The organism is Rhizobium sp. AC27/96 (assembly GCF_001692325.1).
Lineage (GTDB): Bacteria > Pseudomonadota > Alphaproteobacteria > Rhizobiales > Rhizobiaceae > Rhizobium.
The window spans coordinates 1,076,907-1,130,792 of record NZ_LXKN01000001.1 but is presented as its reverse complement, the minus strand read 5'-3'; the positions used below and the strand labels follow the sequence as shown (position 1 = coordinate 1,130,792).

72 protein-coding genes, 1 tRNA gene and 1 pseudogene (2 of these 74 running past the window's edge) are annotated in these 53,886 nt (G+C 56.1%); 46 read left to right on the top strand and 28 right to left on the bottom strand.

What is annotated here, in order from left to right; genetic code table 11:
• Window positions 1–717: the 5' portion of a DMT family transporter gene (locus A6U86_RS05750; RefSeq protein WP_068387116.1), read on the bottom strand. Its footprint begins 219 nt before the window's first position; the window shows 717 of its 936 coding nt (coding positions 1–717); it begins with the start codon at window positions 715–717; its stop codon lies beyond the left edge, outside the window.
• 220 nt (window positions 718–937) lie between these two features.
• On the opposite strand from A6U86_RS05750, the gene A6U86_RS05745 reads away from it, so the two are divergent.
• Window positions 938–1,360 (top strand): helix-turn-helix domain-containing protein, encoded by a 423-nt coding sequence (locus tag A6U86_RS05745; protein ID WP_068387113.1) that lies wholly within the window; start codon window positions 938–940, stop codon window positions 1,358–1,360.
• Here the strand turns inward: A6U86_RS05745 and lipB are convergent.
• Complete coding sequence (gene lipB, locus A6U86_RS05740) at window positions 1,357–2,073, bottom strand: lipoyl(octanoyl) transferase LipB (RefSeq protein WP_068387109.1); 717 nt, start codon at window positions 2,071–2,073, stop codon at window positions 1,357–1,359. The genes A6U86_RS05745 and lipB overlap by 4 nt on opposite strands.
• Window positions 2,074–2,315: 242 nt before the next feature.
• Here lipB and A6U86_RS05735 point away from each other — a divergent pair.
• Window positions 2,316–2,400, top strand: a tRNA-Leu gene (locus A6U86_RS05735).
• A 78-nt stretch (window positions 2,401–2,478) separates the two neighbouring features.
• Here the strand turns inward: A6U86_RS05735 and A6U86_RS05730 are convergent.
• The 25 genes and pseudogenes from A6U86_RS05730 to A6U86_RS05615 form a co-directional block, all read right to left on the bottom strand.
• Window positions 2,479–3,546, bottom strand: a complete 1,068-nt coding sequence (locus A6U86_RS05730) for a tyrosine-type recombinase/integrase (protein ID WP_244509831.1) — start codon at window positions 3,544–3,546, stop codon at window positions 2,479–2,481.
• Between the two features lie 205 nt (window positions 3,547–3,751).
• Window positions 3,752–4,189, bottom strand: a complete 438-nt coding sequence (locus A6U86_RS05725) for a helix-turn-helix transcriptional regulator (RefSeq protein WP_068387104.1) — start codon at window positions 4,187–4,189, stop codon at window positions 3,752–3,754.
• A complete protein-coding gene (locus A6U86_RS05720) occupies window positions 4,186–4,674 on the bottom strand; it encodes an HD domain-containing protein (protein WP_198929024.1) in 489 nt (162 codons plus the stop codon). The genes A6U86_RS05725 and A6U86_RS05720 overlap by 4 nt, the downstream gene beginning before the upstream one ends.
• The gene (locus A6U86_RS05715; RefSeq protein ID WP_068387100.1) at window positions 4,667–4,939 is read right to left on the bottom strand and encodes a hypothetical protein; all 273 of its coding nucleotides are present in this window, start codon (window positions 4,937–4,939) and stop codon (window positions 4,667–4,669) included. Before A6U86_RS05715 ends, A6U86_RS05720 begins: the two co-directional genes overlap by 8 nt.
• On the bottom strand, window positions 4,932–5,333 hold the full coding sequence (locus A6U86_RS05710; protein WP_068387097.1) for a hypothetical protein: 402 nt from the start codon (window positions 5,331–5,333) through the stop codon (window positions 4,932–4,934). The genes A6U86_RS05715 and A6U86_RS05710 overlap by 8 nt, the downstream gene beginning before the upstream one ends.
• A complete protein-coding gene (locus tag A6U86_RS05705; protein ID WP_068387094.1) occupies window positions 5,326–5,763 on the bottom strand; it encodes a hypothetical protein in 438 nt (145 codons plus the stop codon). Before A6U86_RS05705 ends, A6U86_RS05710 begins: the two co-directional genes overlap by 8 nt.
• A complete protein-coding gene (locus A6U86_RS35805) occupies window positions 5,756–6,001 on the bottom strand; it encodes a hypothetical protein (RefSeq protein ID WP_244509830.1) in 246 nt (81 codons plus the stop codon). Before A6U86_RS35805 ends, A6U86_RS05705 begins: the two co-directional genes overlap by 8 nt.
• A gap of 45 nt (window positions 6,002–6,046) precedes the next feature.
• Window positions 6,047–6,244, bottom strand: a pseudogene (locus tag A6U86_RS36130) (Lar family restriction alleviation protein); the annotation flags it as partial.
• A gap of 203 nt (window positions 6,245–6,447) precedes the next feature.
• Entirely contained in the window at window positions 6,448–7,188 is a 741-nt protein-coding gene (locus A6U86_RS05695) for a hypothetical protein (RefSeq protein WP_068387087.1), read from the bottom strand.
• A complete protein-coding gene (locus A6U86_RS05690) occupies window positions 7,178–7,396 on the bottom strand; it encodes a hypothetical protein (RefSeq protein WP_068387084.1) in 219 nt (72 codons plus the stop codon). Before A6U86_RS05690 ends, A6U86_RS05695 begins: the two co-directional genes overlap by 11 nt.
• Window positions 7,393–7,731, bottom strand: a complete 339-nt coding sequence (locus A6U86_RS05685; protein WP_068387082.1) for a hypothetical protein — start codon at window positions 7,729–7,731, stop codon at window positions 7,393–7,395. The genes A6U86_RS05690 and A6U86_RS05685 overlap by 4 nt, the downstream gene beginning before the upstream one ends.
• Window positions 7,728–8,174, bottom strand: coding sequence for a hypothetical protein (locus A6U86_RS05680; protein WP_141683642.1), 447 nt, complete (start codon window positions 8,172–8,174; stop codon window positions 7,728–7,730). Before A6U86_RS05680 ends, A6U86_RS05685 begins: the two co-directional genes overlap by 4 nt.
• Window positions 8,171–8,599 (bottom strand): DUF968 domain-containing protein, encoded by a 429-nt coding sequence (locus tag A6U86_RS05675; RefSeq protein ID WP_068387076.1) that lies wholly within the window; start codon window positions 8,597–8,599, stop codon window positions 8,171–8,173. The genes A6U86_RS05680 and A6U86_RS05675 overlap by 4 nt, the downstream gene beginning before the upstream one ends.
• A 172-nt stretch (window positions 8,600–8,771) precedes the next feature.
• Window positions 8,772–9,092 carry a DUF6283 family protein gene (locus tag A6U86_RS05670; protein ID WP_068387073.1) on the bottom strand — a complete coding sequence of 107 codons (321 nt, stop codon included), beginning with the start codon at window positions 9,090–9,092 and terminating at the stop codon, window positions 8,772–8,774.
• Window positions 9,089–10,303, bottom strand: a complete 1,215-nt coding sequence (locus tag A6U86_RS05665) for a recombinase RecT (RefSeq protein WP_068387070.1) — start codon at window positions 10,301–10,303, stop codon at window positions 9,089–9,091. The genes A6U86_RS05670 and A6U86_RS05665 overlap by 4 nt, the downstream gene beginning before the upstream one ends.
• 2 nt (window positions 10,304–10,305) lie before the next feature.
• Window positions 10,306–11,373 (bottom strand): PD-(D/E)XK nuclease-like domain-containing protein, encoded by a 1,068-nt coding sequence (locus A6U86_RS05660; RefSeq protein WP_158008732.1) that lies wholly within the window; start codon window positions 11,371–11,373, stop codon window positions 10,306–10,308.
• On the bottom strand, window positions 11,366–11,572 hold the full coding sequence (locus tag A6U86_RS05655) for a hypothetical protein (RefSeq protein ID WP_068387065.1): 207 nt from the start codon (window positions 11,570–11,572) through the stop codon (window positions 11,366–11,368). Before A6U86_RS05655 ends, A6U86_RS05660 begins: the two co-directional genes overlap by 8 nt.
• A complete protein-coding gene (locus A6U86_RS05650; protein WP_141683641.1) occupies window positions 11,569–11,886 on the bottom strand; it encodes a hypothetical protein in 318 nt (105 codons plus the stop codon). The genes A6U86_RS05655 and A6U86_RS05650 overlap by 4 nt, the downstream gene beginning before the upstream one ends.
• Window positions 11,879–12,094, bottom strand: a complete 216-nt coding sequence (locus tag A6U86_RS05645) for a hypothetical protein (protein WP_068387059.1) — start codon at window positions 12,092–12,094, stop codon at window positions 11,879–11,881. The genes A6U86_RS05650 and A6U86_RS05645 overlap by 8 nt, the downstream gene beginning before the upstream one ends.
• Complete coding sequence (locus A6U86_RS05640; RefSeq protein WP_068387056.1) at window positions 12,091–12,399, bottom strand: hypothetical protein; 309 nt, start codon at window positions 12,397–12,399, stop codon at window positions 12,091–12,093. The genes A6U86_RS05645 and A6U86_RS05640 overlap by 4 nt, the downstream gene beginning before the upstream one ends.
• Window positions 12,400–12,443: 44 nt before the next feature.
• Window positions 12,444–12,848 carry a hypothetical protein gene (locus A6U86_RS05635; protein ID WP_141683640.1) on the bottom strand — a complete coding sequence of 135 codons (405 nt, stop codon included), beginning with the start codon at window positions 12,846–12,848 and terminating at the stop codon, window positions 12,444–12,446.
• Between the two features lie 65 nt (window positions 12,849–12,913).
• The gene (locus A6U86_RS05630; RefSeq protein ID WP_068387050.1) at window positions 12,914–13,108 is read right to left on the bottom strand and encodes a hypothetical protein; all 195 of its coding nucleotides are present in this window, start codon (window positions 13,106–13,108) and stop codon (window positions 12,914–12,916) included.
• Window positions 13,105–13,356, bottom strand: coding sequence for a hypothetical protein (locus tag A6U86_RS05625; protein WP_068387047.1), 252 nt, complete (start codon window positions 13,354–13,356; stop codon window positions 13,105–13,107). Before A6U86_RS05625 ends, A6U86_RS05630 begins: the two co-directional genes overlap by 4 nt.
• 79 nt (window positions 13,357–13,435) lie before the next feature.
• A complete protein-coding gene (locus A6U86_RS05620; protein ID WP_068387044.1) occupies window positions 13,436–13,687 on the bottom strand; it encodes a hypothetical protein in 252 nt (83 codons plus the stop codon).
• Between the two features lie 699 nt (window positions 13,688–14,386).
• Window positions 14,387–15,184, bottom strand: coding sequence for a LexA family transcriptional regulator (locus A6U86_RS05615; protein WP_141683639.1), 798 nt, complete (start codon window positions 15,182–15,184; stop codon window positions 14,387–14,389).
• A 238-nt stretch (window positions 15,185–15,422) separates the two neighbouring features.
• Here A6U86_RS05615 and A6U86_RS05605 point away from each other — a divergent pair, with 238 nt between their 5' ends.
• The 31 genes from A6U86_RS05605 to A6U86_RS05455 all read left to right on the top strand — a co-directional run bounded on the left by A6U86_RS05605 (window position 15,423) and on the right by A6U86_RS05455 (window position 41,464).
• Window positions 15,423–15,932 carry a hypothetical protein gene (locus tag A6U86_RS05605; RefSeq protein WP_068387035.1) on the top strand — a complete coding sequence of 170 codons (510 nt, stop codon included), beginning with the start codon at window positions 15,423–15,425 and terminating at the stop codon, window positions 15,930–15,932.
• A gap of 199 nt (window positions 15,933–16,131) precedes the next feature.
• Window positions 16,132–16,479, top strand: a complete 348-nt coding sequence (locus A6U86_RS05600; protein ID WP_068387032.1) for a hypothetical protein — start codon at window positions 16,132–16,134, stop codon at window positions 16,477–16,479.
• On the top strand, window positions 16,476–16,640 hold the full coding sequence (locus A6U86_RS35405) for a hypothetical protein (protein ID WP_158008731.1): 165 nt from the start codon (window positions 16,476–16,478) through the stop codon (window positions 16,638–16,640). The genes A6U86_RS05600 and A6U86_RS35405 overlap by 4 nt, the downstream gene beginning before the upstream one ends.
• Window positions 16,637–17,584, top strand: coding sequence for an rRNA methyltransferase (locus A6U86_RS05595; RefSeq protein ID WP_068387029.1), 948 nt, complete (start codon window positions 16,637–16,639; stop codon window positions 17,582–17,584). Before A6U86_RS35405 ends, A6U86_RS05595 begins: the two co-directional genes overlap by 4 nt.
• Before the next feature lie 123 nt (window positions 17,585–17,707).
• A complete protein-coding gene (locus tag A6U86_RS05590; protein WP_068387026.1) occupies window positions 17,708–17,887 on the top strand; it encodes a hypothetical protein in 180 nt (59 codons plus the stop codon).
• A 181-nt stretch (window positions 17,888–18,068) separates the two neighbouring features.
• The gene (locus tag A6U86_RS05585) at window positions 18,069–18,443 is read left to right on the top strand and encodes a hypothetical protein (RefSeq protein ID WP_068387023.1); all 375 of its coding nucleotides are present in this window, start codon (window positions 18,069–18,071) and stop codon (window positions 18,441–18,443) included.
• Window positions 18,444–18,528: 85 nt separating this feature from the next.
• Complete coding sequence (locus A6U86_RS05580; RefSeq protein ID WP_068387020.1) at window positions 18,529–19,029, top strand: hypothetical protein; 501 nt, start codon at window positions 18,529–18,531, stop codon at window positions 19,027–19,029.
• Between the two features lie 434 nt (window positions 19,030–19,463).
• The gene (locus A6U86_RS05575; protein WP_141683637.1) at window positions 19,464–20,036 is read left to right on the top strand and encodes a hypothetical protein; all 573 of its coding nucleotides are present in this window, start codon (window positions 19,464–19,466) and stop codon (window positions 20,034–20,036) included.
• Window positions 20,037–20,074: 38 nt separating this feature from the next.
• Window positions 20,075–21,472, top strand: a complete 1,398-nt coding sequence (locus A6U86_RS05570; RefSeq protein WP_244509829.1) for a DnaB-like helicase C-terminal domain-containing protein — start codon at window positions 20,075–20,077, stop codon at window positions 21,470–21,472.
• A 49-nt stretch (window positions 21,473–21,521) separates the two neighbouring features.
• Window positions 21,522–23,672: a DNA cytosine methyltransferase gene (locus A6U86_RS05565; RefSeq protein WP_068387010.1), complete on the top strand. Its 2,151-nt coding sequence runs from the start codon at window positions 21,522–21,524 to the stop codon at window positions 23,670–23,672.
• Window positions 23,669–23,935, top strand: coding sequence for a hypothetical protein (locus tag A6U86_RS35125; protein ID WP_141683636.1), 267 nt, complete (start codon window positions 23,669–23,671; stop codon window positions 23,933–23,935). The genes A6U86_RS05565 and A6U86_RS35125 overlap by 4 nt, the downstream gene beginning before the upstream one ends.
• Window positions 23,932–24,657, top strand: a complete 726-nt coding sequence (locus tag A6U86_RS05560; protein ID WP_068387007.1) for a hypothetical protein — start codon at window positions 23,932–23,934, stop codon at window positions 24,655–24,657. The genes A6U86_RS35125 and A6U86_RS05560 overlap by 4 nt, the downstream gene beginning before the upstream one ends.
• Entirely contained in the window at window positions 24,657–24,977 is a 321-nt protein-coding gene (locus A6U86_RS05555) for a hypothetical protein (RefSeq protein ID WP_068387004.1), read from the top strand. The genes A6U86_RS05560 and A6U86_RS05555 overlap by 1 nt, the downstream gene beginning before the upstream one ends.
• Window positions 24,978–24,994: 17 nt before the next feature.
• A complete protein-coding gene (locus A6U86_RS05550; protein WP_244509828.1) occupies window positions 24,995–25,432 on the top strand; it encodes a hypothetical protein in 438 nt (145 codons plus the stop codon).
• On the top strand, window positions 25,429–26,103 hold the full coding sequence (locus tag A6U86_RS05545) for a hypothetical protein (protein WP_068386998.1): 675 nt from the start codon (window positions 25,429–25,431) through the stop codon (window positions 26,101–26,103). The genes A6U86_RS05550 and A6U86_RS05545 overlap by 4 nt, the downstream gene beginning before the upstream one ends.
• A 1,316-nt stretch (window positions 26,104–27,419) precedes the next feature.
• A complete protein-coding gene (locus tag A6U86_RS05540; protein ID WP_068386995.1) occupies window positions 27,420–27,611 on the top strand; it encodes a hypothetical protein in 192 nt (63 codons plus the stop codon).
• Between the two features lie 12 nt (window positions 27,612–27,623).
• Complete coding sequence (locus tag A6U86_RS05535; RefSeq protein WP_068386993.1) at window positions 27,624–27,986, top strand: hypothetical protein; 363 nt, start codon at window positions 27,624–27,626, stop codon at window positions 27,984–27,986.
• A gap of 697 nt (window positions 27,987–28,683) precedes the next feature.
• Window positions 28,684–29,088 carry a hypothetical protein gene (locus tag A6U86_RS35400; protein WP_068386987.1) on the top strand — a complete coding sequence of 135 codons (405 nt, stop codon included), beginning with the start codon at window positions 28,684–28,686 and terminating at the stop codon, window positions 29,086–29,088.
• A 124-nt stretch (window positions 29,089–29,212) separates the two neighbouring features.
• Window positions 29,213–30,625, top strand: a complete 1,413-nt coding sequence (gene terL / locus A6U86_RS05520) for a phage terminase large subunit (RefSeq protein ID WP_343287062.1) — start codon at window positions 29,213–29,215, stop codon at window positions 30,623–30,625.
• 16 nt (window positions 30,626–30,641) lie between these two features.
• Window positions 30,642–32,066: a phage portal protein gene (locus tag A6U86_RS05515; RefSeq protein ID WP_083196727.1), complete on the top strand. Its 1,425-nt coding sequence runs from the start codon at window positions 30,642–30,644 to the stop codon at window positions 32,064–32,066.
• A gap of 15 nt (window positions 32,067–32,081) precedes the next feature.
• On the top strand, window positions 32,082–33,728 hold the full coding sequence (locus tag A6U86_RS05510; protein ID WP_068386978.1) for a hypothetical protein: 1,647 nt from the start codon (window positions 32,082–32,084) through the stop codon (window positions 33,726–33,728).
• A 69-nt stretch (window positions 33,729–33,797) separates the two neighbouring features.
• Window positions 33,798–35,387 carry a hypothetical protein gene (locus A6U86_RS05505; RefSeq protein ID WP_083196726.1) on the top strand — a complete coding sequence of 530 codons (1,590 nt, stop codon included), beginning with the start codon at window positions 33,798–33,800 and terminating at the stop codon, window positions 35,385–35,387.
• A gap of 58 nt (window positions 35,388–35,445) precedes the next feature.
• The gene (locus A6U86_RS05500) at window positions 35,446–35,895 is read left to right on the top strand and encodes a hypothetical protein (protein ID WP_068386975.1); all 450 of its coding nucleotides are present in this window, start codon (window positions 35,446–35,448) and stop codon (window positions 35,893–35,895) included.
• 6 nt (window positions 35,896–35,901) lie between these two features.
• Window positions 35,902–36,504 carry a hypothetical protein gene (locus tag A6U86_RS05495; RefSeq protein WP_068386972.1) on the top strand — a complete coding sequence of 201 codons (603 nt, stop codon included), beginning with the start codon at window positions 35,902–35,904 and terminating at the stop codon, window positions 36,502–36,504.
• Window positions 36,505–36,863: 359 nt separating this feature from the next.
• Complete coding sequence (locus A6U86_RS05485; protein ID WP_068386966.1) at window positions 36,864–37,676, top strand: hypothetical protein; 813 nt, start codon at window positions 36,864–36,866, stop codon at window positions 37,674–37,676.
• 9 nt (window positions 37,677–37,685) lie between these two features.
• Window positions 37,686–37,865, top strand: coding sequence for a hypothetical protein (locus tag A6U86_RS05480; protein WP_068386963.1), 180 nt, complete (start codon window positions 37,686–37,688; stop codon window positions 37,863–37,865).
• Between the two features lie 28 nt (window positions 37,866–37,893).
• Complete coding sequence (locus A6U86_RS05475) at window positions 37,894–39,426, top strand: phage tail protein (protein WP_068386960.1); 1,533 nt, start codon at window positions 37,894–37,896, stop codon at window positions 39,424–39,426.
• Window positions 39,427–39,439: 13 nt separating this feature from the next.
• Window positions 39,440–39,886, top strand: a complete 447-nt coding sequence (locus A6U86_RS05470) for a hypothetical protein (protein ID WP_068386958.1) — start codon at window positions 39,440–39,442, stop codon at window positions 39,884–39,886.
• 47 nt (window positions 39,887–39,933) lie between these two features.
• Window positions 39,934–40,266: a hypothetical protein gene (locus A6U86_RS05465; RefSeq protein WP_141683635.1), complete on the top strand. Its 333-nt coding sequence runs from the start codon at window positions 39,934–39,936 to the stop codon at window positions 40,264–40,266.
• Window positions 40,267–40,439: 173 nt separating this feature from the next.
• On the top strand, window positions 40,440–40,922 hold the full coding sequence (locus A6U86_RS05460) for a hypothetical protein (protein WP_068386951.1): 483 nt from the start codon (window positions 40,440–40,442) through the stop codon (window positions 40,920–40,922).
• A 17-nt stretch (window positions 40,923–40,939) separates the two neighbouring features.
• Window positions 40,940–41,464, top strand: a complete 525-nt coding sequence (locus A6U86_RS05455; protein ID WP_068387942.1) for a phospholipase D family protein — start codon at window positions 40,940–40,942, stop codon at window positions 41,462–41,464.
• Here A6U86_RS05455 and A6U86_RS05450 read toward each other — a convergent pair.
• Entirely contained in the window at window positions 41,451–41,954 is a 504-nt protein-coding gene (locus tag A6U86_RS05450; RefSeq protein ID WP_141683634.1) for a hypothetical protein, read from the bottom strand. The genes A6U86_RS05455 and A6U86_RS05450 overlap by 14 nt on opposite strands.
• Before the next feature lie 64 nt (window positions 41,955–42,018).
• Between A6U86_RS05450 and A6U86_RS05445 the strand changes: the two genes are divergently transcribed.
• The 13 genes from A6U86_RS05445 to A6U86_RS05390 form a co-directional block, all read left to right on the top strand.
• Window positions 42,019–43,851, top strand: a complete 1,833-nt coding sequence (locus A6U86_RS05445; RefSeq protein WP_141683633.1) for a hypothetical protein — start codon at window positions 42,019–42,021, stop codon at window positions 43,849–43,851.
• Window positions 43,852–43,859: 8 nt separating this feature from the next.
• A complete protein-coding gene (locus A6U86_RS05440) occupies window positions 43,860–44,627 on the top strand; it encodes a hypothetical protein (protein WP_068386943.1) in 768 nt (255 codons plus the stop codon).
• Window positions 44,628–44,630: 3 nt separating this feature from the next.
• A complete protein-coding gene (locus A6U86_RS05435; protein WP_068386939.1) occupies window positions 44,631–44,852 on the top strand; it encodes a hypothetical protein in 222 nt (73 codons plus the stop codon).
• Between the two features lies 1 nt (window position 44,853).
• A complete protein-coding gene (locus A6U86_RS05430) occupies window positions 44,854–45,888 on the top strand; it encodes a phage late control D family protein (RefSeq protein ID WP_158008730.1) in 1,035 nt (344 codons plus the stop codon).
• 2 nt (window positions 45,889–45,890) lie between these two features.
• Window positions 45,891–46,337: a hypothetical protein gene (locus A6U86_RS05425; protein ID WP_068386934.1), complete on the top strand. Its 447-nt coding sequence runs from the start codon at window positions 45,891–45,893 to the stop codon at window positions 46,335–46,337.
• A complete protein-coding gene (locus A6U86_RS34610; RefSeq protein ID WP_083196724.1) occupies window positions 46,330–46,590 on the top strand; it encodes a PAAR domain-containing protein in 261 nt (86 codons plus the stop codon). The genes A6U86_RS05425 and A6U86_RS34610 overlap by 8 nt, the downstream gene beginning before the upstream one ends.
• Window positions 46,591–46,593: 3 nt before the next feature.
• Window positions 46,594–46,959: a hypothetical protein gene (locus A6U86_RS05420; RefSeq protein WP_068386931.1), complete on the top strand. Its 366-nt coding sequence runs from the start codon at window positions 46,594–46,596 to the stop codon at window positions 46,957–46,959.
• A gap of 10 nt (window positions 46,960–46,969) precedes the next feature.
• Entirely contained in the window at window positions 46,970–48,097 is a 1,128-nt protein-coding gene (locus tag A6U86_RS05415; RefSeq protein ID WP_068386928.1) for a baseplate J/gp47 family protein, read from the top strand.
• The gene (locus tag A6U86_RS05410) at window positions 48,097–48,897 is read left to right on the top strand and encodes a hypothetical protein (protein WP_198929023.1); all 801 of its coding nucleotides are present in this window, start codon (window positions 48,097–48,099) and stop codon (window positions 48,895–48,897) included. Before A6U86_RS05415 ends, A6U86_RS05410 begins: the two co-directional genes overlap by 1 nt.
• 55 nt (window positions 48,898–48,952) lie before the next feature.
• Window positions 48,953–50,329, top strand: a complete 1,377-nt coding sequence (locus A6U86_RS05405) for a hypothetical protein (RefSeq protein WP_068386925.1) — start codon at window positions 48,953–48,955, stop codon at window positions 50,327–50,329.
• A 12-nt stretch (window positions 50,330–50,341) separates the two neighbouring features.
• The gene (locus tag A6U86_RS05400; RefSeq protein WP_068386922.1) at window positions 50,342–50,644 is read left to right on the top strand and encodes a hypothetical protein; all 303 of its coding nucleotides are present in this window, start codon (window positions 50,342–50,344) and stop codon (window positions 50,642–50,644) included.
• Between the two features lie 30 nt (window positions 50,645–50,674).
• The gene (locus A6U86_RS05395; protein WP_141683632.1) at window positions 50,675–52,141 is read left to right on the top strand and encodes a hypothetical protein; all 1,467 of its coding nucleotides are present in this window, start codon (window positions 50,675–50,677) and stop codon (window positions 52,139–52,141) included.
• A 192-nt stretch (window positions 52,142–52,333) separates the two neighbouring features.
• Window positions 52,334–53,886: the 5' portion of an HAD-IIIC family phosphatase gene (locus A6U86_RS05390; protein WP_083196722.1), read on the top strand. The gene runs 166 nt beyond the window's last position; 1,553 of the gene's 1,719 nt are visible here — the first part of the coding sequence; it begins with the start codon at window positions 52,334–52,336; its stop codon lies beyond the right edge, outside the window.

Genomic DNA, 53,886 nt, shown 5'->3' with positions numbered 1-53,886 from the left:
GTAGCCGGAGATCGAACCCAGGATCAGCAGAAGCACGAGACCGAGCGCCGAGGCGGGCAGGGACGGTTCGAAATCGGCAATGCCTGCCGAGGCGCCTGTAAACAGGGCGAAGGTCATGAACAATGTGCCGCCCACGCCCGCCATGATCTGCATCGTCATTGGCGAATCGGCTTCGCCGACGGCGCGGTTCATGAACAGATAGAGCGCGTAGAGAAAGGCGCAGGCGACCGGAAGCAGGGCCTTCAACCCGAAAATCTCGAAACTCGGCTGGATGACGATCATCGCGCCGCCGAAACCGATGGCGATGGCAAGCCAGCGCCGCCACCCCACCTTGTCGCCGAGAAATACGGCGGAAAGCGCCGTCAGCATGAACGGCTCGACGAAATAGATCGCGAAGACGTCGGCGAGCGGCATGTATTTGACGGCCGCGAAAAAGAGCAGACTTGCGGCTCCATGCAGGGCGCCGCGCAAAAGATTAAGCCAGGGGCGTTTCGCCGAGAAGGCAGCACGGCCGGAAATCGTCGCCAGAAGCGGCAGCATGCACACGAGCTGGAAGAAGAAGCGGTAGAATGTCACCTGGCCCGGTGACATGCCCTCGAAACTCGCCATGTATTTGGCGATCGCATCCATCATCGGCAGCATGATCATGGCGCTTGCCATGATCGTCATGCCTTGAAGCGGATTTTGCTGGCTGGGAGCGGCTGAGGCGACGGACATGGACTGTCATCAAACACAGGAACGGCGTGCAATCAAGAAGCGATCAGCGGCGGAATTCAAAACCGCGGGGATGACGGCGGACGAGGGCGCACTTTTCCATTTGGGACAGATCATGGTGGCGAGATGACGCCCATAGACCTATCTGTGCTTTTGGAAACGGCTAAAACAGATAGGCGCCGCGCATGAATTCGTCGGCGCGGCCAGGAAAGGGATCGCACCGATGTTCAAGACCGAACAAGAGACGACCGTTTTTTCGGACGAGGGCGGCGATACCTTGGGCGGCCGGCTCTCCATGGCGCGTGATGCCGCCGGCATCAATCTCGAGACGCTGGCGAACAAGCTTGGCGTCAGCGAGGAAACGATGCTTGCGTGGGAATCCGATCGCTCCGAACCCGCGCCATCCACTCTGATCAAGATGTCGGATCTTTTTGGCGTCTCGCCCGCCTGGTTGATGACCGGAACCGGCGACGGGCCAGGCGACGACAGCGATGAACGGGCGCTGGTGGCCGTGAGAAATGAACTTTCGCGACTACGGTCTGCCCATCAGGAAATCGGCCGGCTGATCGAAGCGACGACCAGCCAGATCGAACGGCTCGATCATCAGATCCGGCTGCGCAATGTCAGCAAGGACATCGCGCATTAAGCGTCGTTGACGGTTTCGCCGAACACCTGCTCGAAAGCTTCGCGGAGGCGGATATCGACATCCGCCATCATGACGGGCAGACCGAGGTCGACGAGGCTGGTCACGCCATAGGCGGAGATCCCGCAGGGGACGATGCCGGTGAAATGGCCGAGATCGGGGTCGACGTTCAGCGAGAGGCCGTGAAACGTCACCCATTTGCGCACGCGAATACCAAGGGCGGCAATCTTGTCCTCGGCCATGGTTCCGTCAGGCAGCGCCGGCCGCTCCGGACGCTTCACCCAGACACCGACACGATCCTCGCGCCGCTCACCGCGTACGTTCATCGATTCGAGGGTGCGGATGATGACCTCTTCGAGAGAGGCCACGAAAGCGCGGATATCCTGCCGCCGACACTTCAGATCGAGCATGACATAGGCAACGCGCTGACCCGGCCCGTGATAGGTGTATTCACCGCCACGCCCGGTGGCGAAGACCGGAAAGCGATCCGGCTCTATGAGGTCAGCCGCATTGGCGCTGGTGCCGGCCGTATAAAGAGGAGGGTGCTCGACCAGCCAGACGAGTTCCGGCGAACGACCGTCGGCAATGGCGGCTACTTCGGCTTCCATGGTCGCCACCGCTTCGTCATAGGGCACAAGGCCATCGGCGATGCGCCAGCGTACCGGCGGGGTGCCTTGCGAGGGAAACATTTGATGTGAGAGTTCGGTGCGAAGCATCTGGCAGTCCTTTGCGCCAATCCGGCAGACCACTCATACAGGAAATCCAGTGCGCCGACGTTTGTCCACATATGGAGGTATTCGGACGGAAATTCAAACATCTACGGCGCTTCTTCGACAATTCGGGACTGGTGGTTCGAGGAGCTGTGAAGGAATTTAAAAAAACTGACACATCGCTCTTGTGCCCCCCGAATGCTTTTGCTACATGCAGCCGCGCCGGAGCAATTCGGCCCTACCACGATGCGGTCGTGGCGGAATTGGTAGACGCGCAGCGTTGAGGTCGCTGTGGGGCAACCCGTGGAAGTTCGAGTCTTCTCGACCGCACCATTCTCCTTTTTGGAGAGCCTGTAATACAGGCATTTGACTGTGATAATGGTCCAACGTTTTGTAAGCATTGGACCAAAATCATCCCCAGTCGCCAAATTTCCCCACCTTTGCAAGTGCAGTTTTGGCTAGGTTCCAGCGCTCAACTCGGCGCGTGTAGACCTCGCTCGTCTTGGCTTCCGAGTGACCGAGAATCGCCATTATCTCGTATTGGCTACAGCCAAGCTCTGCCAAAACCTCAGCAAGACCCTTTCTCACGCCATGGGCTGATAGATGTCCGATCTCGGCGTCAACACACCATCGCTTAAACATCGCTGACATAGCGTCGCCGCTCGCATAGGCTTTTGCGCCGCGCCGGATGACGTATGTACTCCCTAGGACGGTTGGTGCTCGCACGGCCGCCCGCAAAGGGTCTAGCAAGGGGATGCAAACCTCTGACGATCCCTTTTTCAACGGGATCCAGCGAAGGGCATCCACGCCATCAATGACGACTTCATGCGCTCTCCCCAGTAGCGTCAGGTCTTCGATGCGGCAGCCAGTCCACAGTAGGACAGACATTGCGACGTGAGGCGTAGAGCCAGCCTTGTGCTTCGCAAAAAAGGCTTTCACGTCTGCGGCTTTCCACGGCGTTGCCCCGTCACCCTTACGGTAGACTGACTTTATGCCGCGGGCCGTGTTTTCCTTGAGATACTTGCGATCAACCGCCCAATCGAACATGACGCCAACCGCTTCAATGAACGCGTCGGCTTGAGCCGGCGTTGATCCCATAGCATCCTGCATCTCGATCAGTTTCTCTCGGGGAATCTGCATCTTTTTATCAGGAGTTTTGAGCAACCGATTGAGAAGGTTCTTCTTTTTCTTGAGTGTCTTAGCGCTCGTGGTTTTGGCCTTAACACGCTCGTCCAGATATTCGAAATAGGTATGTACCAGCCATCCGATGGTCTGAGGCATTGCCTCTTCAGACGGTTTTTTCAGTTTGTCCGGCTTTATGCCACGACGCGCTAGATGATATTGACGACTGAAATCCTCATCGCCCGGCGTAGCAAAGATCTGAATGCGCTTGCTGTGTTGCCCCTTTGGCCGCACGCGATAGATAACCGAGCCTGACGGCAAATCCTGCCGTATTAGCCCGGGAAATTTGATTTGCATGTAAGCCCTCACCAATCTTCGGGGCCTCCATGATCTTGTGAGGGTTGCGAACCTTCAACGTGCCCGCAGTGGATCTCGATTTGTCCACCGCTTACACACACCTTTTCCACAGACACGCCAGAATCCTGCAAGACCTTCAACGCAATGCGCATCGCGCGCTCAGACGCACGGACTCGCTTCGCCGGTTGGAACAATGCGGAGGCTGTCACGCGCCCTCCTTTGCTTCATCGCCGGATGTCGCCCCAATCGCCTGATAAAGCTCCCATAGCGCGTGATGAGCCTTTTCGGCCATCTCCGTCCACTGTGGGTTTGCCTTCACTTGTGGGTGCTCTGAGACGTAGCTGAACATCTCCATGACAAGGTAGGTCCGATCCAGGCATTCATGGGTGCCATAATCATAGCGGTTCCCATCGGGCAGAGCAGACGGCTTCCGATCCGGTTCACGGTCTCCAAAGAGTATCCATGAAGGATCGACACTAAAGTATTTCCCGTAGATGAGCGCTTTCTGTTCATCGAAATCGCGCGTACCGTTTTCATGATGAATATATGTTGACGTCGTGACGCCAACCGCTAATGCGCCAGCAGAGGCTGATGCGAACCCGGCGTTCGACCGCGCTAGGCGAAGACGTTCATTCTTTGTCATTTTCCCTCCTTGCCTATGTTGGCATTTTGTTCTTGCAATGGATTTGGGGCGGATTCTGACTGGGGCTTGAGTGTGCCGAGCAGGATATGACGAGCCCGCTGGTAGCGAGCCTCAAGCTTCATGTTCAAGCCGCTGGATCGAGCCGGAGATAGATTGTCGGCGATGTCGGCAAGCTTTACCCGTCGAGCGATCGGATTGGGTATGATCCTGGCGATGAAATCGAAATAGTCCTCGCCGGTCTGACGGGTGAGGGCCTGCACCGCCTCTCGGATCTCGGACGAGAATTTATGCGCCCGCAGATCATCCGCCGTCAGCTCCGTATCTTCCAAGACATCATGGAGCACGGCGACGATCTTGTCCGTCTCGCCTTCCACCGACATCATGACGCGGAGCGGATGCAGGATGTATGGAGCGCCACTCTTGTCGACCTGCCCGGCGTGCCAATAGGCCGCGATCTGGATGGCCTTGGAGAGCATGTCAGCCATGGTCCGCCTCCTTTGCCTTAGCAAGGGAGCGGATGGCGGCCGCAATATCGCAGTTGCCGTTGACATATTCGGGCCCAGATTCTCCGCGAACGAGAGGGCTGCCGAGGCGTTCAGCGACCTTGGCAGCTTCTTCAATCGTCTCGCAACGGATGGTCGCATTCTGTGCCTGTAAGCGCTGTATCTCTCGAATGGCCCTATTCAGAGCTTTGCTGGTGGTGTGCATGTGAAGGCCGATCACCTTCAGCTCTTCCAAAGCGTCAGCCATTTTCATCTCCCTTTGCGTTAGATACAAAGCCGCCCTCTGACCGATTTGCATAAGAGGATTTGGGAAGACGAGGAGAGTTTGGATTTTCCAATTGCTCGCGAAGGATATCTTCCATCGTCGGCCTTTGAGGAACCAATATGCCATTTTCGATCAGCAAATCTGAAAGATCACCATTTGCCTTCCGAACTATCATTGCGAAACCCTCGGCCTCAGCAAGCTTGGCCTCAAGCTCTTCGATCACCTCAATCGCCTGCCGATCGAGCCGTTGATCACTCGACCCGTAGTAATTTGGGACATAGGTTTTGCCATCGCCGGCTCCAACTGGATGAGCCCCGTTCATCGTCTTCGCCCTGAGGCGCAGCAAATCAAGGACGGCTGTTTTCTTGTCAACCATTCAAGATCTCCTGTGAACTGGTATTCCCGGCTTGCTCGATTTTTTGGTGATATCGGCCGACAGCGCGCTCCATATGCCGAAGGGCATATCTGAAGAGCCATGAGGAAGTGTCGCGTGGTGGCGATGAGAGTGTGGTAATCCACATTTCCAGATCGAACTTGACGGTTGCGAAAAGTCCTTCACCGAGTTGGGCACGGCGATGAAGCTTTCGGTTCGCATCACGTAGGCGCTCGATTTCCTTCGCCATCTCGTCGCACAGGGCCTTGGAGGCGTCTCGTTCGGCACGGAGACTGATAATCTCATCGGCTGCCTCATGCGCCGTAGAGTTTGGTTTGCATGTCATCTCTAAGATGCGGACACCGTTATCATGGTAACTATGAAATCCAGCCGGCTCAGTCATGGAACGCAGGCTCTCAATGATGTCAGCCATGGATTTCTCCCTCCGTATCAGACTGTAGGGAGGGTGGAGCGGGGAGAGGACGCCAATGGGTGAAGCCGAAGTTCCGATGGGTATCCTTGCTGTCGTCATGTTTGATGTAGCTGTCGTGATCCGCCATCCACCAGGGATGCTCCAGGTGGCGTCTGATAACCATGAAGCGCGGCTTACCCTGCCATTGATAGATAGCGAGGATCGGCGTTCCGTCCTTCGGCGCTGTCTCGATCGGCATCCACCCATCCCCTTTCCCAGCTACAGAGAGAGGGGCGCGACGGTTCCAAGCGTCAACCATTAACTGTCGACCATGATCATTGTATCTATTCGGAACAGATGCGCCGCATTCGTAGCAGCACATGCTCCAAACATCATCGCCGTAGTGATATCTCCCGCCTGCGCCACGATGAAGAGTAAATCTGATATCAGAACTTCCGCAGAACGGGCACGGGTCCAAAGCCTTATCGTGTGGTGTGGTCATTGGGAGGAGTCCTTATCGATGAAGCCGGATTTAGTGATGAAGAATGACCCGTTTTCACAAGTCTCTCTTTGTCCCGTTATGGCTGCCACCGTTGCAATTGAACTGTCTTGAGCCAAATGCCAGACTTCTTGTCGCGTTAGGCGAACGGTACCTCCTCTGTTCGCGGCCCGGATAATTCTGATGTATGGATTGAGCTTCGCCATCTACTTCCGTCCCTCCTGTGCCTCTGAGAGGGCGGCGCGGGCAGAAATTGCTCCACGATCGGCAAAGAACTTGGCACGATCCAAAGCATCCGAAACGCTTCTCGTCTCAGTAACGCCTTCGCATGAGATTGTATTGAATTCCTGTTCAGCATCACCCAGCGCCATCCGCAACCGCTCGTTCTCCTCCCTAAGCGCGGCTATCTCGGGTGCGGGGTCGCTTTGGGAGGGGGAGAGAGCGGAGCGAAACTGCCTGGCGATCGCCATCAGATTCGCTAGTTCATCATTTAGAACATGCGCATGATCAAGCTCATAGACGCGAAGCATCTCGGCGACTTGATCAAGTATCACCTTCACGGCCACCGGCTCTTGCACCGCTGCGGGGGGGGGTGGGGCGGCGTAAATGGGGTGAACGTACTCTTTTTCCTTGGCTTTCGAGACGGAAAGGCAGTACCAATGCGCCTTGCTGGCGAGCTTCTCCAACCCGTAGTCGCTCGCATAGCCGATCGGTTCCGGTACCGCCCTCTCATGCCGTTCAGCATCGGAGGGGGAGGCGGAAACCGCTAAAAGACGTTCGATCTTCTCCGAAATTGCCTGCGCAGTGCCGCCACCAATATGCGAACTCAGGAATGTCGGATCATTCGGGATATCCGTAAGGCTTACTCTTGCCCCGCGCTTCATCAGGCTAAGCATGCTGCGCAGGTGATCGTCTACGGTAGTCTCAGCGGCTTGATTATAGGTCATTTTTCTTCTCCTGAGAGAGCTTGGCGCGGAGGGTGCCGAGATCGACAAGTGAAACGATGGCTTCGACGCCACACCAATATGCCAGCGGGTCTTCATCGGCTCTCCAGTTGGTAACGGCCTTGCGCCCGCGTCCTCGGCTGACTTTCTCTTTGCCCATCGCGATCTGGATGATGCGGCTGGCTTCGGCGTATAATTGAGCTTCCGTCATGACCGTCTCTCCAAGCGCATCTCCTCGGCACGAGCCTCGGCGGCATCCTCAACGGCTGCCTGATGCTGTTCCGCCGCTTCCGATAGAAGCCAGGACTGAAACCCGTCGGCATTGGTGAATCGGTCGCTGATCGACCACGGCAGCGTCAGTTCGTCTTTGCCGTCGAAGAAGCGAACACTATCGACTTCAGCGGTCGGCTCTTCCGCTGGATCGATCTGGGTAGCCTTTGAGCCGGGATAGACCGTGAAATTCACGACCATCATCAACTCGATCTCGGTCCCACACTCCCATCCGCTGATGCAGACGACTTGTTCGGCGCGATAGTTATTGCTCATCGCCCGACTCCTTTCTCGATCTTGTCGACAATGGCGCGAGCAAGCTGTCGCACTTCGGCTGGTGTCGTTTCCCACCGCTCGGGCGCACCCCATGCAGGCGCTTTTGCTATCTTGTCCAGCGCTTCCCGTGCTTCTTCCAGTAGCGCCTCTCTATCTACTGAGAGGTGGGGAGTGAAATAGAAGGGTGTCGCTTCCCTTCCTGCTTCAACCCATGTTTGATAAACATCAGGCTCGCAGGTGAACTCGTCTTCCCATATCCAGCCGTCCGGCTCGCCCGGTAGCAGCGCAAGGGCGGCAGAGGCCATCGCAAGATATCGCTCCTTCCCAGCCTTTTTCGTGCGCCACCAGAATTCATCGGCATCGACGGAGGCGTCATTCTTACTGCGTCCGGCAAATGCAATAATCTTTGCTATCGTTTCGATTAGCTCTGGCATCAGATTCATTGCTCTATCCTCTCTCTGAGACGGCCGGACAGGGCCAAGCCTTGGTTGATCCGAGCCGTGCAGCGAGCAACGGCCTCATCGTAGGCGTAGTCGCTGAAGATGCCCCAAAGGGTGTTAGCTAGTTCGTGAGGGTTGATCCCCTTGGCAAGCCAGTACTCGCGCTCAGTCCCGAGCTTGCAACTATGTTGCAAATCGTGCTGTTCGGGGCAGAGGGGCAATGCGAATCGGTCGGGCGCCTTGGTGCCTTTCCCTCTTCCGTAGTGGCCGTACCAAGTGTCCTGATAGGAGATGTGGGCAGCCTGCACGCCGTAATTGCCGGTGACGACACAAGGCAATTCGTGGAGGAATTTAAGGTAATCGGCGCGCTTGGCCGGTCGCTTCTTTGGCGTCGGGGTGAAGTTGGTGGTTTCGATGCGCCAGGCCATTAGATCCCTCCCAGCCAAGCGCATGCCCAAGCGAGGAATAGACATGCCACGGAGCCCGCTACAAACGTATCAGTCTGGCCAGTTGGCTCCCTGTCTGTGCCGAGCATCCAAAAGCCACTGATGGCTAGCAGCAAGAAAAAGGCTGTCATGGCATAGGCGATAGTAGAGGCGATCATGACGCGCTCCCGTGATGTTCAGCCATTTCATCCGCATCGGTGAAGACAGGAGAGTCCATGTCGAGCTTCTTGCGATCATAGGCACCGAGACGTTCCATGATCCGCATCAGCTGATTTGGGCGTTCGTTGGCCTCAAGGAAGATCAAGGCTCCAGAGCAGTGCTGCGGAGCGCCCTTATGGATCGTCTTATGGCACTGGAACGTCTGGTCGTTCAGCAGCGCGTCAGTGATCTCGATAACGCGCTCTGGGTGAAGGTATCCGCGGCGATCATTTCGGAACGGGCATTGAGCGCACGGTTTGGTGAGGTCAAAATTCATGCCGCACCTCCGATCTCCTCAACGGAGCATTCCAGCATCTCGGCATAATGATCCAGGATGCCGTCGAGCCGAGCCGGATCGTTGAAGACCGCCCTAGATGAATCACTGATCGCGCGGGCCCTAGCGACGCCCTGTTCGGACATCTTCTTGATTTCGGCTGCCCATTCCTTGTCAACAACCCTTAGAGCATCAAGGGAAATGCCGTTCGTAGCTGCGAGCCTGAGGATATCGCCGGCATATTTGATCAGCCTATCATTCTCGGAAGGGAGGGCGTCCGACAACTCAGGGGATAAGCTGTCGGACGCGGCAGAGGCTAAGGGCACATCCTCTGCGGTTACCGGCTCAGGAGAGGGGACAGATGAGCCGGATTCGGTGGTGTTGGGCAGGATTTCGCCGGTCAGGGCGCTCTCGGTCTCGGGCTGAACGAATGAGGCGTCGAAGCCTTCACGCTCGTCCTGATGCTCTGATGTGATATTGCGTGCAGCCTTGAGACGATCACTAACGCTCAATCTCGGCTCTGCGTCCTGCGCCAGATCGAACATGGCATTGTCGCGCTGGATAAGGTCATGAATGTCGACCGAGAGCGGCAGGCGCTTGGCGAGGCGTCGGATTGCCGACTTCTTTGCCATCTCCTCCCACCAGTCAGCCCAAGGACCCTTGTTCTTGCTTCTTGAGACGTTCCGGATCTTCTCGACGTCTTTCGCGGAAAGGGGCTCGACATAGACGGCGCCATCGGTGGTGGTCGCCATAGCGAAGACGCGTCGAATGATTGACGTGTCCTGATCTTCGGCCGGCTCGTATTCGATATGCTCGCCGGTATCATCAATCCATGTGCGAAAATGATCACCACCATAGACGACGCGAGCCGTGAGCATCTTGATATCGCCAGACTGATGGACCCGCTTGATGATACCTCCGACCATAGGCATCCACTGAACGATATTGCCGAAGACAACAAACGCACCTTCGCGCTTATCAGGCAGCAAGCCGTCTTGAGCGGCGCGGATGGCGGCTTCCATGAGCGACTTGCGATCAGCTCTTAAAACGGCAGGGTCAGAAATGACGGCGGTCATAACGACACGCTGGAATTTCTCGGGTTTGATATGAGATGGAAGAGCCGCAATGAACTGGTCGCTCATCTTGTCCAGTTCAATTCGAAACTGTTGGGACGGCGTGATCCTGCGCTCTTCAAGCGTGGCGACTTGGTTCATCGTTATGCAACCTCTCGGTGATCTTCGGCGTCTAGGAAGTGATCAAGGCGCTCCTTGCTCCAGGTCTTCATCTGGATTCGGCGCTCGCCGTCATTGAAGGGCTGAACGCCCGGCCATTCGCCCGTATCAAGGCAACGGCGGATCGTGCGAAGGCACCAGCGAACAGCCTTCTCGCCGCGGTCGATATCGAATTGATCGATCTCGCCATGTCCCGTGTCGGGGACTTCATCGTTCAGGACGTAGAGAAGAGCGAATGTGTCGAAGGGCATGTTGAGCCCACGGCAGACCATGCGAGTGATTGCGGCTTGCAAATAGTAACCGGCTTCGAAAATCTGGCGCTCCAGGAAGTCCTCATCGAACTTGCCCGCCGTTTTCAGATCAGCATAGACGCCATCGGCTTTCGGGATCACGTCAGGTCGGGCGCGAAGCCAAATCCCGGTTTCCGGATCTTTCCAGAGCATGGACCGCTCGATCCTGCCGTTCAGGATGCCTTCCTTGACCAACGGATACTTGCTGGCGTCGGCATGAATGCGACGAATACGGTCGAACTGGTCGGTCGTGATGACCGTGAGCTTCTTCTTTTGTGCATCTGCAAGGAATGCCTTGCAGTCGTTGGCATTGGCGTTCCAAGCGCGCCTGTCCTTTTCAGGAAGGCCCATATCCTCAATGCGGTGATCTGGGCGGACGATGAACCGGTCCTTGAAAACCTCATCGCCGAGCAAGAGGCAATGCGTGGCTTTCCCAAAATCAAGGGCGTCCGTGGTCTTCGGATCAACATGATCCTTGTTCCATTGCCAGCGGCCCCAGAAGGCCTTAGGTGAGCCGCCATGCGTCGGGATGAGCCATTTCAAGGCGCTCTTCGACACAGAAGGGCCATCGAGCAGATCGGTCTTACCATGGTAGTCATCCAGGCTGATGCCGGCATAGACGCCGTTCTCGGTAATGGTCTTGCCGTCCCAGACGCGTTCGCCGTTCTTCTCGGCCCGCTTTGCAGCAATGGCTCCAATAATCCCACCAGCCAAATTGCCGATCGACTTTTCAGAGCCCTTAGGGTCAATGATCTCACCCATGTCGAACATTCTCCTGCTCGGCTAAAATTTGCTGGTGGAAGACGAAGTCGGCTCGGGGCAGGGAATAGGCCGCAATGACAGCGCCGATAGCCACGATCCAGATGTAGGCGATGATCGACCAGAACTGCCGGTCACGAGCTGCTTGGGCTGCCTTGGCGCGTCTGTTGATGTCGGCAACGCGGGCTTGAATGTCGGTCATGAGCGGCCCTCCGCTTTCGCGATGACCTCATCGATATAGACAAGATCAATTTTCTCTTGGTCGGAAAGCTGGCTGCGAGCGTCTTTTAGGCACTCAAGAAGCGCAGGAGCGGCGGCGACCAGATAGGCATTGGCCTCAGCTTCTTCGTATTTTCGCGGGCCCTTCGCCCATGAAGCACAAGGAGTGATGCGGCATTCTGCAACTGGATAACCCATTCCATAAGTCGTGAGGTCATCTGGATTACAATCGCCCCATACTAAAGTTGTGCCATCCTCAACGCGCCAAGGACCTTTGGTGTGCTTTGTCTCAGACATGACGCACCTCGATTTCCGGAACCCGCGTGACATCGGCCGTCCCGCAACGTCTAGCCTTGGCCCTCTTACGCTCCCGCATGTCGTGGTGCTGGTGACGGAGATCGTCCTTGACCAGCTTGAACCCGAGTACGGCTATCTGAGCATCGGGAATGAACCAGTTTCCTTCGATGGGGGTGAGGTATTGGATTTGGAGATCGCGTGTGGTCATGCTGCACCGCCTTTCCGCGCGGCAATCATGGCATCCGCCATGCGATAGAGCGCCTTTGCGCGATCCAGCATCCATTCGTCAGATGTGTTGTTAGTGATTTCGCCTGTAATATCGTTCTGGGCGGCAAACTCTCCAGCCAACGCCTGACCGGCGAACCAGTCGCGGAGCGTCATGCCAGGGTGAGGAACGAAGTCGAAGGTTGGGGTGTCATCGTCAAACCCATGATCGGCAACCGTTCCGACCTGCTCCCATCTTTTGCCGGTGAAGGCTAAGCCGCCATCATCGATAGTCTTGCCGTCTGCCATTGCCGTGTTCCTCTGTTCAGCGCATCCGTTTCGGCGCTGGGAGATCAATCAAACTTGGGAGTGCCGTCACACCACTCGGACAGCGCCCAGGCGACAGTTGCTTCCTTGATTTCGTGCTTGGGGTCGAAGCTGCAGAGCAGGGAGCGGATAGCCATCATCGCCTGCGCCCTGTCGATCCCGTCTTTGATGCGGATGCCGAACTGTTCGAGGCTACCGCCCTTGAAGAACAGGGTTGAGAAGACACGATTGTATGGAGTATTTCCTCCATAGAACTGATCCGGTATCGCCTCCCGACTAGGATAGTCAGGGCCTCTCGCACCCCAAGTCGCGGACAGAGCGTCGAAGACTGGTAATTGATGCGAGCCGATCTTGAGTCCTACCGTCGGCATTGCCGCAATCGTATGCCGCTGACGTTCAACCTCTTTCCGAAGCTTCTGACGCTTTCCCATTTCCCTCATCCTTTGAAAATCAACGGGCACTCAAACTTAGCCCGCGCGCCTGTGGCGAGTGGTGGTTAGGCTGCGTCCTGATCCTGCTCGACCAAAACCCGCTCCATGGCAGCAGCCAGGGTCTCAAGATTGTCTTGGCAGGAGGCGAGGCGGTTCCGGCGGTCTGGAGAGTTGACCGGAAGCGATATCGCCTCGATCAGCTTGCGGTTAAGCCGGTGCGTCGCATCGATAGCGTGTTCAATCTGGAACGTGTTCATCATTGGAAGTACCTCTGAAAGGTCTCAACAGAAGCGTTGAAATTTCGGGCTTCGAGGATCGCGCAATCCAGTTCCGCTTCCTTGATGTCGTCGTACTCAAGGGCATCGTCACGGCACGGTGACAGGTCGGAGCCGTCGAAATAGTCACACTCTCCACTCGGGAAGAGGACCGCGACGTAATGGAGCGTCTTCATGCGTGGACGGGAAAAGAGTTCTTCCTTTCTAATCGTCTCGTGGGAGAACATGTCCATGGTTGCGGTCCTTGGGGTGAAATGGTCGATTTCAATATCCGCTGCAGTGAAGAGCGGATGCCGAAGGGGATCGGATCGTTCAGAATTCTCGATGAAACTGAAATTCCGAATAGCCGTTGATCGTGCCATGGACATCGTCATATGCGGCTTGGGCTTCCCAGTTCGGCGTGTTCTGGAATTCCTTGACAACATTGGCAAAGACGACGCGGGCTTGAGCCTCATCATCGCATTCGACTAAAAATCCGTCCGGCTCGCGAACAGCCCATCCAGCGTCATCAGTCAGCAGACGAACTTGGAAACCGTTGGGATATGCTTTCTCGACAATCTTCATTTCCCTCATCCTCATCTTTCCCGTTCGGTTTCGCTTGGCGCCTTGTGGCGGGCTCAATCCGGTTGGTGTGAGGAGAAATTTGCGGCAATCGCAAAAATAAGTCAACAATTAAATTGCGATCATCGCAAATTATTTTGACGTGGCACGAATCATGTGCCAGAAGAAAAGCGCCGGAGGGATGATCCTACCGGCGCTCAATGCAGCATTCGTGATTGAAGATACCTAACACATCACAACAATTGATGGAATAGGTATTGCTGCCTTGAGGCGCTGAAAATCGCTAAATCTTGGGTCTGATCGGAGGTTCCCGCCAAGATGAAGTGTTCGGAGGTGCAATGGCAGCGGTTTTTTAAGGGCATTGTCCCGCGCCTCCGATCAATCCGGCAACTCAATCCCGACGCGGTATCGGTGCCAGGCTCACCGAGCAGAAGTCAGACGGGGGTGACAGCCCGCTCGATCACAGCTTTGCAGGCTGCGGGATAACAACAGGACCAAATGTGGGGACCGCCGCGAGGCGAACCTAACCAGTACATCGGCAGCGTTTCGTTTGTACCGCTTGAATGGCGGGAGAATGCCGAACACAGCCCGGTAGGGTCCGGGAAAACAAAACTACCTGTTGGTATATCGGCTTCAATGGATGCTTTGCGCTGAAGGGCTGCGCCGGGTCTGACGTCCCCACAGGACTGTCATTTAGATAGCCTATGGTCTTCTGAAGATCCAAAGCACAAGACCGATGACTTGCGCCGTCTCACCGGGAGAATTTTCATAAAGGATAAGCGGCTCTTGATGCGCCGGATCGGTGCTCTCAGGCCACAGCTCAAAGCCCTTGGCGGTTTGCCTCACGCGCTTCGCAGTGCGTTGGACCATTTGACCGTCATACTTCTTGCGCTCGACTATAACCAGATCGCCGGCCTTGAATTGATACTGAGCGCGGATGACATCAAGGCAGATTAGAATGTCGCCGTTTTCAGCCTTCTTGTTCAGGCAGTTTCCGTCGACCTCAAGCGCAAATTGCATATCTGCCGGATAAGTACTGACCGAAGGAACTTCCTCCATATCCTCATAGCCAAAATCCATATCGTCTACATCCATCCATGTACTGGCGGCGACTTTGCCGCGTACAGGTATGGTAGAATGAACTTTGGCAACGATTGGTTTAAGGTCAATACCAGGGGGCATACTACCGAAGAACTCTCCCATCCTGACAAGTTCTTCCGCTTTGATTTCGCGGAGCTCTTTTGTGGGGTCATCACCGAGAATTCTGCTTATGCCGGAAGGTGCTACGCCGAGATAGGCCGCAAGCTTCCCCTTCGCCCCATGCCCTTTGCGCTGGAGTTCAGAAGCGAGCCAATCTCTAATTTGTTGTCTCTTATCAAGCATATCTGGGATTTTGGCGATAACCGCAAATTTTGCTATAGCGAAGATCGCAAAAATCGCTTGACTTAAACTTGCGACTATCGCAAAGTTTGACCATGCAAATGGAACCGGCAAATTCAATCATCACATATCTCGGCGGCGCTAAGGCTGTTTCAGGGATCGTTGAGAAGCACGTCTCGCGGGTATACCGCTGGACGTATCCAGAAACGGTTCGTGAAGGCACAGGCGGCCTTATCCCGGCGCGTGAGCAACGGAAGCTGCTAGACCATTGCCGCGAGAACCAGATTGATTTGCGCCCAGACGATTTTTTCTCGCCGGATCGGATCCGCGCACTTCTCCCAACAAAGGAGACAGCGCCATGATCAACGTTTCCGGCTTTCCTCTCTGTGCCAAGCGTCTGCAGTTTCAGCGGGCGAAGCTGAACGACGGCGGCATGACGGCCTATTGGGCTGCAGTTGCGGTTGCCGCCGATCTGGACGATGAAAAGCTGACCCAGTTCGGCGGGTTCAACTTCAACGACATGTCCGAGGACAACGGACAGAAGCTGCTCGGCAGACTTGAGCAGTTCATCCGCGCCGGTCTGGCGAACCGGAAGGCCAAGAGCGATGTCAGCAACGTGACGGCGGCTGAAAGCAGCGTCAGGGCTTTCCTCGGGTCCAATGGCGTCAAAGTCTCGAAACTCAATGGCATCGAAGACTACTGGAAGGCCGCGCGCCTCCTGTGGGGCGATCTGGTCGAGGAAACTCCCAAGGTTCGAGATGTCTACACGCTGGTTTTTCAACTGGTCAGAATCCCAAAGAAACAGCGACCCAGGCTGGCGCGAAAGAATATCGCAGCCCTGCCGGCCGAGTGGAGGGCAAAGCGTTGAACGCCTCCAATTTCACCACAGCCGCATACCAACGCGCCTATGAGGCCTACCACGGCAAACCTTCCCCTAAGGTCACCCGAGGCTCTGCCGGCGGCTATGTGATCCATGGTGAAGGCGGTCCAAGCCCATCGAAGACAGAAGGCCAGATGCGGGTTCTCACGAACGCGATGAACCGTTGGGCTAGGGAAGGGGTATCAGCATGAGCACTGTAGCCTATCCCACCTTCGACGCTTGGATGGACGAAATCGAAGGCTATTCCACCCGTTGGGAGCGCTTTCTGAGCGACCACGAAGAGATGGCATCGCAGCGCGCCATAGACTGGGTGCGCGAGGCTTGGAACCTTGGATACGAAGCTGGAAAGGCTTTGGGTTCCGACCGCCAGTACCTCGAAAAGATCGCCTCTCAGGTAATCGCTCGCAATCAGACCGAAACCGCAGAAGCTCCCGCTAAAAAGTTGGACGGTGGGAGCAGCGCGGCCAGTCGCGGGGCAGGTGGCGTCGCTTCTGCCTGCCCCGCATTGATCGATGATGTTGGGAGCGGAGCATGACCAAACGAGAACCAGTCGGCCACGATTGGCTTGAAGAGTTTCGCCATCGGTTCTCCGATGAATTTCCGGACGAACCAGAGAACGCAATCGCACGCCGCGCTGTGGAGCGCAACGTCGCGGCTGATCGCAAGCAGGTCGAAAGACCGGGTAGGGCAGCATGAGCAATTTCCATGAAGTCAAGGTCATTCAAAGTTCAGAGGGCAACGTCAGCAAGTACGTCTTCACAGGCGAAACTGGTGTCGCTGAATCTGTCCTCTATCGCTATCCAGACTATGCGACGCGCACAGTCATTTGCTGCTCTACTATGAGTGGTTGCCCGGTGGGATGCCGGTTCTGCGGGGCTGGCGATTACTTTGTTCGTGGGTTCCGTGGCGAAGAGATCGTAGAGCAAGTCGACCGTTGTATAATCGACACAGGCGTCGATCCTGCTGTGATGAAGCGGCTGCAAATCATGTTCATGAGCATGGGAGAGCCCTTGCTCAACAAGAGCGGCATGATCAGTGCGCTCCAGGCTCTCTATGGCAAGTATCCTCGCGCAGCGCTTCTGATCAGCACCATCGGGCCGGATATCGATTATGATTGGGTCGAGGGCATAAGCCGAGAAATCCCTACTATCGGTCTGCAATTCTCCGTTCACAGATCGACTGACGAAGAGCGTGACGAGCTTATCCCGTTCAAAAAGAAATTGTCGATCAGTCTCATCGCTAGGCGCGGAGAAAGCTGGCATGCCACAACTGGCCGCAAGCCGTTCTTCAATTATTGCGCTGGCGACGACAATTCTTCTGACGCAGATGCTGAGCGACTGCTTAACCATTTCAATCCGTCGGTCTGGAACGCCACCGTCAGCGTCATCTGTGAGCGCAACGAAGGCATGCCAGCACGCAATGACCATCAGGTCGAACTTGCGGCAAACTTCGCCTCTAAGCTTGTAGAGCGTGGCTTTGATGTCCGCGTCTTCGATCCTGCCGGCCAAGACGATATCGGCGGCGGATGCGGTCAGCTCTGGTTTGTCCAGCAATGGATGAGAGACCATCCTGAAATGGCGCGGCCGAGTGTCGGTCATGGTCTTCCTTCTATTCATACACCTCGTGCGGTGCTGGTATGATCACGGCTACCATCCAAACCGCTCTGATTTCATGCGTGGCAGCCGCCTACATAGTCTGCACTGTCTTTGCGATGGCGCCGTTCAGGCTGTCGTCTCGCATCTCCAGCCAGGAGGAACGCGACAATGCTCGGTGATTTCCTCCAAGGTTTCCTTCCGGTCGCTGCAATCTTGATGGCCTTGGCATTTGCCGCCTTCGTTCGTCATTTCGTTGCAAAAGAACTTCGCCGTCGCAAGTCGGACGATACCGACATGGCCGGTGCCCCAGAGGGCGATCTCATAAATCACCGTGAGGTGACGAAGTGATTTCCTCATTTTCCAATTTCTCCACGACCACCGAAGCTACCGCGCCAACAGTCGCCAAACTTAGCGGCGCAATGCTTCGTGTTCGTGATCTGCATTTCAAGTCTTCGCCAGTGGGCGGGGGCTGAACTTTTCAACCCGACCCCTGTCTGACACCGGATTAGTCGCACAGGGAAAATCGTAAATGTCCGAAAATCAGTTGGGAAAATCCGAAATGTCTAGCGTCGATTTTGCATCAACAGCCTTGAAAAAATACATCGCCCCAAAGGGCAGCGCTGAAAATGTGAAGGACCGCATTCGCGTGGCGGCGCGACGTCTCGGCTGGTCCTTCACCCGTACAAAAGACGTTTGGTACGCAGACCCGCGCGTATCGATCTCTGCAGAAGAACTGCGGGTCATAGAGGAAAAGGCGGGGATCACCTATGGCAGAGCAGAAGTCAGAGAGATCGACGAACTCATTCGTAAGGCCGACTTACTCTTGGCTGGACCTGAGGCGGATTTCTTTAGGCCGCTGGTTGATGCGTTCCGGCAAATGCTTGGGGCTCAAAATCGCGCCTGAATTGGAAGACTCGGACGCCTGACCGGGCGTCCTTTTTTGTATCCGAAAGCTTCGGAAATTTCCGACAATCACTAATAGGTGACAAATGTCTACAGCAGGACACAACGTTCAAACCGAACGAGAGCAATGGGAAGAACAGCAGTTCCACAACGGCTTCCGTCAGATCAAGGAGCTAAACTCCGATATGGCCGGAACCAAAGGCGAAATCGGCGGCGTCTATAAGCGCCTGAAAGATGTTGGGTTCACCAAGGCCGACATCAAATGGGCGCAAGAGTTGGAAGAAAAGGACGCTTCCGAGATCATCGCCACGATGGAGCGCCGGCTGCGGATCGCTCGCATGTTCGGCCACAGGGTCGCACGCCAGCTCGACATCCTCGAAAAGGATCGGACGCCAGCCGAAGACGCGGCCTACGAAGACGGTTTGGCCGCTGGCAAAGGTCGCAAGGCCAACGCCAATCCATATGACACCGGCAGTATCCAGGGCCAGCGCTGGCAGGCCGGGTTCAATGACGGAACCGAGTTCATCAACAAGGATCTGGATTCGGCTGTCAATGGCGAAGAGCCGTTCCCTGATGCCGCTGAGTAGTTCTCCCGGAGGCTCGCTTTCCTCCCTGGCTGGAGCCGCCCACCTCGCTGCGCAAATGCAGCACTCTCTTTTCCAGAGGCTCGCATGAACGTTGTAGCTCGCATTCAGACATTCACATGCCCATGCTGTGGAGGCCTCATAGGGGAGGCAGCTCCTGTTGAAGAAGTTCGACAGTATGTCACAGCGCCAGCGCATCGTATCATTTTCGATATCCTGTCGCGCTCAGTCGGACGCCCTGTCTTTCGGGACGCGCTTATTCATCTGATCTACGGCGGCAGAGCTGATGGTGGCCCCGAACGTGCCGATAAGGTTCTGGCAGTCCAAGTGAGCCAGCTGCGTCGACGTATCGAGCCTTTCGGCTGGACTATTTCATCCTCTAAAGGCGGATCCGGCATTCATGCCCAATGGCGTCTCATCCCTACGGAGGCCGGAGCATGCTGATCCTTGGGCTCGACATTGCGACTACCACCGGTTTTGCATGGTATGAGCCGGGCTCAAAGCTCTCCACGATCCGAACCGGGGTCATTAAGGCAGAGGGTGACAACGCAGAGGAGAAGGCTGCCTCCATCGCCCTTCAGGTCGTGAATCTCTTCAAAGACCCAATTACCCGCAAGGCTTGCCTGCCTGATTTCGTGGCTATCGAACAACCGATGCGAAACATCGTGACTTTCGCCAAGAAAAAGCAGGACATGGCTGGCGAGGTCGAAGAGCGCACAGTGAACCCGAATGCGCTGCAGCTTTCGTCGTTGTCGGGCGCAGTGGTTGGCATAGTCGCGGCCTATCGCATCCCATGGGTCACCATCCCTTCAGCTACATGGCGCAAGCATTTCCTCGGCATGGGTCGCTCTCCGGGCTTTGACCGAGCCGCATGGAAGCGCGCTGCTATCGAGCGCTGCCGGTTGCTCAAGATATCCGTCAAAAACGCTGATGCTGCTGAAGCTGTTGGCATAGCTATGGCTGCCGAGGCCGCTCAAGAATTCAAACTTCTGAAGGTGAGGGCTGCATGAACATGATGTCTCAATTCCCACCGCCATTGCCGGAGGCTTTGGAGGCCGAGCAAATGCTTCTGGGAGCTATTTTGGTCAATAATGCCGCCTATTGGCAGGTCGCTGGTTTCCTCAACGCTGGCCATTTCCATGAGCCGCTTCACCGTAAGATCTATGATGTAGCCGGCACGATGATTGCTCAGGGGCGCGGTGCCAATCCAGTCACTGTGAAGAGTTATCTCTCGGCGGATGAGAAGGTCGGGGACCTTACCGTCTCTCAATATCTCGCCAGGCTGTCCATGGAAGCAGTATCTGTCGCCGGCGCTGGTGATTTTGGCCGCACGATCATTGAAATGTGGTCACGACGGGAATTGATCACTCTGGCGGCGGATCTCGATAATCTGTCCCGTTACATGCCTGTCGATATGAATCCAGAGAAGGTGATCGGCGAGTTCGCCACCAGATTGACGCAGATCGCCACAGAGGGCAACGAGCGGGCAGGCGCGACCAAGTACGGCGTCATCCTTCCTGATGCCGTGAACAAGGCCGCCAAGGCCAGCCTGGACACATCAGGTCGCATCCCGTGGTTCATTGACGACATTACCCAGAAGATTGGCAATATGCGCCGCGGCAATCTCGTCGGGCTCATGTCGGACTCCGGCGGCGGCAAGACGGCTATGTCGCTTCAACAGTGCCGCTATGCCGCGGCTTGTGGGTTCAAGACGGCATTTTTCTCGGTCGAAGTCAGTGAGGAAGAAGCGGCTCTACAGGCTGCCGCTCAAGAAGCTCATGTGCCGCTATCCCACATCGACAGCTATACCCTTACCTCCAAGGAAGAGAGCGGCTTGGAGAAGGAAATCATCAAGGCCGTCGATCTGCCGTTCTATATCGTCGGTTTTGGCGAATGCTCATTGTCCGATATTCGCGTCAAAGCGGAATCGATGGTCAAGAGTCTGGGGATCGATCTTATCGTGATTGACCACGCCAAGATGATCAGCCTCCCAAATCCGAAGGACATCTTTGCCGAGCGCGTCAATGCTCTGTATCGCGGGCTCAAAGCCATCGCCAAGTCCCTGAATGTCGCGATCGTCATCCTTATCCAGCGCAATGACGACTGGAAAACCAGATGGAGATCCGGTGGCTCGATCCGCCCCATGATGGGGGACGCCTACGGCGGCGGATCGATTAAGCAGAACCTGGACGTCTGGTTCAGCCTTTATCGTCCAGAGCCGCTTTACAAGGAACTGATCCCTCAGGTGCATGGCGAGGAAAAGCGAGATGCCCTGATCCGAAAATATGAGGATTCCCGCGGCAAGGCATGGATCATCAATCACAAGCGCCGTCGTGGTGAGCCCGGTCAGTCTGCAGAGATCCGTTTTGAGGCTGAATACACAATGTTCGCGGCTGCCTATTCCGGCGCCGGTGAGCCAGCCTTCGATGGGTTTGAGGATTTCTGATGATCATGTTCACCGATCTGAGCGATACCGGACAAGGACGATTTCTGTAATGGCTCGTAAAATGCTTGTAGCTGATCTTCTGTGTGGTGCTGGCGGTTCTTCGACCGGTGCCATGCGCGCACTCAAAGACCTTGGTCTGGAAATGGATCTCGTCTGCGTCAATCACTGGCCTACAGCTATCGAAACGCACACTCTCAATCATCCAGAGGCCAGGCACTTCGTGCAGGATATTTCGACCGTTCGCCCGCACATTCTCGTGCCTGAGGGTTATCTAGACCTCCTGATGGCCTCCCCGACCTGCACCCACCATTCCGTGGCGCGTGGCGGCAAGCCGACCAGTGACCAACAGCGCTCCGACCCTTGGCACATCATCACCTGGCTAACCGAGCTTCGGGTAAAGCGGATCATTATCGAAAATGTCTGGGAGTTCATTGGGTGGGGTCCAGTCAATATGAAGACTGGCCGGCCTATCCCTTCCCGGAAAGGAGAATACTTTCATGCATGGACCGAAACCCTGCGGCGTCTTGGGTTCGATCTCGAATGGCGCAAGCTGAATGCCGCCGACTACGGCGACGCTACCACCAGGCAGCGCTTCATCCTCATGGGACGGTCCGATGGTCGCAAGATCCATTGGCCTATGCCTACCCACAAGAAGAGAGATGAGATCAACGATGACCTGTTCAACAAGGCCAAGCCGTGGCGTCCAGCGCGTGAAATTATCGATTGGTCGATAAAAGGACGGTCTATCCTCAACCGACCGAAGCCTTTGGCCCCAAAGACCTTGGCGCGCGTGCTTGCTGGCGCTTTCAAGTTCGGCTGGCCAAAGCCCTTCATTGATAAGTTACTGCAGGAAATCGATCGCTCGCTGCGCTTCCACATCAATTGGGCTTTCCAAGCCCGAAACACGGCGTCCAAAATGAAACGTCAGCAGCGTCGAGCACTGGCCAAAGATCTTATCAGGCGCCTTCGTCATTTTAGGATTGCGCCTGCAGAGTATGCCAAGGGCGGCCGTTCTGCGGAGCCAATGGTCATTACTTTGCGCCGAAACGGCATCGGTTCCTCGATCTCCAATCCTATTCCCACGCTCGCCGCGAGCGGTCAGCATGTGGGGTTGGCCGAACCTGTGATCGTAAATCTGAAAAAAGGTTCCAGCCCTGGGAGCGCCAATAACCCGCTGCCAACCGCTACCTCCGCCGCAAGCCATATCGCAGTGGCTGAACCGATCATTATGAACGGGCGTAAGGGGAATAAAGCAGAAGGTGTTTCAGAAGGGCTTATCCCTACGCTCGACACCAAGGGAGGTGTCTGGCTCGCTGAGCCAATGGTTCTTTCGCAGCACAACAGCGGAGCGGCGCGGTCAACTGCGGATCCTCTCCCGACTATCACGACCGGAGGCGCGTCGAATGAAGAGCATCCCGGTCGCGCCCGACCAATGCTCGTTACTGTGGCTCACGGCAATGATGCCAGAGAGCGCGATCCGAATTGGCGGCGCTCGCATAACATAGAGGATCCGCTTGGCGCCATTCACGGTGACGGCAGCGCCTATGCAGTCATTGAGCCGTTCGTGCTGTCTCAGGCTTCGGGCGGGTCACCGCGCTGCGTAAGCGAGCCTATCCCCACGCAGACGACTGGCGGCAATGGCGCCGCGCACGCGCTAATCTCGCCATACTATGGATCAGGCTCCGGTGAGACGTGCAACAGCGTCGAAGACACTTTGCCGACGATCACCAGTAAGGGGCGGTTTGGTATGGTGGTGCCGGTCACCAACAGCAATGGCGGCGCACAGGCGCGTAACATCGAAACTGACCCTATTCCCACAATGACGACAGCCAAGGGCGGCGAATTCGCCTTTATCGCAGCGCAGTTCGGCGAGAGGGAGGGGCAAGCTCCTCGCATCCATGACATCGATCAGCCAACGCCCACAATCGCAGCCACAGGGCATATCAATCTGATCGAGCCCGGCCCAGAGTACGACATCCTTTTCCGGATGCTGGAGCCCCACGAGTTGGCCGCTGCGATGGGCTTCAACACGGATGAAATTACCTATGAGTTCGCCGGCACCAAGACCGAGAAAATCAAGCAGATCGGGAATGCGGTCTCTGTTTCGAAGATGAAGGCATGTGTCGGGGCGATCATGGCCGATGCGGCGCCAAAAAGGAAACTGCCGGAAGCGCCTGAATATCTGGAGGCTGCCGAATGAATGAATTTGCCGGCTTCACTCGTCCCGTACCCGGTGGTCATTGGGCGATGCTACGTTTCGCCCGAGACGGTCAACCTAAGCCCCTGATGAACGGTGATAAGCCATTTGTCTTCCCGACTGAGGTTGAGGCGCTGCGGGCCGTGAATTGCCATCTCTTGGCATATTTCAACGGACATCTCGTCAGATCTGGAGAAATCATCGGCAGCCATCGCCAGGAAGCTGAATCCTACTTCACTCCACAGAAGGAAAGGGCACGGGCATGAAGCTCATGAAGGGCAGCGAACCATCGTTCATGACCGCGGCTGAAGCATCTGTGCGGCAGGGATACGCTGCGAGGTCGGAGTTGGCGCTGCGAGACGGCCTAGAGGCCATTCTTCGGTCACGACTTCCCACAGCCCGTATTGTCCATGAGCTGGTCATGGGCGCGCGAGAGGTGCGAGCCGATGTCGTTGCCATCGATGCCGCTCATATCGCCGCGGTGGAAGTGAAGGGGGCATATGACAATGTCTCTCGCCTCCTGCACCAAGTCGGTATGTTTCAGCTCTGCGTCCCCGAAGTGTGGGTGTGCTGCGCAAAGGAGCATGCCGAAGACGCCAAGTTGATCCGCCACCTATTGCCAAGCGTGGGGCTGATAGTGGGTACGAACCTTGATCGGCACTACCACAAGGGCGACAAGATCCTGCCATTGGAGTTGGAGATCGAAGCTGAGCCCGTGCCAAGAGCTCCAGTCCCGGAGATGATGCTCGAAATGTTGTGGGCCGAGGAGCTGCGCAACGCTTGCACCCTCCTGGGTATGCCAGTCAGTTCCGCTATGACGCGACCGAAATGCATTTCCCTCATTTTGGAGAAGGCGAGCGCCGCAGAGATCATGCCAGCCACTTGTGCCCAGCTTAGAGCAAGGGATGCGGTCTGGCGCGCCGATGACCCGATTGAGGCCAACTATCGTACCAAACTGGTTGCCGATCTGGAGGCTAGCAGAGTCTGATGCACTACGAAACCTACATCAAAGCCAAATATCAAGCCGTCACAGCACGCCTACGCTTTCCCAAGGGCGGTATTATAGAGCCGAAGGTAGTTCGACCCAAGGAAGAATACGAAATTGCTCCACCGAAGCCCCAGCGGCAGGAAGTCCATTCAAAGATTGATTTCGCGACTCTTGCGCAGATCCGAGAGGATTATGAGGCAGGTATAGCGGTGGAGCGGATCTGCAAGAGGTTTCATATCTCTGGACGCACCGTTAGGGCGCTCCGGCAGAAGCATGAGTGGCCGATCAGGGAGAGAGTTAAGCCGAGGGCGAAGGGATGAGGGATCAAGCCCGCAGTATGTTCAAGGAGTTCGGAATTACGGTGGTTGCGGCCAACGTTGCGCCAGCTGTTGGGCAGACGCGGGCGATTGTCACTCTGGAACGCATCATAAAGCGCTATGGAGAGCCACACGCGCGCTTCGTGGTCATGACGCTGGCTGACACCTCAAATTCAAAGGGCACCATTGATGAGACGACGCTATGGTGTGTCTCTGATGTCTTGAGGGCCGCAAAGAAGAATTTCCCCGATCTGATCGAGAACGACACGGAATCGTGGTTTCAGTTCTGGGACAGCATTCCCCTCGGATGGCTGGAATTCTGGTGCCTTGATCTCGAAGGAATTATCTCGAAGCGTCATGCTTTAGCCGGCATGTGCTATGAAAGGCTTCGTCGCCGGTTCGGCGATCTGGCAATCCAACCCGATCTATTAGATGACCGCAGGAGCGCTGCTGCATGACTCGTGACCAGATTGAAGAGCTTTTCATCCAGGCGGCCGAAACGGACCACAGACTGCCCGATACGGCTCGCCCAGCGCGACTGAAGGCGCAGGCCATCCAGTACTACCATTCTCAAGCCGACGTGAATGGATGGGGTGCTGAGCGCTTTGCCGAGGAGCGAGCTGATTTTCTCTCTCACAAGACGACACGCCTTCGGACATCCGATGTCACCAAATGGGAACTGGCGAACGCCCTGATCGTCCTCGTCTCCAAGTCGCGCGACCGCCACTGCCTTTGGCATTGGGCTATTGCAAAGGCCGGCGGGAAGTCTTTCAGTAAGTGGTGCCGGGAAGGGTTTCGGGACGTTTCCGGCAATCATATTCGGTTCAGCCGGAACTATGCCCTTGAACGAAAAAACCGGGCAATCCTCGAAATAACATTAGCATTAGATTGTAAGCCATTGCAGCATAACGAAAACGGTCGTTCTGCCAGCTTGCAACATATGGGTGAAATGAGCGATAAAGACGTCATACTCGCAGATGACGTGCCCACATATTGGAGAGCCCCAGACGCTAGGCCGATGGCTTGCGATTTCGATCGGGGTCTTCAGAACTTTGAATGGGCCGATCTGCAGAACGAACGCCGACGACAGCGAGACGCTGAGAGGCGCAAGCGCCAGGTTGCGGCATGAATATGAGGCAATGCCAATGGCACCCTCGGATCGGAGCGAGAGCTTCGGTCAACGAAATGGTACAGTGCTGCGACCGAGGCCATCATGGGATTCTCGCAGCCGTAGTGGCAGAGTGGTAGTGCCGGAGACGGTAGAGACGCCTGGATGCCTTGGGGATGCGAAACTGGTCAGTACGTCGATGTATGTCGGCGGAATACCGGCCCCTGATATTCGAGGCGAATGCCTCACAATAGTCTTACCCCCTCCGGTTCCGGTAGAGTTGAGGGGCCAAGCTGACCGCTCTATGAGCGACTGATGAAGCGCAAGCAGAAACGCGAAAGCGTCTCGTAGGCCATGCATAAGGTCAGTTAGGTGGCATGGGCAGGCCGGAGCACACATTCGAGGCGAATGCCTGCGAGACTACAGGCTTTGATGTCTCGCTAATCCTTGTCGCCTCTAGCATGTCGGCCCCGGCCTCTGGCAAAAGGATTGACTTCCTTCGCCATGCCAGCGTTACCGGAACCAACCGGGTGTCTCGTAGAGAGTGCGCGCTTCAACTACGAGATGGGGCTATCAATTCGCCGAAAGGCAACGAGATCGGGCGAGCGGATTCGGACTGCTCAGCAAAGCAACCGAGCTTCGACGGAAGCGATAAACTGCCCGAATAGATAGCATTGGTCATAACTGAATTTGGTAACTGGTATCCAGCCGACGAACCTTTCAGGAGGGCGCTGGACGAAGCAGCACGTAGCGGCCGACCAATGTTACATCAATCGGGAAGGCGGCATCGTAACACGACCACGGTTCGCTACCATGGTGAGGTCGGGAGAGGCGATATGTCTCGTAACCTTGGCAACCCGGATGCTGGATAGGGTAGCGCTGCCCGTTCCGTCTCGATACCTATTCCTCCCAAGAGGAAAACAGCAGCGACGATCCGCGAATTGACGTGGTGTCCCCGGGGGAGCGAAGGCCGTCCTGACCCAGATACAATTGTTACTCTCAGGGTGGAGGGTCTAAGGCCCGCTCCCGAGTAGTTCCTCGCAAGGGGACATGGCGGCGGCGTGGATGGACACACGACTGCGGTTTAAGACAAGGGTAGCCCGAAAGGGTGCGACCCCCACCTATGGCGAACTTGTAAAGCCCGAATGTGGGAGCCGGTATCAAGCCCGGGCCGCCATGAATTATCCTTAAGCCTGTAGGCAGGCACGTATCGAGAAAAGGAGGGGATTTCTCTCTTTTTTGGGATTCTATCAACGATATCAATCGCTTGAGTTTATAGTCGTAATATAGGCCCGATCGGCATAACTGCTGGTCGGGCGTTTCATTTGGAGAGTGAGATGGATCTGAACCGAGACCAAAAGGTACTCTTGGTGATGATGGCACTCGTCTATATCGCCGTGTTCGGTGCCGATTACTCCAAAATTGCAGCACTCTTTTGCGTTCTAACTGCTCTTGTTTTGAACATATGGCTAATGCTTCAGCACGTCCAGATCACCATTTGGCGCTGGAGATTCGGCAAAATTCGCTGAGAAAGGTTCGTCATGACCCTCGCAGAATTCAAAGCATGGTTCGAAGGCTTCACGGAAACACTGGAAGCCGCACCGAATGAAAAGCAGTGGGAGCGCATCAAGGCTCGTGTAGCTGAGATCGACGGGGTTGCCGTCACCAAAACTGTTTTTGTCGAGCGCTATTGGGATACGTATCGTCGTTGGAATGATTATCCAATGGTATGGGGCTCTCCCGTGGCTGCATGCAGCTCTGGACAATCGGCCGCGCTCGGCGGGGGGTCGGTTTCTTTCAATGCTGGCAAAAGCAACTCGTCCGAAGATGGACTCGTCGGTAGCCCATCGATCTTGGCTATGATGGATCTCGGCAAAGCCGAGTATCGGTCGCTGGATTCTTGAGATGAGCAGTGCGGCGTGGGAGAGATACCAGCGTGCGCAACGCCGCCAGGCACTCCTATGCGCTATTGATTGGGTGGTAATTGTTGGCGTGGTGTCACTAGCGACTGCACTTGCTTCCCATGCCAAGCAAGAAATCGCAAAGCCTGATATCGCCCAGTTTGTCCCGCGGAAGGCGCTAGACGCTCGATCCGACATGCCGCCCTGCATGGTTCCCAGACAAGCCCCACAGCGTATCTATTGGGTGCTGAAGGCCAAGGACGGGACAACGCTTATCGTTGGGGCCGAGGATGTGAGGAAGCGGTGCTAAACCGCATCCATTAGAAAATATCATTCGAGAAATGACAACCTGTCATGGGCAGATAGGAAAAATATTCCATGAACTGGCTTCTATCCCTCTTCACTCGCCCCAACTGGCTGAGGACAAGGGGAAGACGGCCTATGTCGAGCCGGTATCCATCCGCATTAGCGGGAAGGGGTGGCGGGTGGGGTTTCGGAGGTGGCAACAATGATCGAGCCGCGATGACCGAACGCGAGAAGCAAGCCGAGGTCGACAACCTCATAGCCGTTCTAAAGCAAGAGGGAATGCCGTACCCGAAGACGAGCGGCAATCTTTGTCGCGGCGTGTTCCTGGACGGGGTATTGGCGGATTGCCGGCGGTTGGTCGCTGTGGCGAGGAAGGCGAAAGCCTCAGTTTGAAATGACCGAGAAAATCAAACGGAATTCAAACGGGGCGACGGGAAAGCGTGGTGGGCGCCGCCAGGGAGCCGGACGGCCTCAAGGGGCGCGTTCCAGGGCGACCAAGACCCATAAGGCCACTCTTTCAGATCTCGCGCGTGAGCACACTTCTGTGGCGCTGACAGCGTTGGTTGATATTGCCAAGGGCGGGGAAAGTGAAAGTGCACGGGTGTCCGCCGCCAACGCCCTCCTAGATCGAGCCTATGGGAAGCCTACGCAAGCGCATGAGCACAAAGGTGCGATCGGCACTTACGATCTAACCAAGCTGAGTGATGATGAGTTCAACCGTCTTGAAGACATCCTCGGTTCGCTTGCCCTCGATGGGCGAGATCAGAGCGGAGAGGGCGAGGAGGACGGCTCAGGCTGAGCGAGACCGCCTCTCCAAAGACGGAGAGGCCATTCGCGCACGGTGCCAGACACTCTACGGCTTCATTCAGGAGTTCTGGGACATCCTTGAGCCCTCCAAGCCCTTCGTTGGCGGATGGGCCATCATGGCGATGTGTGATCACCTTGAGGCGGTGACACGGGGCGATATCCAGTATCTACTCATCAATGTGCCGCCCGGCATGATGAAGTCGCTTCTGGTTGCGGTCTTCTGGCCAGCATGGGAGTGGGGGCCGAAAGGCCGCGCCTTCATGCGGTATCTGACGACATCGTATTCAGAAGCCAACGTGCTTCGCGATAATCAGAAGATGCGCCGTCTGGTCGAGAGTGATCGGTTTCAGGCCCTATGGGGATCTGAAGTCACTTTCACCAAAGACCAAAATGCCAAGGGAAAGTTCGAGAACACACAGACGGGCGGTCGTGAAGGCCGCGCCTTTGGGTCTATGACTGGTGGCCGCGGTGACCGGGTGATCATCGATGACCCACATTCGACTGAGACCGCAGAGTCCGATACGGAGCGCTCCAACGCGATCCGAATGTTCAGGGAGTCCATCACGGACCGTCTGAATGACATGGAAAGTTCAGTCATCGTTGTGATCATGCAGCGACTTCATGAGAATGATGTCTCTGGCACTATCCTAGCGCTCAAGCTTCCGTATGTGCATCTATGCCTGCCGATGGAATATGACCCGGATAGGCATTGCTCGACCAAGATTGGATTTGAAGATCCGCGGCAGAGCGAAGGTGAGCTGCTGTTTCCAGAACGTTTCGGTCGAGCCGCCGTCGAAGGACTAAAGGTCGCTAAGGGATCATATGCTTACGCTGGGCAGTATCAGCAGCGCCCCGCACCCCGTTCGGGCGGCATGTTCCAACGTGGGGACTTCGAGATTGTCGAGGCCGTGCCGGCTGGGGCGAGACGTGTCAGAGCGTGGGACTTCGCGGCGTCCAAGCCAAAGCCAGGACGTCAACCAGACTGGACCGTTGGGTTGGGTATGTCCTATGTCAACGGGACATTCTATGTTGAGGACGTTCGTAGAGGCCGGTGGTCACCAGCCGAGGTTGAGAAGAACCTAAAGAACACGGCAACCCAAGACGGCACATTCGTCACCGTCCGGATGCCTCAAGACCCAGGCGCAGCGGGTAAGGCTGATGCTGACACCAAGGTCAAACTCCTCGCAGGGTTTGACGTCAAGGTTGTTTCGCCAACTGGTGACAAAGCTACTCGCGCCAAGCCGGCATCTGCTCAAGCTGAGGCAGGCAACGTCAAACTTATTCGAGCGGCTTGGAACGACGCGTTCCTTGATGAGGTGTGCTCGTTTCCGAATGCGCAGTTTGATGACCAGGTGGATGCTTTCGCCGACGCATTGAATGAGTTGGCATTGGGCAATCTCGGGCCGGGCATGGCACTCTTTGAGTTGATGAAACAGCAGGCAGAGGCTCCGGTGGAAGCGGTAGAGCCACCTCAACCTGAACTGGCGCCTGGATCGATAGAATACGTGCAGGCCATCTTGGGCCGCTGAAAGGATAGCCGCCCCAATGCCGTCTCTAACGCCTGGTGCTGTTGTTCAGACGCTGTCTCAGTTCAGCACCAATATGACATTCCAGCCGTCTAGCGGACTATTCTCGCCTGGCTTGCCGCTGGTACCACCAGATCCGCAGCCGGTTCGCGTTACGGACTTCCCGACAGGAACGAACCTTAACTGGACGCCTAGGGCCTATGAGCCGTTCGGATTCCCGGCGCTGCGAAGCTTTTCCAATGTCGAGCTTGTCCGCTTGGCGATCGAGACCAGAAAGGATCAGATTGAGCGCCTAGACTGGCGGATCAAGAAGGTTGGGGCCAAGACGGCTGATGACAACGATCCGCGCATCAAGGAAGTCTCACGCTTTCTGAGGAAGCCAGACGGGCAGCATCATTTTGCTGTGTGGCTCCGAATGATCGTTGAAGATCTGCTGGTCCTCGACGCCCCTTCTGTCGAGATTCGCCGCAGCCGCAATCAAAAAGTCATCGGCCTCGATGTTGTCGATGGTGCGTCGATCAAGGTTCTGGTGGACCAAAATGGGCGTCGGCCGCTTCCTCCGCACCCCGCATACCAGCAGGTCATCAAGGGAAGAGTTTGGACTGACCTCACGACCAACGATCTGCTGTACGAACCCCGAAACCGGCGCTCAAATCACCTCTATGGTTTCGGCCCGGTCGAACAGATCATTGTCACTATCAATACGGTGATGCAGCGCCAGGCGGCGCAACTCGCTCACTTCACGGCTAGCAATATCCCGTCGGGTATCCTCAATGCTCCTGACGGCTGGACGCCGCAGCAAATCAAGGACTTCCAGGACTGGTTCGATGCGATGCTGACTGGCAATACGCAGGACCGGAGCAAGCTAAAGTGGGTGCCCCAGGGCACGAAGTATTCCGCCTTCAAGGACGCTCCGATTAAGGACGAGTTCGATGAATGGCTGGCCCGCATTGTGAGTTTTGCATTCTCTTTGCCACCGACGCCATTCGTGAGGCAGATGAACCGCTCCACATCAGAAGGTGATCAGGAGCGCGCCGAGCAGGAAGGCTTGGGTCCGCTTCTGTCGTGGGCCAAGCGTCTCATGGACGATGTTATTCAGGATCTTCTTGGATACGCTGACCTTGAATTCACATGGGAAGTTGAGCGGGACGTTGATCCCGAGACCCAGAGCAAGATTGATGACATGGATCTTCGCAACGGTTCACGCACGTTGAACCAGGTGCGAGCCGACCGCGGGCAAGATCCGTATCTGAACCCGCTTGCCAATGATCCGCTCATCCTGACGGTCAATGGCTATGTGCCCCTCGCATCCTATCAGGATAGCCGGGACGACAAGGCTCACAACGCTGAAGTGGTAGCCAATGCGACTGCAGAAGCGAAACGTACAGACAACCAACCTACCGACGGCGAAGACGACCAGCCGCGTGCCGGTTCTCCGGAATAAGCAGAGGATATCGATATGAAGCTCTTCGCCGCCTTCACCAAGGTCGAGGATAATGCTGATGGCACCCTTTCCATTGAGGGGATTGCTTCCACTGAGTCCGTCGACAGTGATGGCGAGGTCGTGAAAGCGGCTGCAATGGAGGAGGCTATCCCGGATTTTATGCGCTACGGGACCGGGGCTATGCGTGAAATGCATCAGCCTATGGCGGCTGGCACCGTTGATAAGGCGGAAGTGGTCGAAGGAAAGACGCTGATCTCCGGCACAGTCGTTGATCCTGTGGCCATCGCCAAGGTCAAGGCGCGGGTCTACAAGGGGTTCTCGATTGGCGGCAAGGTTACCGGACGCGATGAGCTGAACAAGAAGCATGTCACTGGCGTGCGACTGGTTGAAATCTCTCTGGTCGACCGACCGGCCAATCCCGACGCTGTCATCAGCATGTGGAAGGCTGAAGCTCTCGAAGAAACTGACGTACTCGCGAAAGATGAAACCACTGGCACAGTCGAACAGATTGAGACTGTGGTGATTCCGCCGAATAAGGGCGATGATTTTGAACAGGTCTGGGTTTCAAAGCGTGATCAGTCTCAACATCCGAAGAAAGCCGATCTGATTGCTCATCACAAGGCGCTCGATGACGCGGCCGCACTCGCCGACCTGACCGGCGATGCCATGGGCAAGCTCGGCGAGATCGAGGCCATCACCAAGCGCGAGTTTTCGACTGAAGAACGCGACGCCGCAGCCAAGGACGGCCATGCGCTGCCAGATGGCTCATTCCCGATAAACAATGTCTCTGATCTGGAAAACGCCGTCCATGCCTACGGTCGAGCCAAGAACAAGGCACGAGCTAAGCGCCATATCATCCGTCGTGCCAAGGCGCTCGGCGCTACCAAAAAGTTGCCCGAGGGATGGGCAGGTTCAACCAAGAAGGCGGAAGGTGAGGGCGATCTGTCCAAGGCACTGTCGCTGGAATGCGTTGCTGACATGCTTCAGCTCCTCGCATGGATGGACAGGATGGAGGACTCCTATGAGGCCGGATACTTCTGGCCTGAGGCCGTCATTCCTTCTGATGAGATGAAGAACCGCTTTGGCGCCCTTCTGGTCGAGTTTGGTGACTTGATCGCCGACTCCCTGGATATGGTCCTCGGCTCCATGGGCGAAGAGGAAGCCGGTGAGGCTATTCAGCGCGGCGAACTTCTAATCAACATCGCCAAGGCCGGCGCTCGTCATTCACAATCGGATATGGCTGATCTGCAGGGTGCACATGATGCACTGGTAAAGCTCGGCGCCGACTGTGGCATGGGGAAAGCTGTCGCCTCTGAAGACCTAGAGAAGGTCGAAGGCGATGAGACTCTGCTCAAGAAAGCCTATGACCAGATCTCTGCGCGCCTTGATGAGGTGCTGCCGATGGTCAAGGGGATGAAGGAACATAACGACGCGCTGGAAAAGCGCATCAAGGAAATTGAGAGCCAGCCCGTACCCGCCAAAACTGCGGGTGTGATTGCGGCTGTTTCCAAGGAATTCGACACGATCGGCGCCTCCGCCGAACCGGTCATCAGTAAAGCCGAAGCTGAAAAGATGCTGGAAGCGCTTTCACCGGAGGATCGAGCAATCGCGCTCATCAAGATCTCTCACGGGAAGCCCTACACCATGACCCCGCGCGGCTAACCGAACCCCATTTCATCAATTGCTCTATTGCGCACCCGTCAGTGGCGGGTGACGTGAAAGGATTCCCTTATGGAAACCAAGACCGAAACGGTCGAAGACCTGATCAAGAGCGCCCGCGCCAATCCCTCCGAGGATATTGCGCGTCGCATCATGACCGAGGCCGGCGCCGGTAACTCCGTCGATGTCATCTCCGCGGTCCTAAAGGCCGCTGGCGTCTCCGATGATGTCATTCAGAAAACCATCTCCACCTCGACCGGCCTCGTCGCCTATGACCTGCAGGCCCCAGCGAAGAACCTCTATCCAGTCGCAACCCCGATCCGTAACCGTCTGCCTCGTGTCGGCGGTGGCACTGGTACGGCGACCAACTGGCGCCAGGTGAACGCTATCATCGGTTCTGGCTATGATGCCATGGGCTGGGTTCCGGAAGGTCAACGTTCGGGCCAGATGTCCTACTCGACGTCGAGCAAGGCTGCTTCATACGCCACGATCGGCGAAGAAGACGCGATCACCTATGAAGCCATCAACGCTGCCAAGGGCTTCGAAGATGCGCAGGCTCGCATGACGATGCGCCTCCTTCAGAAGACCATGCTCAAGGAAGAGTTCGCTCTGATGGGCGGTAACAACTCCCTTGCGCTGGGCACTCCCGCGGCCCCGACGCTCTCGGTTGCCGGCACGACGGGCACACTGCCGGCGCTCACTTACTCGGTGATCGTTGTTGCGCTCTCTGTCGAAGGCTACGCCAACGCTTCGAAGTTGGCCGGCTCTCTTTCGATTGCCACGACCAAGACCATTACGGGCGCGGACGGCAAGACCTTCGTTCTCAATGGCGGTTCTTCCAACAAGTCAAGCGCAACCACTCAGGCAGTAACGCTTGGGCAGATCCTCTCGGCGACCGTGCCGATCGTGACTGGCGCAGTCGGTTATGCATGGTTTGTCGGGGCTTCTGGTTCCGAAACGCTCCAGGCTATCACCACGATCAACTCAGCAACCTTCTCTGCTCCGCTCACGGGTGGCGCTCAGGCTGCTACGACTGTTGCCGCTGACTACTCGACCAACTCGCTGGCATTTGATGGCCTCATCACTGCGGGCTTCAAGCCTTCGAACGGGGCTCAGGTCGTAACGCTTCCGACCGGCACGGCCGGGACCGGTACCGTGTTGACCGCATCAGGCAAGGGCTCCGTCAACGAAATCGATACGCTGCTCCTGAATATGTGGAACGCCTATCAGGTCATCCCTTCGGTCATCTACGTGAATGCGCAGGAACTGAAGAACATCACAGCGAAGGTTCTGACGGGTTCGTCGGCTCCGCTGCTGCAATACTTCAAGGACGCCAACAACGCAGAATACCGCCTGGCAGCTGGCGGCACGATCGAGTTCTACTTCAACCCGTTCATGTTGGACGGTGGCATGAAGATCCCGATCAAGATCCACCCGAACCTTCCTCCGGGCACGATCCTGCTCTGGGCCGAAAATCTACCTCTGCAGTACCAGTCGAATGAGGTTCCGAACGTCGCCGAAGTCAAGACGCGCTCGGACTACTATCAGATCGATTGGCCGATCACCACTCGCCAGCGTCAGGTCGGCGTCTATGCCGAAGAAGTTCTGGCGATCTATGCTCCGTTCGCAATCGGTCTGGTGACCAACATCGCAAACGGCTGATGAGACAGGAGGCCGCAGCATTAACTGCGGCCTCCTCCTTTTGATGAGGAAGAGACGAATGAAGAAGCTTAAGGCCCCGATTGGCGCTGATGGCGCGAACATTGGCACCCGGCTATACCCGCTCGATGCAGATGGAAACATAACGGTTCCGGATGATGCGGCTCAGACACTCGTCGGCGTTGGCGGGTTTCAGCTTATCGCTGATATTCCAGGCGCGCCCGAGGGACATACCGTTCTGCTGTCCACCAACGGCCCCCAATCATGTTCTCATGGTTCTGATAGCTTCTCGACCGATGAAAATGGCTATGTGACCGTTCCCACATCGATGGTTGGGGCTCTCTTGAGCCACGGATTCGCTGTCCCAACGCCAGCTATTATCGAGGGTGCCGAACAGCCTGAGCCTGCACAAGCAGATGCCGAGGCAGTCGATATCCCGCAAATCCCCTTCGGCACTCAGCTGGAAGCAGTTCAGACGTCAGTTGAAACCTCCAATTCTGTCGCAGAGTGATCCATCATGGCCGTTGGTCCAAATGATCTTGTCACGCTTGCCCAGGCTTATGCGTGGCTACAAGTGCTGCCAGGATCGGACGACACAAATCTCCAATTCGCCATCAGCGCCTATTCGCAACTAATTGCAGACTGGTGCAGCCGTACTTTTGTGGTGAGCACGTTTTCCGAAGTCTATGACGGCCATGACAATGCGCGGATGATGATCCGAAACTATCCGATCATCTCTGTGGCCTCCCTCGCGATCAACGATCTGGCGGTTAATCCGGCCACGTCGACATTCGGGCCAGGCTATACCTTCAAGAACCGTTCGGTCGATCTGATGGGGGGCGCGATCTTCTACCGCGGACTCTCGAATGTCGCGATCACCTACACGGCAGGTCTCAATCCTATCCCGATCGATCTGCAGATGGCTTGCCTTGAGTGGATGAAGGTTGCCTACAACGAGAACCGTGATCGTGATCCGAATGTGGTTTCCCAGCGTGCAGGCGACACAGAACAGAAATATCAGGCTGGCGGCTCAGTCACTATACTTCCCGGCGAAGCCGCGGCGATGCCTGCGAGTGTCTATGCCGTCCTAAGTCAATATCGCAACACTCTGCCGGTCTGATTGATGTCCTTTATGTATCCCCGCACGATCGCCGTCACGCGGCCTACGGGCCAGACTGGCGTCGGGAACGTGGGTTACAGCGGTGTGCTGAAATCTACCGAGACGCCCGTAGTTTCTGGAATTCCGGCGAATATTCAGGCCAAAACCACTATGGCGAGGACTTATGCCGGTTCACTGCCGGCTGCACCTCCAGGCCCTATTGTCTGGCGTGTTTTTATACCACTTCGCGCAGTCGCAAATGGCGTGATCCTTGACCGGGACATTATCACCGACGACCTCGGAGAGCGCTATCAGGTGGAAGCGGCCTACTGGAATTCCATGGGCTGGAATATCGCCTGTATCCGTCTTGAGGCTCGCTGATGGCTGACATCTCGGACGTAGAGAAGGCCATCGTCACGAAGGTCTCGGCGGCTCTGTACCCGAATGGGACGTCACAGCCTTCGATCATCACGGCGCCTTGCAAAGTCATGCGAGGATGGCCTGTTCCGAAGCAACTCGATACAGATCTGGACACCGGCATTCTGACTATCTCGGTTTTCCCGATGCCAATGGAGCGGAACACAACCCGCTTTACGACTGATCTACAGACGCTCAACATCCCGACACCAACGATCACGGCGACGATCTCAGGCCAGACGATCACCTTCGCCGGAACTATTGGGTCAACTCAGAACATCGGCGTCACGGTAGGGTCGTGGCAGTCAACGAGCGAGACTGTGGTGTATCCGGCCACGACCAGCGACACCATGACCACCGTCGCAACAGGCCTAGCGGCTCTTCTTGTTGGCGCTGGGATCGCCGCCACATCTAGTGGCCCGGTACTCACCTTACCTCCCTCAGCCATTGTGACGGCTGCGGTGGGCGTCTTCGGTACTGTCTGGCAGGAGTTTAAGCGCCAGGAGAGGGCCGTCATGGTGTCTCTCTGGTGTCCGAACCCTGCGATGAGAGACCAAGCAGCCCCGATCATCGATCTGGCGCTCGTTAAGAATGAGCACTTGCTTCTGCCGGATGGATCTGGGGCGCGAATGGTCTACCAGCGCACGATGATTTCGGATGAGCGCCAGACGCTCGAAATCTACCGTCGAGACTTCGTCTACATGGTCGAGTACGGCACCAACGAGATCACGACATACCCGCAGATCATCTCGACTATCGCCATCACCACCACCTGAGGACGCCTCATGAAAGCGCTGACCGTTACAGCGCCCTTCGCTTCGTATGCGAGGGGTGATCAGATCACTGATGCCGACAAGATTAAGTCGGTGCTCGAAACCAATCCAAATGAGGTCGTGGCGGTCAATCTGCCCGACGCTCCGGCTCAGTCCGGCAAGGATGCCCCTCAGGCGTCTTCGCAGTCCTAATCCACCACACAATACGAGGGCAGCCTAAATGCCGATCTTCCCGCAAGGGGCGCTGAACACGACGGCGCTCTCTGTTCCGGACGTCTACGTCCAGATTATTCCGCCGCAGTTCCTGATCAATGGCGTGCCCTCCAACGTTCTCGGCTTGGTCGGAACGGCGACTTGGGGTCCCGTCAATCAGCCGAAGATTGCTGGCAGCCCGACCGAATGGGCTACGATCTTTGGCCCTTACCAGAATCGTCTCTTTGATGCCGGAACGCACGCGACGATTGCCTTCCAGCAAGGCGCCACGGCTATTATGGGCGTGCGTGTGACTGATGGCACCGACACGGCGGCTACAATTCTGGTCCAGACGACCTGCATCACCTTCACGTCCAAATATACGGGTTCGTTCGGCAACGGCATTCAGGTGTCTGTTGCTCCCGGCTCGGCCGCGAGCACCTTCCAGGTGAAAATTGCGGCGCCCGGTCTTGCTCCGGAAATCTTCGACAACATCGCTGGATCAGCGAATGCGCTCTGGGTGGCGATGGCGGCTGCCATCAATAACGGCAATGCCGTGCGCGGCCCCTCGAACATCATCGTAGCCACTGCCGGCGTTGGTACCACTGCCCCCGCCACGGCGAGCTACACGCTCGCTGGCGGGACTGATGGCACTACCACCATCAACGCTACAGCCATGCTTGGCACCGACACCAACCCTCGCAAGGGTATGTATGCGCTTCGAGGGCAGGGCGTTGCTGTCGCAGTCCTTTGCGACCTGACTGACGCAACGAGTTGGCCGACGCAGGTCTCGTTCGGCCTGGGCGAGGGGATCTATATGGTGACAGCCTTCGCCTCCGGTACGAGCGACCCTCAGACCGCTGCCACGGCCAAGGCTACTGCTGGCATCGACTCCTACGCCATGAAGATCATGCTTGGCGATTGGGTCTACTGGTTCGATACCCTCAACGGCGTTTCAAATCGGCTTGTCTCGCCAGCCGCCTTCGCTGCCGGTGAACTTGTTTCGCTTTCTCCGGAGCAATCCACGCTCAACAAGCAGCTCACAGCGGTCGTGGGAACGCAGAAGTCCTATACGGGCATCCCTTACACCTCCGCGGATATTCAGATCCTCGTTAGCGCCGGCATTGATGTGATCTGCAATCCAGTGCCCGGCGGCAATTATTTCGGTTGCCGCACCGGTCACAACAGTTCGTCCAATGCTGTCATTCATGGCGACAACTATACCCGGCTCACCAACTACATCGCCACGACCCTCAACTCGGCGATGGGCATCTATGTTGGGAAGCTCAACTCACCGACCGTGCAGCGCCAGGCAAAGATCACCCTCGATTCGTTCCTCCAGGCGCTGACAGAACAGGGCATGATTGGTTCGTCCGACGGCAAGGTGCCTTACTCTGTCGAGATCGACGCCACGAACAACCCTCAGGGCCGTGTTGCCCTCGGTTACCTGCAGGCGAACGTGCAGGTCAAATACTTCTCGATCATCGAATTCTTCCTCATCAACCTCGAAGCGGGCCAGTCGGTGCAGGTCAACAGCACCGGCGTGAGTTTTGCCGTCTAAGGAGCCCTGACCCATGCCTGTAAACACCGGTTTCGGTTCCCTGAATATCGGGAAGGACGCAGTCCTCGACGTGATCCTTCCAGACAATTCAATCCTTCCGCTGGCAATTCTGACGAGCTTCACCAAGAAGCAGAACACAAAGGAACTCGACAGCAAGGGGCTCGATGGCATCAACCGTCTTGCTTCGATCCCTGACACATGGTCAGGTGATCTTTCTGTCGATCGCGCCAGCAGCGTCCTGGATGACTATTTTGCGCAGGTCGAAGCAACCTATTTCGCGACCGGCACCCTGAACGCCCTCCGGATCACAGAGACGATCACAGAGACGAATGGGACGATCACCCAATATCGCTACGACGGCGTGGCCCTGGCCTACGCGGACGCCGGTACGTTCACCGGAGACGCCTACGTCAAACAGAAGCTCAACTGGAAAGCGTCCAAGCGCATTAAGGTGCAGTAATGGCTAGCGTTACAATCAAGAAGGCTCCAACGCCCTCGGAAGAGATCGTGAGTGACGCAAACAAGGTTGTGGTCGTGACTGATGCCCGCGGGCGTTCGATTGGGATCAAGAAACTGGGCATGAGCGTTCGGCGCCGTGTCCTGAAGGCCCTCTCGGACGAAAGCTCGCGCAAGCAACAGTATCTTGGCCTCGTCATGGTGGCAGCCTGCGTGGTGGAAATTGACGGTATTCCGGAAGCGCTGCCATCGACGGAACTTCAATTTGATGCGCTGATTGACCGGCTCGATGATGACGGCTTCACGGCGATCGGTCGCGGTATTCAGGAACACTTCGGCGTTGGGATCAGTGAAGAAGAGCTTGCCGAAGACGCAAAAAAATAGCAGCCGACCCAGACATTAGAAGCTCATTGTTCTTGGTCAGCAAAAATGCGCCATGGGACGTTGCATTCAGTCTAGGGCCGGCTGAGAAACTTGCATACTGCGTCATCCTCGGAGAGCATGAGGGCGGCAACTTCGATTGGAACACGCTAAGCTGGCGCAAGAATGGTTGATCAATGGCTGATTTCTCTTTGGAAAGTATGGCCGACTTCCTGTTGGATCTTGCTGTCCATATGCCAATGTCCGAAAAGAGCGCGCTGGCTGAGGCCGCTCAGTTGGTCGAGACGGAAGCGAAAGAAGAAATCGGCCACTATCAGGGATCGGCTGGCCCATTCGCGGCTTGGGCCCCTCTAAAGCCAGATACCATCGCCCACAAGGCCAACGGCGACACGCCGCTCCTTGAGACCGGCGAGATGCGGGATAGCATCGGGACAGTGGTCCTCGATCACGAAGCTCATATCGGTTCAAACGATGACAAAGCGGTTTGGCAGGAGCTTGGAACATCGCGTGGCATTCCTCCGCGCTCATTCCTTGGTGGCGCGGCGGTGCGAAAATCCGCTGAAGTGAAAGAAGTCATTGGACGCCACATGCATGGCGCTCTGATCAAGCCTGAAACCACGCATGCGAACGGGGCTGCGGTCTCGATACCGATCAAATGAAGTGCTATCTCAGGACCATGAGATTCACCGCCGCCATCGCCCTATCGCTCATAAGCCTTCCCGCCGTCGCCGCGCCGGTGGCATTTGCCAAGATCTCGGTTTGCTTCACCCCTGGCGAACAGTGTGAGGATCGGATTGTTGAGGCGATCGACGGCGCCAAGACGAGCATTCGCGTTCAAGCCTACGGGTTCACGTCTCTACCCATCATCCACGCCCTACAGCGAGCCGCAGAACGCGGCGTTGAGGTTCTGGCGATCTTGGACAAGGTGAATGAGCGGAAATACTCAGGCGCTACACTGCTTGAAGCTGCTGGCATCCCGGTCTGGATCGACTATGAGCCGACCATCGCTCACAACAAGATTATGATCATTGATGAGCGGCTGGTGGTGGGTGGCTCCTTCAACTACACGGCCTCGGCGCAAAAGCGGAATGCGGAAAACGTCACGTTCGCTGAAAGCCGCGACCTAGCCAAAGAGTTTTCTGAGAATTGGGATCGGCGCCTGAAGGTTTCGAGGGTGTTCGAGGGCACTACTTCAAACTGACTTCAATGTTGCCGCCGCGGTCTTCGAAATCATACTGGTAGCTATAGTTGTTGCAGACCACCGTAAAGCCACGCGACCAAACCCATTTGCGGGCGGCTGAAATGCTGTCGCAGCGCCATCCCTTTGCTTTGATCAGTTCGATGGCGATCGGATAGAGCTCTTTCGGAAAATCTGGCATCACCTGAGAGTTTTGTTCGATCGGCGGCGCTTCTTGCGCATGGGCAACGTGAGAGATCAAGGCCCCGACAAGCATACCAACTATGACGACTGCGGCGAAGAAGAAGCCAAGCATCGTGAAAAACAACGCTGAGACGTTGGCTTTATAGAGCCAGTGCCCGCGGCCCTGCATCTGTCGCACATACCACTGCCAAGCCGTCTTTGGTTTCGGCAGATGGTCAATAACTCGGTCAAATCTGTCGGTTTTCGAAGGTCGAACACGCTCCTCCCTCATCCATTGGCGACGAGGAGGGTAATCCCATTCCTGGCTCATGCAGGCGCTCCGTTGAAACAGAGCGAGAACATGAGCCATTTTCTTCAAAAAGTCGAGGTTGCCTGTGGACGTCTGGAAAATTGGCGTAGCGATCAGCCTCACAAACGGCATGTCGCCGGTTCTGGCTGTTATCGCCGCGGATCTTCTTGGCCTCAAAGGGAAGGTCGGAGAGGTCGAAAAGGCTTTTTCTAGTTGGAACCTGGCGCTTGCGGGAACTGTGGGCATTCTCGCCGGCGGGGCTATCATCGCGGGCGTCGCCAAGCTAGCGGACCATGGAAAAGAATTGATCCACGTCCAGCAGCAGATGGCTGCGGCCGGCGTCAATCAGGTTGATATTGCCAAAGCCACGGCTGACTCCTGGAAAGTAGCCTCGCAATATGGCCTGAAGGTATCTGATGTCCTCGCCGACATCAAAGAGGCCCGTATGGTGTTCGGCTCCACAGAGCACGCCATGGACTTCATCGCTCCACTTGAACAGATGCGCGTCGTTCTGAACGCTGTCACCGAAGGCTCCGGCGATAAGGCTTCCGACGCTGTCTATGAGATGGCGAGAGCCGGCGAACTTAAAGGCCTTCAGACGCCCGATCAGTTCATGTCGTACTTCGACATGATGACCAAGGCGATTACTGCCTCAGGCGGCAAGGTGGATCCGAAGGGCTTCCTTCAGGCAACGCAGTACGGTCGCTTGGCCTCAAAGGGCTGGGACGAGGAATTTTATACAAAGTATTTGCCTTCGCTCATTCAGGAAATGGGGCCATCGCAGACTGGTACGGCCCTAATGTCGCTCTTTGGAACGGCAGTACAGGGCAAGGTCACGAAGAGGTCTCTCGGCCAGATGATGGACCTCGGTCTCATCGAAGATCAGTCCAAGATCATCTATGACGGGAAGGGCGATCCTGTCGGCTTCAATCCCGGCGCCGTCAAGGGCACTGATTTGATGACGAAAGACCCGTATCGGTGGGCGCAGGAAGTCTTCAAGCCTCTGGTCGAGGGTAAGCTTGGGCATCAGGTCTTTGCCGGCGACGAAAGCGCTATCCAGTTGCTCGGTGGTATGTTTGGCAATCGGACATCCGCGCAAGCGATCGCCACTCTGCTTCTGGAGGGCCAGCGCATCAACAAGGACGCCAGCATCGTTGGGCAAGCACAAGGCGTGGGTGCAGCTGGCGGTCTTCTGCAGAATGACCCGAACACAGTTGAGAAGAATTTCTCATCGGCGTGGAATAACCTGCTGACGGCGCTGGGCTCTCCACTGGTTCCTGTGGCCATTCAGGCGATGAACACCATGGCAGATGTCATGAAATCGCTGACCAATTTCGCGAATGGACATCCTGAAACCATCAAGATCATCGGCGAAGCCCTAGTTGGCCTTGGCATAGGTCTTGCGGCCTTGGGCGCTGTCGCGGTTGTAGCAGCTGCTGCGGCACTGATACCGGGCGGCGCTATAGCCATTGCAGTTGCCGCGATCGGCGGGATTATCGTTTCGATTGTAGCCTACAATTGGCATGCCATCGTTGATGTCTTCACCGGGATCTACAACGCGATCGTCAATTTCATTTCGCAGTTGGCCCAAATCCCCGGGATGATCAAGAATGCTATCCTCGGTGGACCCGGGGTAGGCCCTCCAGGTTCGGCAAACGCTCCCGGAACACCGCAGTTCTCGTTCCCGGAGCCTGGCGTACATCCAGGCAAGGATCAGCTCGGCTACAATCCGGCAAGTTGGGTTCCGCCAGCCAACAATAATCAGCCGGTGACCGTCCACGCCGCCCTCAATGTCGATGGGCGCCGGCTTGCTCAGGCCGTCAGTACGCATATGGCGCGCAATGGCTCGTGGTCTGGATCGTCGTCTACCTTCGATGGGCAGGCCATGGCTGCTCCGACTGATGTTTCCTTTATCTGAGGATCGACATGGTTAGCTTGGTCCTCGGCGGCGTAACGTTCCAGAACTTCGAAATTCCGGAACGCATCAACTTCGGCGGCCGTCAGCACGCGGCCGTCCACAAATTGATCGGGGGCAATCGCGTTGTAGATGCGATGGGCCCAGATGCGGATGATGTGAATTGGTCGGGAAGGTTTCGTGGGCCGGACGCCATGGAGAGGGCACAAGCGCTCGACGCCATGCGTTCAGCCGGCGCTCAAGTCACGCTTTCCTACATGAGCACGTTCCTTGTCGTGCTGATTACGGAGTTCAAGGCTGAGCCGGAGCGTTTTTACGAGATCCCTTACAAGATCACCTGCACGGTGGTCACGGATCTTATCAACGATGCTCTTGGGGCAATCGTCAACGGGATTGATACGATTGTGGGAAATGCGCTCACGGTCGCTGCATCATTCACGGCTGGCGGGACGTCTGCGGCTCAGATTGCTACTGCGGCGGCTGTTTCGACAGTCTCAACGGCTGTCAGCGCTGCCGGATCGCTACAGGACGCTTCTACAGCAACCCTTTCGACGGTTACCTCGACCGTGTACACAGCAGCATCTACGATTGACGGGATAGCCGCAGGCCTAGACGCGACGCTCGGGGTAGGGGCCGGCACGCTGCCCGGCGTCGACCCTGATCAGATGGCGTCATTTATCACGAGCCAACTTCAGAACACGACAGACGAATCTGCCGCCCTGTTCTCGAAAGACAACATTAATCTTATCGGCAAGAACCTGGCTCTCCAGCAAGGGTGACGCATGGCTTTGCAAAGCTCTATTCCCGCCGTTGTGACCAATCGGGTCGTCACGGTGGCTGGCGGAAATCTCTATGCTCTGGCGGCTCAGTATCTTGGCGACGCGACGAAATGGTATCAGATCGCGAAGGCTAACGGTCTTTCTGACCCGATGATCGTTGGTATTGTCACCTTGACGATCCCTCAAACCACTATCGCCTCTAATGGCGGCATTCTGGGAGCCTGACGTGACACTCAGGCAGCCACGGGCATTCATCATCGCTAATGGCGAAACGCTGAACTGTATCAGCGTTGACGTCCAGATGTCGAAGACGCACAAGTCCGACACCTTTCACTGTGAGATCCCCTTCGGCGCCCTTCCTGCCGACATGGATGAGGGCTGGTGGTCTGAGCAGAGCGATATCGCCGTTCAAGTCCAGTTCCAGACCGATGCGATCAGTGGGGCTGTCCAGGTTTTTGACGGGAAGGTCGACAAGGTCGGCCATAACTTCGACCAGCGCATTTTGAGCGTGCAGGGCAGGGACAAGGCCGCAGCTCTGATCGACAGTAAGTCCAGCGAGAAGTTCAACAATCTCACGCCTGACCAGATCGTAAAGCAGATCGCCGGACGGCATGGGATCAACGTTGATGCGGATTCTCTGCCATCCAAGGGCGGAAAGATTTTTCAGCTCGACTACGCCAAGCTCACCAACGACGAATCCGAATGGACAGTAATCACGCAGCTTGCCGATATGAATGGCATGGTCGCGTATATGACCGGTGGCATTCTCTATTTCAAGGCGGTCGATGAACAACTGCCGGTCCTGGATGTGGTCTATAGCCCACCAACTGCGGCCTCCTATGCCAGCGGCAATTTCATGACCTTGAAGACGTCACGGAACGTTATCCTTGGGCGCCCCGTGAATGTGAAAGTCCAGAGCTGGAACCACAAAGAGAAGAAGGCTTACGAATATGGTGCCTCTGAACCGACAGGCTCCGGCGAGCCCCTGAATTATAATTATGAAGTACCGGGTCTGACGGGCGACCAGACACAAAGGCTCGCCGAGAAGCGCCTAGCCGAAAACACGAGCCACGAACTTATGTTCGATCTGACGATGCCGGGGGATCCTACTGTGACGCCTCGCTTCGATATGCGGCTTAGCGGTACAGGAACCGCCTACGATCAACAGCACGACATCACGACCATAGAGCATTCGATGAGCCAGTCCGGGGGCTATCGGATGACTGTCTCTGCGAAGTCGAAATCCAAGAAGCGAAAATAGGCATGATGGGTGATATCGAAGACCTGGTGCGCAGGATTGTGGATCAGGTTCTCAGCCGGCGCCCGAAGCCATCAATCGGAACCGTTACCTCCTATGACCCCAATCGGTATGCAGCAAAGGTTTTGTTGCAGCCAAAGGGCGTCGAAACTGGCTGGTTGCCGATCGAGACGGGTCATATCGGCAATGGTTTTGGGATCGCTATAGGCCTCACGGCCGGCGATCAGGTCAAGGTGGACTATGTTGGCGGCGACAAAGACGCGCCATCGATCACAGGGCGTCTTCATTCCGACCAGGAGCGCCCACCAGTCGCCCAATCCGGTGAGATTGTCATTCAGTCAGCAGCGGGGTTCATCCTCAAGGCTGACCAAGCAGGAGTGCTGACTCTGAGCACGAATGGTCAAAACATCAACATCAATGCCGGCGGCGGGACGGTGAATATCAATGGCTAACCCGGTGGCTAGATTTGGTGACACTTCATCACACGGGGGCTCTATCACCTCAAGCGCATCGAAAACGGGTGTTGAAGGAAAGCTGGTGGCGCGCGTTGGAGACACGCTTTCCTGTCCAATTCATGGGCCGAACCCAATCCTTACGGGAAGCCCGAAGTTCACGGCCGAGGGCGCTCAGGTGGCAAGAAGTGGGTCCGTCACTGCATGCGGAGCCGTGATCGTTGGGGGCGCGACCAAGACCCTTTGTGAGTGATCCATGCCAGACGTTGCACATTTCTGGGGTGAAGACCTCACGGCATCAGCGACCGGTGACATTCTTATGGTCGATGGTGATGATCTGACAACTCAGCGGATCATCAGGCGCCTGATGACCGCAGTCCAAGGATACATCTGGCATCTCGACTACGGCGCAGGCGTTCCGGCACAGGTCGGATCCCCACTGAATCTAGATCTGGTTCGCAGTGTCATCCGAGCGCAGATCGCCATTGAGGCCACAGTAGCCAGAAGTCCGGCCCCCGTGATCACCGTGACCGAAATCCTCAATGGGGTATCGGTCTACATCCTGTTCTACAGCGCGAAGACGGGGCAACAAGCCACGTTGTCATTCGACGTAAACAAGTAGCGGCAAATATATGGCAACGTTGAATATTAAGTCCTTCACCACTCTGGTGCGGGATCAGGCGACGGCTGTCCAGTCGAAGGCCAATTCCCTCATAGACTTCACGATCGGTTCGGTTCTTCGATCGATTATAGAGTCCAATGGTGGGGTAGGACTTTGGCTTCAAAGCCTCATCCTCCAGGTGCTTGCGCTTACTCGAGCTGCGACATCTTCTGGGTCTGATTTGGATTCGTGGATGGCCGACTATGGCCTGACACGTCTCGCATCGACCGCAGCCGTTGGCAGCGTCACCTATTCACGGTTCACGCCCACTACTTCGGCGCTGATCCCGATCGGTTCGAGGGTCCAGACTTCAGACTTCACGCAGACCTTCGTGGTGACCGTTGACACCACCAACGCAGCTTACAGCGCCTCGTCTGGCGGGTATATACTCCCGGCGACTGTAGCCAGCGTGACAGTCCCAGTTGCGGCTCAGACGGCTTCATCAGGAAGCAATGTCCAGGCAAATACGGTCACCTTGATCCTGGATGCGATCATTGGCGTCGATACAGTCAACAATACCGCCGCCTTTACGGGGGGCACTGATGGTGAGAGCGACGGCGCTTACCGTGCCCGCTTCGTCAACTACCTCGCATCTCTGGCCCGCGGAACTGTGGCTGCGATCCAGTTCGCAATCTCGAATGTTCAGCTTGGCATCAAGTCGAGCATTTTGGAGAATGTGAACTTCTCGCTGCAGACTCAGCGCGGCAACCTGACAATCATTGTGGATGACGGGACCGGTTCTCCCCCATCCTCGCTTTTGACAAGTGTCTATCATGCGGTGGATGCCTACAGAGCGGCAAGCATCACGTTTGGTGTGTTCCCCCCGACTGTTGTGACAGCGAATGTGAGCGCTATCGTCGGCGTCGTATTAGGGTATGACCCAGCAGCCGTGAAGGGCGCGGTCGGCCAGGTTGTCACCAACTATATCAATACGCTCGGGATCGGCGTCACTCTCTCTTACACGCGGCTTGCTCAGGTCATCTATGATGCATCCCCGGGCGTCGCGACTGTCTCCAGCCTGACCCTTAACAGTGGAACCACCGATCTAGTGGCTACTGCGGTCCAAACCATAAAATCCGGCACAGTGGCGATCGACTGATGGCGATAGGCGACCAGGACGATTTCATTAGCCGCATCAAGGCTACACTTCCGGCATGGTTTCCGAGCTCATCCCCAATCCTTGATGGCATCTTGGCAGCCTTCGCCAATGTTGCGTCATGGATCTACGGGCTCATTATCTATGCCAAGGCGCAGACGCGCATCCTGACGGCGACCGATGGATGGCTTGATCTCATCGCCTTCGACTTCTTCGGGCGCCGTATGCAGCGCGGCTCACGAACGGACGATGCGTTCCGATCAGCAATCATCGCAGAACTCTTTCGCCCCAGAAACACCCGACAAGCCATCATTAATGTTCTGACCGGCCTGACTGGCATAGCGCCCGATATATTCGAACCGGCGCGCCCGATCGATACAGGGGGCTATGCTCCCGGGCTAACAGGTGATGGTAGGGGCTACGGGCTCGCCTATAACAGCGCTGGTGGCTACGGCTCGCTTCTGATGCCCTACGAGATGCTGATTACAGTGCATAGAGCGCCGACTGGCGGAATTCCCAATGTGATCGGTTACGGCGGTCCAGCCGGCGGCTACTCAACACCCTCGACCTTCGAATACGGCAATCTGGACATGATCCAAGGGACCGTCACAGATGCCGACATCTATGCTGCCATCAATAATGTGCGAGCGGCTGGCGTAACGGCTTGGGTTCGCATCGATGACGGCGCGAGTGCTCCTCCGGTTGGCTACATGTTCCTGTTTGGGAACACCGGATCGTCACTCATCCAGTTGAGCGGCCAGGTTCCAGGCATCGGCTACACCTACCTCTACGGCAAAATCTAACCGTTCCCATCCCAAATAGTGCCGCTTACGCGGCTTTTCTCATTGGAGAGAAACCTTGCGCAGACACATTGTCTATCCAGGGCAAATTCCGCTCGACACGGATTTGCTCAACACCAGCAAGAATGCCTACTATGGCGTTGGTTGGCTTGCGGAATCTGCCATCGGCACAAGCACCGCCGTTTCGGGGCTTGCGGTAACGCCGACGGTCCCAGCCTCTTTGCAAGTGAACGTTGCGCCAGGGGCGATCTATAGCCTGCAGACTGTTGACAGCGCCGCATATGGCTCTCTCGGGACCGACAGCAATCAGTTTGTTAAGCAAGGAATATCGGCGTCTTCCCAAACGCTGACTATCACGCCGCCAGCGACAGTAGGCCAATCCCAAAACTACCTCGTACAAGTCGCCTTCGCGGAAGTTGACGCGGCTTCACTAACGCTGCCATATTATAATGCAGCTGATCCTTCTGTGGCATGGAGTGGCCCGAACAACTCTGGGACAGCGCAGAATACGCAGCGCCAGGACAATTGCGTCATTCAGCTCAAAGCCGGCGCGCCGGCTCCCACCGGATCACAGACCACGCCATCACCAGATGTTGGGTTCACTGGCATCTACGTCATCACTGTTGCCAACGGTCAAATGACCATTACGTCGGGGAACATTGCCCTTCTAAATAGTGCTCCGTATTTCCCGACACTTGGCCAGATCCCTGCGGCTATACAATACAGTCAGTATAATTCAGCCGTTGATACTGGTTCGGCGACGGCACTCGTTGTGACGCTCTCCCCTCCGCCAGCGGCCTACAGAAAGTTCTTGAGTTTCGAGGTGCAAGTGGCGAACACCGCCACCGGGCCTGCCACGATTAACGTGAACGGATTGGGGAATGTGGCTGTCACAGATCTAAACGGCGCGCCAATCACTCCGGGTTTTTGGCAAGCTGGAAACTTTCTCCAGATGGAGTGTGATGGCACGAATGTCCGTGTTGTTGGCGGCAATCGATCAATTACCGCTGCTTTTTCAGTCATCAATCCTGCGACACAGGGGCTTGCAAATAACATCTTGGCTCAGGTCAATTTTGCTACCGCTGGAGGCTCGACCAGTTTTGGTACCTACACATCATCGAATTTCACCTTCAGCCGCGCCGGCAGCTATTTCGTCTCAGGATCTGTGACGACAAGCGTCACGATCTCAGGCGCCTCAAATATCGCTTCATCCGTTCAGCTTCGCCAAAATGGTGGCGCTGTGCCAGGTGCATCGAGCGGCGATGGCAACTACGCACCTGGCGCGACTACCACAGGAGCGACCCAATACTACGGAGGTATCGTCAACGTTGCCGCTGGCGACGTTCTCTCTCTTTACTCTTCGTCCGGCGCATCCGCGAACTATTCGTCGTCCAACGTATCGAACGTTCTCTTTGCCATAACCCTCATCAACTAGGGCAGACCTACCATGCAGCTCTCGAGCTATATCGCCCAAATCACGGGCAAAACGCAGGATGAACTTTTTTCCATCGTAAATCCGCTTGTCGTGATTGAACGCGACATTGATGGAAATTTCTCGATCACGAAATGGGACAAGAGTCTTTCAGTCAAAGAGCCCTCGGCTGCTGATCTTGCTGCAGCTCTTAAAGCACCTGAGCCCACAGTCTCTCCCGACATATCATCGATATCTGACCGCCAATTTCGCCTGTGGGTCCTAGCCAAGATGGGCGTCGACCAATCGAAGGCGGCTGAGGAAGCGTCAAAGCTCTGAACTTAGGCTGATCTCTGAAAATAGGAAAAAATGATGAAGCTGAACAAGCTTTTGCTTGGCATTGCCGCCGTGTGTGCGATCGCATCCAGCACATATGCCCAGACGACCAGCGGCGCCATCGAGCAGTTGCCAATCCGGACGCTTACGCATGTCCTTGGGCATGACGGCGGAGGCCTTGTTGGCCGCGAACCGGTAACAGATTTCCTCAAGCCCGGCAGCACGTCTCCAGCGACGGGGAATGTTGCCGCTTGGGGCGCGAGTGGAAATTTGATCACTGATGGTGGGAAGCCGCTGCCATCCGGGGCGATCGTCGGCACCACAGATATCCAGACGATTCCGAATAAGACACTCCCGGCACCTGTCATCACCAATGGGGCGTCTTTCAACGGGTCTACGTCGGGAACGACAATACTTCAGCCTTCCGCAACTGCCTCTGGAACACTTACGCTTCCCGCTGCGACCGATACGCTTCTCGGTGCGGCCACGCCTGCGGTGGTGACGAACAAGAGCATCGACGCCAGCCAGATCAACTCCGGCACGCTCAATTTGGCTCGTCTAGGAAATGCGCCTCCCTTTTCCCTTTTGTGCAATACAACGGCAAGCAGCGCCACGCCGACATATTGCAACAACCTCATCGCCCAGGAAACAACTAACACTCCCAATCAAGCCGCATCTTTTTCATTTCAACGCATCAGCACATATACCGGTGGAACCGCTGGATTTGAAAATGCCGCGTTGCGCGCGATAAATCTGACATCGGCGGGCAATGCAAATTATGAGGATGGTTTCCTTTCCATTCTCAAAAACTACGCGACGTTTTCTACTGGCGCGCAAAACACGGCGGGACGGTTTGTCGCTCAAGGCAATAGTGACGGTTCCATTTGGTCACTCGCTAATGAAACGGTGGACTTTACCGGCGTGGCCGATCCATCCGCACCGCGCATTGGCATAGAACAAATAGTTTCCGGCAATGGAACCGACGCTAATAAGGCGCGCGTCGGATTGGATGTCGTTGCATCCCGCCCGTCAGCAGGAGGTGTGTACAGTGGCGCCAATATGACGCTCGGGACTGGTATTCGTGTCGTAGGCCAAGTAGCTGATGTCGGTCATGCCCGCGTATCGCGAGGATTGGTATTTGGCGCGGCGTCGTCGCCAACTGATTTCGACGCCGCTATCGACACGACGAATGCGACGTTTTCATTTGGCGGGGCTGCTATCCTAATGGCTCAGGGGCAGCGTATATCGTTCACCGGCACCAATGACAGGACGCTCGATTTTACGTCAGGATTCTTGAATTACCGAGTAGCAGGCGCCCCTAAAGTTCAGATATCGGACGCGGGGGGAATACTAGCACAGGCATCGATTGTCCAGCCATTGGCAACGCCGGCATCATCGACCGCAACTTGTACGCAAGGCACCATTCAGGCGGATGCTAGTTTCGTATACGTCTGTGTTGCTGCAAATACGTGGAAGCGCACCGCGTTGACGAGTTTCTAATCGGTCCGATGTTCTCTGTTTTGGCATGCAGGGCACCTTGCTCCGAACCTATTATAGGGAATCGATTTAGTTGAGCTTACCTAGGTCGGACTTGACATCTTTGGCCAATTGCGGGACTGATTTTGCGCGCACGTCAATTGTGAGTTGAATATTTTTAATTATTAGTTGTTACGCATATTTATGTGAGGACTCATGAAGTTACGGGATGCAGTGGTGCTTGCGAGAAATTCGGAAGCAAGAGCCGGCCCGTCCAAGGTTCTTCATATGGCCTGCGGTTTCAGCCCACTTCACCTTTCGACATTTGTACTTGCGTACGCCTCTCAAAGGTTCCCAGATCACAAATGGGACATTCAAGTCGGGCAATATGGCGACCTGATCGAGGCATGCGTTGCGGACTCAGATGCCGACGTGGCGCTGGTGGTGATCGAGTATGCTGACCTTGATCCCCGGTTAGGATTGCGTCGACAGAGCGGTTGGAAGCGGGCCGCAATAGAGGATACGGTGCCGACTGCCGCGAGCCGACTTGATCGCCTCTACCAGCAAATAAAGACGATCAAAAGCCCGCGCATCGCTGTAATGCCGCCGACGCTCTCATTGCCTCCGGTCTTTTCTACCGGCAACTCGCAACTGTCGCCGTTGGAAATTTCATTGCACGACAAACTTACAAGCTTTCTCTCCAAAATTTCTCTTTTGCCGAATGTAGTCATATGTAATCCGGACAGAACGGCCCCCGAGACCGCTCGGCGAGACGTTGGTATGGAGTTTGCGGCCGATTTTCCATACGGCGTCGAGCATGCCTCGAATGTAGCGGAATCTCTCATTGAGGCCGCATTCCCACAGCAGCCGCTAAAAGGCGTCATCACCGATCTGGACGACACGCTTTGGCGTGGTCTTGTTGGCGAGGTCGGCCCCGAGGGCGTTCATTGGTTTCTGGACGGCAATAGCCAGATCCATGCTCTATATCAGCAACTCCTCAACTCACTCGGCGAGCAAGGCGTTTTGATCGGCGTTGCGAGCAAGAACGAGATTGATGTCGTCTCAAAAGGCTTGGCAAGAAGCGATATGCTACTTGATCAAAAGTTCGTCTATCCGATTGAGGCGCATTGGCAAGCAAAGTCGTCTTCGGTGGCCAGGATCCTTGAAGTCTGGAATATTCTGCCTGATTCGGTGGCTTATATTGACGACAACCCGATGGAGCTCGAGGAAGTGCGCGCTCGCTTCCCGAACATCAAGACTTTCTTGTTCCCGCGGAACACGGCTGACGCCTATGCCATGCTCCGGGATATCCGAAATCTGACGCATAAGGAGAGTGTTTCGGCCGAAGATCTGCTGCGCCTGGAATCAATCCGAAGTGCCGGCACGATGGCCGAGGAAGAGCGGACGACCTCACCAGAGGATTTCCTAAAAGGATTAGGCTCCAAAATCTCGATAATCCTTGATGCGAACGGTGACGACAAGCGCGCACTCGAATTGGTCAATAAGACCAACCAGTTCAATATTAATGGCGATAGGTTTGATGTCGCAGACTGGAAACGGCGCCAGGCTGACGACGGCGCGTTCACTTTGATAGCTGAGTACACCGATAAGTTTGGGCCGCTTGGCAAGATCGGCGTGATGTTTGGTCGCATTGAAAGGCGGTCTTGCATGATTGATGGTTGGGTTTTGAGCTGCCGTGCATTCAGTCGGCGCGTTGAGCACGCCATGCTCAAGTCGGCTATTGACATGTTTGGCGCGCAAAATGTTCG

Bases quoted from the DNA above. Each gene is read 5' to 3' on its own strand.
- A6U86_RS05650 (WP_141683641.1), bottom strand. From the start codon at position 11,886: ATGTCTGAGACAAAGCACACCAAAGGTCCTTGGCGCGTTGAGGATGGC.
- A6U86_RS05425 (WP_068386934.1), top strand. From the start codon at position 45,891: ATGATGGGTGATATCGAAGACCTGGTGCGCAGGATTGTGGATCAGGTT.
- A6U86_RS35805 (WP_244509830.1), bottom strand. From the start codon at position 6,001: ATGCCGATCGAGACAGCGCCGAAGGACGGAACGCCGATCCTCGCTATC.
- A6U86_RS05415 (WP_068386928.1), top strand. From the start codon at position 46,970: ATGGCAACGTTGAATATTAAGTCCTTCACCACTCTGGTGCGGGATCAG.
- A6U86_RS05435 (WP_068386939.1), top strand. From the start codon at position 44,631: ATGGCTTTGCAAAGCTCTATTCCCGCCGTTGTGACCAATCGGGTCGTC.
- A6U86_RS05475 (WP_068386960.1), top strand. From the start codon at position 37,894: ATGCCGATCTTCCCGCAAGGGGCGCTGAACACGACGGCGCTCTCTGTT.
- A6U86_RS05630 (WP_068387050.1), bottom strand. From the start codon at position 13,108: ATGATGAACACGTTCCAGATTGAACACGCTATCGATGCGACGCACCGG.
- A6U86_RS05660 (WP_158008732.1), bottom strand. From the start codon at position 11,373: ATGGGTGAGATCATTGACCCTAAGGGCTCTGAAAAGTCGATCGGCAAT.
- A6U86_RS05585 (WP_068387023.1), top strand. From the start codon at position 18,069: ATGTCCGAAAATCAGTTGGGAAAATCCGAAATGTCTAGCGTCGATTTT.
- A6U86_RS05460 (WP_068386951.1), top strand. From the start codon at position 40,440: ATGGCTGATTTCTCTTTGGAAAGTATGGCCGACTTCCTGTTGGATCTT.
- A6U86_RS05645 (WP_068387059.1), bottom strand. From the start codon at position 12,094: ATGACCACACGCGATCTCCAAATCCAATACCTCACCCCCATCGAAGGA.
- A6U86_RS05505 (WP_083196726.1), top strand. From the start codon at position 33,798: ATGGAAACCAAGACCGAAACGGTCGAAGACCTGATCAAGAGCGCCCGC.
- A6U86_RS05400 (WP_068386922.1), top strand. From the start codon at position 50,342: ATGCAGCTCTCGAGCTATATCGCCCAAATCACGGGCAAAACGCAGGAT.
- A6U86_RS05480 (WP_068386963.1), top strand. From the start codon at position 37,686: ATGAAAGCGCTGACCGTTACAGCGCCCTTCGCTTCGTATGCGAGGGGT.
- A6U86_RS05450 (WP_141683634.1), bottom strand. From the start codon at position 41,954: ATGAGCCAGGAATGGGATTACCCTCCTCGTCGCCAATGGATGAGGGAG.
- terL (WP_343287062.1), top strand. From the start codon at position 29,213: ATGGCGATGTGTGATCACCTTGAGGCGGTGACACGGGGCGATATCCAG.
- A6U86_RS05555 (WP_068387004.1), top strand. From the start codon at position 24,657: ATGCACTACGAAACCTACATCAAAGCCAAATATCAAGCCGTCACAGCA.
- A6U86_RS05410 (WP_198929023.1), top strand. From the start codon at position 48,097: ATGGCGATAGGCGACCAGGACGATTTCATTAGCCGCATCAAGGCTACA.
- A6U86_RS05575 (WP_141683637.1), top strand. From the start codon at position 19,464: ATGCTGATCCTTGGGCTCGACATTGCGACTACCACCGGTTTTGCATGG.
- A6U86_RS05455 (WP_068387942.1), top strand. From the start codon at position 40,940: ATGAGATTCACCGCCGCCATCGCCCTATCGCTCATAAGCCTTCCCGCC.
- A6U86_RS05725 (WP_068387104.1), bottom strand. From the start codon at position 4,189: ATGACAAAGAATGAACGTCTTCGCCTAGCGCGGTCGAACGCCGGGTTC.
- A6U86_RS05635 (WP_141683640.1), bottom strand. From the start codon at position 12,848: ATGGGAAAGCGTCAGAAGCTTCGGAAAGAGGTTGAACGTCAGCGGCAT.
- A6U86_RS05690 (WP_068387084.1), bottom strand. From the start codon at position 7,396: ATGACGGAAGCTCAATTATACGCCGAAGCCAGCCGCATCATCCAGATC.
- A6U86_RS05710 (WP_068387097.1), bottom strand. From the start codon at position 5,333: ATGGTTGACAAGAAAACAGCCGTCCTTGATTTGCTGCGCCTCAGGGCG.
- A6U86_RS05565 (WP_068387010.1), top strand. From the start codon at position 21,522: ATGGCTCGTAAAATGCTTGTAGCTGATCTTCTGTGTGGTGCTGGCGGT.
- A6U86_RS05665 (WP_068387070.1), bottom strand. From the start codon at position 10,303: ATGAACCAAGTCGCCACGCTTGAAGAGCGCAGGATCACGCCGTCCCAA.
- A6U86_RS35125 (WP_141683636.1), top strand. From the start codon at position 23,669: ATGAATGAATTTGCCGGCTTCACTCGTCCCGTACCCGGTGGTCATTGG.
- A6U86_RS05680 (WP_141683642.1), bottom strand. From the start codon at position 8,174: ATGAATCTGATGCCAGAGCTAATCGAAACGATAGCAAAGATTATTGCA.
- A6U86_RS05655 (WP_068387065.1), bottom strand. From the start codon at position 11,572: ATGACCGACATTCAAGCCCGCGTTGCCGACATCAACAGACGCGCCAAG.
- A6U86_RS05675 (WP_068387076.1), bottom strand. From the start codon at position 8,599: ATGGCCTGGCGCATCGAAACCACCAACTTCACCCCGACGCCAAAGAAG.
- A6U86_RS05600 (WP_068387032.1), top strand. From the start codon at position 16,132: ATGAGCACTGTAGCCTATCCCACCTTCGACGCTTGGATGGACGAAATC.
- A6U86_RS05625 (WP_068387047.1), bottom strand. From the start codon at position 13,356: ATGGACATGTTCTCCCACGAGACGATTAGAAAGGAAGAACTCTTTTCC.
- A6U86_RS05715 (WP_068387100.1), bottom strand. From the start codon at position 4,939: ATGGCTGACGCTTTGGAAGAGCTGAAGGTGATCGGCCTTCACATGCAC.
- A6U86_RS05545 (WP_068386998.1), top strand. From the start codon at position 25,429: ATGACTCGTGACCAGATTGAAGAGCTTTTCATCCAGGCGGCCGAAACG.
- A6U86_RS05420 (WP_068386931.1), top strand. From the start codon at position 46,594: ATGCCAGACGTTGCACATTTCTGGGGTGAAGACCTCACGGCATCAGCG.
- A6U86_RS35405 (WP_158008731.1), top strand. From the start codon at position 16,476: ATGACCAAACGAGAACCAGTCGGCCACGATTGGCTTGAAGAGTTTCGC.
- A6U86_RS05685 (WP_068387082.1), bottom strand. From the start codon at position 7,731: ATGAGCAATAACTATCGCGCCGAACAAGTCGTCTGCATCAGCGGATGG.
- A6U86_RS05695 (WP_068387087.1), bottom strand. From the start codon at position 7,188: ATGACCTATAATCAAGCCGCTGAGACTACCGTAGACGATCACCTGCGC.
- A6U86_RS05590 (WP_068387026.1), top strand. From the start codon at position 17,708: ATGCTCGGTGATTTCCTCCAAGGTTTCCTTCCGGTCGCTGCAATCTTG.
- A6U86_RS05540 (WP_068386995.1), top strand. From the start codon at position 27,420: ATGGATCTGAACCGAGACCAAAAGGTACTCTTGGTGATGATGGCACTC.
- A6U86_RS05730 (WP_244509831.1), bottom strand. From the start codon at position 3,546: ATGCAAATCAAATTTCCCGGGCTAATACGGCAGGATTTGCCGTCAGGC.
- A6U86_RS05620 (WP_068387044.1), bottom strand. From the start codon at position 13,687: ATGAAGATTGTCGAGAAAGCATATCCCAACGGTTTCCAAGTTCGTCTG.
- A6U86_RS05745 (WP_068387113.1), top strand. From the start codon at position 938: ATGTTCAAGACCGAACAAGAGACGACCGTTTTTTCGGACGAGGGCGGC.
- A6U86_RS05720 (WP_198929024.1), bottom strand. From the start codon at position 4,674: ATGGCTGACATGCTCTCCAAGGCCATCCAGATCGCGGCCTATTGGCAC.
- A6U86_RS05580 (WP_068387020.1), top strand. From the start codon at position 18,529: ATGTCTACAGCAGGACACAACGTTCAAACCGAACGAGAGCAATGGGAA.
- lipB (WP_068387109.1), bottom strand. From the start codon at position 2,073: ATGCTTCGCACCGAACTCTCACATCAAATGTTTCCCTCGCAAGGCACC.
- A6U86_RS05535 (WP_068386993.1), top strand. From the start codon at position 27,624: ATGACCCTCGCAGAATTCAAAGCATGGTTCGAAGGCTTCACGGAAACA.
- A6U86_RS05470 (WP_068386958.1), top strand. From the start codon at position 39,440: ATGCCTGTAAACACCGGTTTCGGTTCCCTGAATATCGGGAAGGACGCA.
- A6U86_RS35400 (WP_068386987.1), top strand. From the start codon at position 28,684: ATGACCGAGAAAATCAAACGGAATTCAAACGGGGCGACGGGAAAGCGT.
- A6U86_RS05670 (WP_068387073.1), bottom strand. From the start codon at position 9,092: ATGAATTTTGACCTCACCAAACCGTGCGCTCAATGCCCGTTCCGAAAT.
- A6U86_RS05595 (WP_068387029.1), top strand. From the start codon at position 16,637: ATGAGCAATTTCCATGAAGTCAAGGTCATTCAAAGTTCAGAGGGCAAC.
- A6U86_RS05550 (WP_244509828.1), top strand. From the start codon at position 24,995: ATGTTCAAGGAGTTCGGAATTACGGTGGTTGCGGCCAACGTTGCGCCA.
- A6U86_RS05640 (WP_068387056.1), bottom strand. From the start codon at position 12,399: ATGGCAGACGGCAAGACTATCGATGATGGCGGCTTAGCCTTCACCGGC.
- A6U86_RS05705 (WP_068387094.1), bottom strand. From the start codon at position 5,763: ATGGCTGACATCATTGAGAGCCTGCGTTCCATGACTGAGCCGGCTGGA.
- A6U86_RS05515 (WP_083196727.1), top strand. From the start codon at position 30,642: ATGCCGTCTCTAACGCCTGGTGCTGTTGTTCAGACGCTGTCTCAGTTC.
- A6U86_RS05605 (WP_068387035.1), top strand. From the start codon at position 15,423: ATGATCAACGTTTCCGGCTTTCCTCTCTGTGCCAAGCGTCTGCAGTTT.
- A6U86_RS05485 (WP_068386966.1), top strand. From the start codon at position 36,864: ATGGCTGACATCTCGGACGTAGAGAAGGCCATCGTCACGAAGGTCTCG.
- A6U86_RS05500 (WP_068386975.1), top strand. From the start codon at position 35,446: ATGAAGAAGCTTAAGGCCCCGATTGGCGCTGATGGCGCGAACATTGGC.
- A6U86_RS05440 (WP_068386943.1), top strand. From the start codon at position 43,860: ATGGTTAGCTTGGTCCTCGGCGGCGTAACGTTCCAGAACTTCGAAATT.
- A6U86_RS05395 (WP_141683632.1), top strand. From the start codon at position 50,675: ATGATGAAGCTGAACAAGCTTTTGCTTGGCATTGCCGCCGTGTGTGCG.
- A6U86_RS05510 (WP_068386978.1), top strand. From the start codon at position 32,082: ATGAAGCTCTTCGCCGCCTTCACCAAGGTCGAGGATAATGCTGATGGC.
- A6U86_RS05560 (WP_068387007.1), top strand. From the start codon at position 23,932: ATGAAGCTCATGAAGGGCAGCGAACCATCGTTCATGACCGCGGCTGAA.
- A6U86_RS34610 (WP_083196724.1), top strand. From the start codon at position 46,330: ATGGCTAACCCGGTGGCTAGATTTGGTGACACTTCATCACACGGGGGC.
- A6U86_RS05495 (WP_068386972.1), top strand. From the start codon at position 35,902: ATGGCCGTTGGTCCAAATGATCTTGTCACGCTTGCCCAGGCTTATGCG.